The sequence below is a fragment of the Klebsiella pasteurii genome, from assembly GCF_018139045.1.
GTDB lineage: Bacteria > Pseudomonadota > Gammaproteobacteria > Enterobacterales > Enterobacteriaceae > Klebsiella > Klebsiella grimontii.
In genome coordinates this window covers 230,686-288,356 of record NZ_CP073236.1, presented here as the reverse complement: position 1 = coordinate 288,356, position 57,671 = coordinate 230,686, and the positions used below count along the sequence as shown (strand labels likewise).

Below are 57,671 nucleotides of genomic sequence, written 5' to 3'. Positions count from 1 at the left end.
GGAGCGCAGATATTCCGCCACGTTCTCTTCTTCCAGACGCAGCACGCATGCCGCTGCGGAGCGTTCGGCCGAGGCGTCAGCCAGTTCAAAGGCCTGCTCCGCTTTCAGCATGCCGAGTCCTTCGATTTCCAGGATACGCCCGGAGAAGATATTGATCTTATTTTTTTTCTCCACCGTCAGTAATCCCTGCTTTCTGGCATAGAGCGGAATGGCGTGCACCAGATCGCGCAGGGTTATCCCCGGCTGCATCTCTCCCGTAAAACGGACCAGTACGGACTCCGGCATATCCAGCGGCATAATGCCCGTTGCCGCAGCAAAGGCCACCAGCCCGGAGCCACCGGGGAAAGAGATGCCAAGCGGGAAACGGGTGTGAGAATCCGCCCCGGTCCCTACGGTATCAGGAATTAGCATACGGTTAAGCCAGGAGTGGATAATGCCATCCCCCGGCTTCAGCGCCACGCCGTTCCGGCGGCTGATAAATTCAGGCAGCGTTTCATGCAGCTTCACATCAACCGGCTTGGGATAGGCTGAAGTATGGCAGAAAGACTGCATAACCAAATCAGCGGAAAAACTCAGGCAGGCCAGATCGGTAAGCTCATCGCGCGTCATTCCTCCGGTAGTATCCTGCGAACCGACGGTAGTGACTCGCGGCTCGCAGTACTGTCCTGGTCGGATCCCGGCAACGCCGCAGGCTCTTCCCACTATTTTCTGCGCCAGCGTAAAGCCGGCGGCGGAGGATGCTGGCGCTTTCGGCCTGCGGAAAACGTCGGAGGGCGCAAGGTTCAGTGATTGCCGCGCTCTGGCCGTCAGGCTCCGGCCAATAATTAGCGGAATGCGCCCGCCGGCGCGCACTTCATCAAGCAGAACGTCCGTTTTCAGGGAAAATGAGGTGATAGGCTGCTGGCTGTGGGCTTCGCAAATTTCTCCGCGATACGGATAGAGATCAATCAGCATTCCCGTTGATAGCGCGGAAACATCCATTTCAAGCGGCAGCGCGCCGGAATCTTCCAGCGTATTAAAAAAGATGGGCGCAATATTTCCGCCAAAAACAAAGCCGCCGCTTCGTTTATTCGGCACCCATGAAATATCGTTGCCAAGATGCCATAAAATAGAATTAGTTGCCGATTTTCGGGAAGAGCCTGTGCCAACGACATCTCCGACGTAGACCAGCGGGTAGCCCTCTTTTTTTAACTGCTCTAGCTGCCGTATCGGCCCACGGCTTCCCGGTTCATCCGGGCTGACGCCGTCGCGCGGATGACACAACATGGACAACGCATGCAGAGGAATATCCGGACGTGACCACGCCTCGGGCGCAGGCGACAAATCATCAGTATTGGTTTCCCCCGGCACCTTAAATACTTTCAGCGTGATCTTCTCCGGCAGCGCCGGGCGACGTAAAAACCATTCGGCGTCGGCCCATGACTGAAGCACTTTTTGCGCCCAGGTATTTCCTTGTTTCGCCTTTTCTTCCACATCCTTAAATTTTTCAAAAATAAGCAGCGTAGCGCTTAATTGTTCCGCGGCGCTGCTGGCCCAGCGGGGATCGTCCAGTAAGTGGATGAGCGGTTGAACATTATAACCGCCCTGCATGGTGCCCAGCAGTTCAATAGCCTGCTGAGGCGCAATAATACTCGCAGGGTTTTCTTCTTTAATCTGCTGATAAAGAAAATCGGCTTTAATTTTCGCCGCCGGATCGACGCCCGGCGGCACGCGATGCGCTAACAGCTCAACAAGGGCATTTTTATCTTCGCAGGTCTTGCTGGTCAGTAATGTAATTAATTCTTGCGTTTGCTCCGCGGTTAACGGCTTCGGTGGAATATTTTTTCCAGCACGTTCATCGACATGCTTATTATAAGCTTCTAACATATGCTCTCCGTTTCAGAAGTTATTTATCTGAAGGTTGTTTATGTAATCGCGATATTCGGTTGGTAACATTAAGTTTTAATAAATTGCGGTAGCCCTTCACAAAATTCTGCTAACTGCTCCAGACCATAATTCCAGTCGCCGAATCCGGACTCAGCATTAATATGCCCGGCGTCACCCAGATCGATTAAACGTCCTCCCCAGCATTCCGCCCAGTACTGCGCTCGCTTAAAGGTCATTAACGGATCGTTTCGGCTGGCAAACATGAGGCTGGACGTCCGCAGACGCTCGGGAAGTACCGCCTCGTCCAGTTCGAAGAGCGATGGCTCCGCAGGCGCAACCATGACGATACCCGCTATATTCACCTTTTGTGTCTGAATCAGGCGACATGCGGCGAGCGCCCCAAAGCTATGCCCGACCAGCACAGCCGGGAGCTGACAGGTAGCCAGCTCCCGACGGATAGCGGACACCCAGGCATCAATATCCGGCTCCAGCCAGTTCCGCTGGCTTATCCGCTTCCAATACGGAAAACGACGACTCCAATAGCTTTGCCAGTGATGCTCATCGCTGTCTCGCAGGCCCGGCACCAGAATAATCGTCAACTTTTCGCGCAGCTGTTCCAGACGTTGGGTAGTCATTAAGCTTTCCTCTCCACGCTCAGTACCGCCCGTCAGGCCGGGTAATGGGAAAGTACCCAGCCAACGGCAAGGAGATCCGCGCTGCCGCCAGGGCTGAGATTTCTATCAATCAACGCCTTATCCATGTGTCTCAGCGCTTTTCTGAGCTTTTCACCCGCCAGGTGTTCCATCTTCAGAATGCGTTTTGCATAGCGCTGCACATACTGCAGGCCGCTTAGCCCGCCCCGGGACACCACATTGGTATCGGGGTTGAAGGCCATCAGGGCCAGCAGCATTCTGAGCAGCGCATCCTGCTCAGGTAGCCCCTCCCGCCGCGCTTTCTGCCACTGGGGCAGCCCAAACTGCCTGACGGTATAAAAACCGTTCTCCGCCTCACCCCGCGCGCCGCTAAACCCGAAGCGCTGAAAAATATGCTCGCCTTTGGTTTTGGCGAGGCCATTTTTTTTCAGTTCATGGCTAACCAGGCCCGCGCACATCGCACTGGTTTCCCGGCACAAATTGCGCTGGCTAAGCATCTGGTTGCGCTTAACAAGGCGCCCTGCGGCGGCGCACAGCAGGCCGAGGGAAAAAATGCCGCCTTTGTGGGTGTTGACTCCCCCCGTGGCGTTGAACATCGCCTGTTCGCAGGCCAGTCCTGTGGGCCTTATCGCTAATAGCGTCTGCGGGGCAGGCAAATCCGCGGTCGCCACTCCCTGCGCAAAAAAGCGGGGGAACCAGGGCGAGACGGCGCGAATACTGGCCATAAACAGCGCGATGTTCATATCACGATGCGAGCCATTGTTCTCGCCATCAACCAGCCCGGGCTTTGGCGTTAATCTCACTTCCCGATACATCGCCTCGGCAGCCAGCCAGGCAATGCTTTCCCGTTGCTCAGCCCGTTCAGCGTTCACCGCGAAAGTAGTCATAGGCTAAATCCTCAATCACTTGCGCAAGTTCATTCTGAGAATGGCGACGCATACGGGAACAGACGTGGGCAGCCTCATTGCAAATGAAGCATCTGCGCATCGGCTGTCGGATCGCGCTGCGCTTAATTAATCCGGATGTGGGACAAAAGACATCGATATCCCACAGACGCCCGAGAGGATGATGATCTTCAAGATGCGCCGTCACGTGCTTGATCATCCAGGCAGGCGCCGCTATGGACCAGAACGCTTCGGGCCCGGTGGGCTGAAAACTAACCTCGTGCCTGGAAACGTCCCAGCGATGTTTCCGCAGCAGCTGGCTGAACGCGTGCGTCGCCTGCGCCATAACCTGCCGGGCAAGCGGCGTATCTTTTACCTCGCCGGGCCAGACGAGCGTGGTGGATACCATCGGTTGTTCAAAGCGGCGCAGCCACGCCTGTTGTACACTCGCGCGCGCTTCTCTGGCTTTAAGGACTTCCTCAAGAGTGATAGAGGCGCAGGAAGCGTTTGTCGTTTCGTCGATCATTCTTTCACCTGCCTTACCACGTCAATGACGCTGCCATCGCGATAACGCACGACGCCGACAATGCGCGAGGTAAACTCGATCGGTTTCGGTTCGCCAGAAATCACCAGCGATGTCTGATAAAGCGCCTCGATATCAACAACCGGCAAACCGGCCGCCGTCAGCCCCTCTTTGACTTCCGGGCGGGCAGGATTCACGGCAATGCCGTGGTCGGTGACCAGCACGTCAATGCTCTCTCCCGGCGTTACGCGGGTTGTGACGTGCCTGACGACGGTGGGAATACGGCTGCGGATCAGGGGCGCGACCACGATAGTTAAATTTGCCGCCGCAGCGACATCGCAATGTCCGCCCGACGCGCCGCGCATCACGCCGTCGGAGCCGGTCAGTACGTTGACGTTAAAATCCGTATCAATTTCCAGCGCGCTTAAAATGACGATATCCACGCGGTCGCAGCAGGCGGCTTTCGCCGCCGGGTTGGCGTAAACGCTGGTCGAGATTTCAACGTGGTGCGGATTTTTCGCCAGCGACTCCCCCGCCGCGCCATCAAAACTTTGTGTATCCAGCAGCTTAGTAATCAGTCCCTTTTCATGCAGATCGACAATGCTGCCGGTAATGCCGCCTAAGGCAAAGCTGGCGACGATATTGTGCTTCCTCATGCGGGATTCCAGGAATCGCGTACAGGCGGTGGACGCCGCGCCCGATCCCGTTTGCAGAGAAAAGCCATCGCGAAAATAACCGGAATGCTCAATGACGTCCGCAGCAGACCGCGCGATCATCAGCTCTCGCGGATTGCTGGTCACGCGCGCGGCGCCAACGCTGATTTTCGCCGGGTCGCCTACGCTGTCGATTTTGACAATATAATCAACCTGATCCTGAATAATGCTGGCCGGCATATAGGGGAACGGTTCGATGCTTTCCGTCAGCAAAACCACTTTGCGGGCATATTTTGCATCGACCATCGCGTAGCCAAGCGAACCGCATCGGGATTTGCCGCCGCTGCCGCTGGCATTGCCATATTCGTCGCAGCAGGAGACCGCGAGGAACGCGACATCAATATTAATTTCACCCTTTTCAATCAGATTGACCCTACCGCCGTGCGAGTGGATCTGTACCGGCTCCTCCATCAGGCCGTGTGAAATCGCATCCGCTAATTCACCGCGCATCCCGGAGGTATAGATTTTGCTAATAACGCCTTGTTTAATATGCTCGATCAGCGGCGTGTTGCAGGTCATCAGGGAACTTGACGCCAGCGTTAACCCTCGCAAGCCTTTTTCCGCCAGCCGGGTCATAACGTAGTTAATCACTTTATCACCCTCGCGGAAGGCGTGATGAAATGAAACGGTCATCCCATCGCGTAAATCGCAGCGCGATAAAACCTCATCCAGCGTGTCGAAAAGTTTGCGCTGATATTTTTGCCGGGTATCTGCAAGATAGGGCGTATGGGTATTTGCGCCGGAAAATACCTCATATTGGTGCTGGGCGCCGGATATATTATGAAGGACTTCTGTTAATTGATTCATAGTTAAATCCTGTTGCTGGTGACTGAATGGAGATTATTGACGGATGCCGGAGGCATTTTTGCGTTCAATAACCACCCGGGCATGGTTGATGATCGGCGCGTCAATCATTTTGCCGTTCAGTGAAATCACCCCAAGTCCGCTACGCTCCCCTTCTTCGGCCGCGGCAATAACACGCTCCGCGTAATCAACCTCTTCCTGAGTGGGGGCATAGGCATTATGTAAGATCTCAATCTGCCGCGGATTAATAAGCGACTTACCGTTAAAGCCCATACGCTTAATCAAATCCACTTCTTTCAAAAAGCCGGCCTCGTCATTAATATCGGCATAGACCACGTCAAACGCATCAATGCCTGCCCCACGGGCCGCATGTAATACCGCGCAGCGCGCGTAAAACAGCTCGGTACCGTCGCCGCGTTCCGTTTGCATATCCATGACGTAATCAAACGCCGCCAGCGCAATTCCCATCAGGCGTTGAGATGCCCTGGCGATAGCGACGGCATTAATGACGCCCACCGCCGATTCAATCGCCGCCATGAGCTGCGTAGAGCCCACCGGACGGCCGCAGCTCTCTTCAATACGCACAATTTCACGCTCAAGCTGATAAATATCTTCTGGTGTATCGGTTTTGGGTAAACGGATAACATCGACGCCGGCGCGCACCGCCGCTTCGAGGTCTTTTAAGCCAAACGGCGTATTCAGCGGGTTAATCCTGACAACGGTTTCAATATCTTTATACATAGGATGCTGTAACGCATGGAACACCAGCAGCCGCGCGCTGTCTTTCTCTTTCAACGAGACCGCATCTTCCAGGTCAAACATGATTGAATCGGGTTTATAAATAAAGGCGGCTGAAAGCATAGCGGCGCTTGAACCCGGTAAAAAAAGCATGCTGCGACGTAATTTTTTCATCATAATTTTTCCCACGCAATTTCGTTGCTGGCCGTTCCCCGTAAAATCGCCGCCTGCATTCTGGCGCGGATAACACAGTCCAGCGCGCCCTTATCCTCCACAATAATCTGGCCCTGCGTAACGTTTAATATGGAAAGTGTTTCATTGACCACTGCCGTAATCTGTTCACCAAATTGTTTGTACACTTCACTGTTGATAGTTATATCGAGCCCATCATCGTAGGGGCTGACTTTGACAACCAGGTCGCTGGATTCGAGCGTCCCGGCGATTGCCGCATGTAATATTTTCATATAAATATCCTGAACAATTATTTATTAAGCATCGACCATATCCAAATCGGGCTGCTTTGATTGATTCGCTGATAACCATTTATATAAATAAGGCATGGTAGTCGCTGGCACCATACTTTTAACGGTGTGCATATCTTCGTGATTTAACAATTTCCTGACCGCAGAGGCGGAGATGGGAAGATTATTAATATCGGTCATCCTCTGAATCTCATTCACCTTGATACTGGCGGTAGGTATTGTCATCTCATCCTCCAGCCAGTGATGCATTGCATCATTATATTGCGCGGTCACCTTGCAAAAGGGTTCAGTGCCAACAAAGCGCTGATTAATATTTAAAGCCGGAGCAATGTAACGGCGGAACATAAGCAAATCTATTGCGGCATACACCTCATTAATGATTTGTTTTTCTTTGAGAAAGTAACCGGGAAATGTTCCTCGAGAAATAATGTATTTTGAGCCAGGGTGAACAGTAATATTAGGCAGGTGCCGTGAACCCTCCTGAACCATGGCAAACCGTTGCCGAAAAGAAAACGTGGACAGATCTTCCTCAACGACAAAGACATGTAGCCAGTCGCACGCTTTCGCCGCCTGCTCAATCAGATACTGGTGCCCTAACGTAAAGGGATTTGCATTCATTACAATCCCGCCGATATTTACGGCGGTCACCAAATGCTGGCCCCGCAGTTGACGGCAGTAGCGATGGATGCCAACCGGCGAATTTTCCATCAGCGTCGCTCTGTTATCGAGTGTGACCAAAGGATAAAATCCGCATCCCTGGAATGACCGCACATTATCCGGACACGTCAGAAGAAAAAGCTGATGTTCGCCGTTCTGAATAGCCTGCAACTCCGCTTCATGAATAATTTTCAGGCCTAACGCTGTGCCACGCCATTCTCTGGCAACCGCAATGCATTTTAACGTATTCCCCGCAAGCCCGGCGCAGGCAACCAGCTGCCGCTGACAGCGTGCGACAACAAATTGCTCAATGTCGCCGTCGATACCTAATCCATTGTTCTTCAGAAAGAGAATGATTTCTTCTCTGAAGGTACCGTTGCTAGTTTCCACTTTCTCGAATTCTAGCGTTTGGTCGGTGTACATCTTGTTTCTCCTGCCCATACCTTAATGGGCGTCAAAAAATAATCTTGCCCGAGCCTGCGGAGACTACGACATCTGCATTTCGTGCTGCGGTTTTGATTCGATAATCGTATTCATGAGATGACCAATATTTTCAATAACCACCTCGACCCGATCGCCTTGATGCATAAAGAGAGGGGGGGTTCTTTTTTTACCTACGCCGCCTGGGGAGCCGGTAATAATGACATCGCCGGGGCTGAGAGCAGTAAATGTACTGATATAGCTAATCAAATCGGCGACTTTATGGATCATATTGCTCGTCGAATCATTCTGAACCATGATGCCATTCAAATAGGTTTGAATAGACAAGCGGTGGGGATCGGGTATTTCATCAACGGTTGTCAGGCAGGGCCCAAATGCGCCGGTCTGCCGCCAGTTTTTCCCGGCGGTAAACCAGGCATGCTGCCAGTCGCGTACCGATCCATCCATATAGCAGCTATAGCCGGCAACATGGCTCAGGGCAGCGTCGGTCTCGATATTCATACCCGGTTTGCCAATAATAACGGCCAGTTCGCCTTCATAATCAAATTCATTAGATAGCGCGGGTTTTAATATCGGCGTTGCATGCCCGGTTTGCGAGTCAGGGAAACGAACGAAAAGGGTCGGTGCATCGTTGGTTTCAGAAAACTCTTTTCTTTTTTCCGCATAATTCATACCGACGCAGATAATTTTCCCAGGGCTTTCAATAACGGGTAAAAAAGTAATATCAGCCATCATAATATCGACCGGATAATTAACATACTGCCCGGCAATCTCAATGGCGCCCCACTGCAACAAGTCCTTCAGCGTACTATATTGATGACCAATTTTGCCACCCAGGTCAATAATGCCTGTCTCCGTCAAAATTCCATAACTCTTACGACCATGATGAACATAGCTTGCTAATTTCATGATGACACCTTACTAACATTGAATTTCTTTGCTCACGCCATTGGATATGACGTGAGTAATTTACTTCGCTACAAAGAATTTAAGACTCAACCGGAACCATGGCTTTTGTTTCGCTGGAAGACAAATACGTTGCAACCACCGCACCCACGGCCAGTAGCGCAATAATGAATCCCGTCATCCCCTGCCAGCCCATAGAGTGGAAAACAAAACCGTTCACGAAACCAATCACTGAGCCGCCCATGTAGTAGAAGAACAGATACAGCGCGACGGCCTGGCCTCGTGCATGCGTTGCATTTTTACTTACCCAACTTAAGCCAATGGAGTGACAACCAAAGAAACAGCCGGTAAAAACAACCGCGCCGATAATAAAGGTGACGACGTTAGAGGTTAAAGTCAGCAACATTCCCAGCGCCATCATTACAAACAGCGCGCGCAGGACTCTCATACTGCCGTATTTTGCGGAAAGGCGTCCCGCCTGAGGGGCGGTGAAAAAGCTCAAGGCAAAGCTAAAGGAGAGCAGGCCCGCATTCGCCGGAGAAATATGAAACGGTTCGCCTTTCAGGAAGAAAGCCAGGTAGTTATAGAGAGAGGTAAATACCCCAAAAATGATAAAGCTAATCACAAAAGCTAACGCCAGTTTTTTATTTTTAAAGTGAGATGCAGCGCCTTTCACTACACGAAGAACGTTAAGGTTTTGCGTTGGCTTAAAGTTCCGAGACGTCGGGAGCAAAAAGTTAACCAGCAAAGCAACCAAAATCAGGCTGATCGCAAAACCATAGAAAATGGTGTTTATTGAGATATGGTCGATCAGCTGGCTGGCCACAATACGCCCGGACATCCCTCCCATCGAGTTACCAAAGACGAAGTATCCAGTGACCACCCCAGCCACCACCGGCGCGACCTCCTCGCTGATATAGGCGGTTGCGGCAGCAGCGATACCGCTGAGCGCCAGACCAATGACCGCACGCAGAGCCACCAGCATCGCCCATGATTCGACAAGAGGACAGAGCATCGTCAGCAGTCCGCCAAGTAGCAGCGAAACGATAATTAATTTTTTTCTGCCGTAATGATCGGACAGCGTCCCGGTGAATAATAATCCTATCGCCAGAAGCGCCGTTTCTGCAGAAAGAATGATACTCACCTGACTAACCGGCACATCATATTCGACGGCCAGAACCGGTAACAGAGGTTGAATAAAAAAAAGTGAGGCTAATTCTGCAAGGCCGGATAGCGCCAGGGCCAGGATGATCCGAATATAATTACTGACCTTGACGGGAGCAGAATTAAGCTGGTTATCTTTCGTATGGGTTATAGCCATAAAATCCTCGACATTATTTTTTTAGGTACAGAGTTATGTAGCAACTACACGCTAGAGGACATCAGTACTTCATCGCATTAATGATATAAAATATTTATAACTCCTCCGCTAAAACATATTCCGGGACGCAAACCGTGCCTTCAAATAATTTACGGGAGGTTCTAATCACTGCGGCACGTGTTTTCTCAATGTCATTTCCCTCTTTAAGTAAAGATACGGAAATTTTCCCGCTTGGATGTTCAATATTAATTATATTGGTATACGGCGTCCTGGGCTGATCGGCCACAATGTGATGGGCTACCGACCCTTCAATTATCGTGGCCGTTGCTATGCCGATAGACCCCGTGATAGCCAGAGATTTATGGCAGGTATGAGGCATAAAATAACGAACTCTGATAGTCCCGCCTGCGCCGGGTTCACTCAGCAGAACCGGTTTTGGGATCACTTTATCGGCAACATCGCCCAGCCCCATTTTCGCACCCGCCTTACGCCGAATCGTTTCCAGCTTAGTCATAAAGGCGCTGTCAGCATCAAGGTCGGCCGGTGATTCGTCTCCTCTTTTTCCCATCCGCTCTGCCCTAATCAGCACCATCGGCATCGCCATATCGATGCAGGTGACTTCCACATCATCAATCACATCGACGACGTTACCGGTTGGCAGCAGCTTTCCCGTCTTGCATCCAGCGGAGTTAAGGAAAGTCAGGCCAATCGGCGCGGCGCAGCCCGGAACGCCATCAATGTGCGTATCGCCTTCATAGTTGACATAAAAATTCGGCGTTTGTACTTCCGCATCTACCAGCGTACCGGTATTCAGGTTGCGAATTCGCACTGTCGTCACCGGACTTTGCGCCTTAACAAGGCCTTTTTCAATCGCAAAGGGTCCTACGGCACAGAGCATGTTACCGCAGTTGGGCGTGGTATCGACGCGACGCTCGTTGACCATCACCTGGACAAATAAATAGTCAACATCAGCATCCGGACTGTCCGAGGGGCTAACAATCGCGACTTTACTGGTTTGGGGGCTGCCGCCGCCAATACCATCAATTTCAAGTTCGTGACCCGCGCCCATTAAGCCCAGCAGCACAGCATCGCGTTCTTCAATTTTTGTCGGTAAATCACTGGCCAGAAGCACCGGGCCTTTCGAAGTACCGCCACGCATCAGTACACAAGGAATCTTTAACATTATGTTTCTCGTTTCACGCATTGATAAGAGCAATGTCAGGATTCCACAGACGAATACATAATGCTAATGCCAATAAAACCAACCATTAATACGTTTTGCGTATAAATAGCGGTTAGGTTAGTGTGTTTGCATCGCGACAAAGTCTGGAGTGAAATCTTATGCTGCACGATCTTCAAGGTATACAAGCGTTTGTTAAAATTGCAGAAATTGGATGCTTCACAAGAGCATCACATTTTCTTCACACATCCCAACCGGCGTTAACGCGGCGGATCAAAAAACTTGAAGAGCAGCTTGGAGCTACGCTATTTGAACGGACAACCAGAAACATCAAACTCACGGCAGTAGGCAGAGAGTTTTTACCTAAGGCAAAGAATTTAATAGATTTTTATGAAAGCTCAATCCTGAGTATTAAAGAAATGGCCACTCATCAAAGCGGTGTCGTCACCCTGTCCTGTCTCCCCACCGCAGCGTTCTATTTCCTCCCCTCCGTCATCAGGGACTATAACAACCACTATCCCAATATCCGTATCCGAATCCTCGAGCACAGCGCCAGCGATTGTCTTGAAGCTGTCTTAAACGGTGACGCAGATTTCGGCATAAACATGATAAACATCACACATCCCAATATTGATTTCTCGCCGCTGGTCAATGAGCCTTTCGTATTAGCCTGCCGACGGGATCACGAACTGGCGCAGAAGTCGCTGATCTTGTGGGAAGACCTGGCCAACTTCAGGCTTATTGGCGTTAGACGCTCAAGCGGTAACCGCTCTCTGATCGATCAAGCGCTGGAGAATATGGACTGGAAGCCCAACTGGTTCTATGAGGTCAGGCATCTGTCGACATCGCTGGGTATGGTAGAAGCAGGGCTTGGCGTGGCAGTGGTTCCCAGTCTGGCCATGCCGACCGATGAGCATCACATTCTTGTCAGCCGTCCACTCGTTGAGCCGGTTATTCGCCGCACGCTCGGTCTCGTGCTGCGCAGAGAAACGGCGCTTAGCCCTGCAGCGGAAAAGTTCAGGGAGATGCTATTACAACTCTGGTCACAGGATACAAGCAGCCCGTGGATAGGGAAATTTACCCGCTAAAGCCGTTTTCATCTTCTGCACTCTATCGCCAGACGCTGCGTAAGGGGCATGGCGATATCATTTTCAGGCCGGGACGCTCGTCGGGCAAATATTGCCGCTCTTTGATGAGCCTGCCGGTCAGAAGTGATACTTTTAACGACCCCGCAAGCTATGACTCCCACCCGTTCGGTGTTTTTAAATTCGGCGACAGGAATAAACCACCTTAAAACGATAGCGTATTGAGTTATCAATAATCTGTGCAACACGCCATGATTAAGCTAAACAGCTTAGGTATCAGTAAATAACGTTCGGGCATGAGTTAAACCAGAAGAACAATAATGCACTGATAACAAACTCCGTCATCGTGTTCGCGTAATACATTGTTTTCACAAATGACTTTCTCATCAGGGTAAAAATATGCCAGGAATAATTCATAGATACGCATTGCTCACACGCAGATGGAAAAGTGGGGCTCGGCCATAGTCGTGATGAGCTAACCGATATGATGTACAACACGCTGAAGATCAACGGTATGACGGACGGCGCCCTCTGCGACTCATGGTCACCCGCGGCAAAAAGCTCACGCCAAATCAGGACCCGCGCTTTATCCTCGGTGGCGCTACTATCGTCTGCGTAGCGGAATATAAGGTTGTTGATGAACAGGCCAAACGGCGAGGCCATGCCTTGTTCACCTCGACCTATCGTACCAGCGCGCCGGATTTCTTCGATTTGCGTCTTAATACCCACAGCCGCTGCATTAGATTCAGACGCTATTGCCGGTGCAGATGAAGCGCTGATGATGGACCCTCATGGTTTCGTCGCCAGTTGCCATTCCACCAATTTTTTCTCGTATGCCGGGGCAAACTGTGGACCTCACACGGCCTGTACTGCTTTAACGGTATTACCCACCGCACGATCTTGTCGCTGGCGCGCCGGCAGGGCATCGGCGTGCAGGAAAGATCCTTTAGCCTTGTCTAAGCATTCACTGCTGACGAAGCTTTGTCACCGGAACGCTGGCAGGTATTACCCCGGTGAGCAGGCTCGACGGCAGGCGCTTCGACCTCAACGAAAATCCCGTGACCCAATGCATCAGCGGCTGGTATCAGGATTATTTACAGCAGGTGGAGTCGCCGCCCACCGACAATCGCCGGACGAAAAAAAACCCGCAGAGATAGCGCGGGTCGATTTAAATTCAAATCCATTGACTGCAAGTAACATCACAATAACCGAGCGTTATTTTATGACTTGTATCACAAAAACATCACCCCCTGTTCGGGGGGGATGCTAACTTCTACCCGGCCTCTCTTTATCCGTCCCGAGCGCAAGGTGAAGGGCATAAGGGCATGAAATGGCGACGCCTGCGTATTTCTGTTTCATGCGCAACTGAGATGGCCTGAGGATTTTTGCTTTTTTCGAGGCCGGATGTAAGAATCGACGTACGTTTTTGATGGGTTAACGCGTTCACTCATGCCGCCCACCGCTGGGGCATGGATATCGGTACCGGGATAACATTGCGTCTGCATCGTTGCGATGCCCGCCCGACATATCAACTGCTGACTGCTATCTACCAAAGCCCTCTGTATTACTACCTTCAACGGGAAACAGTATGAAACCAAAACAAGCGGAAATTATCCGCCATTCTATGTCCCTGTTTAACAAAGAGGGGTATCAGTCGCCGAGTATTGACCGAATTTCGGAGAACGCGGGCATCTCCAAAATGACGTTCTACCGCTACTATCCGGATAAAGAGGCGCTCATTCTTGATATTTTACAGCAGAAAGAGTGTGAGTTTATGCAGGCGCTGCAGGACATTACCGCGGATAAGCCCACGGGGCGTGAGAAGCTATTTGCCGTCTTTGAATACTACAATAACTGGTTCACCTGTGCGGATTTTCACGGCTGCATGTTCACCCGCGCCCTGTTTGAATACGGGACCTCGTCTCCCGCTATCCGAACGATATGTTCACAGTTTAAATCGCGCCTCTACCAGTTTTTCCGCGACATCCTCATCGGGCTATTAAAACCAGAGCCTGCGGAACGGGTGGCGATGATGATGCTTATGCTGATTGATGGCGCGATTGCCGCCCAACAGGCCGAGTCATCGGAGTGCCGGGAGATCCCTCCCGGAATAACGGCCTGGAGCGCGGCGAAAGCGCTTATCTATTCAGAGGGCGGCACCCTCTGATTCGCGGTCAGCGAGCGTGCGTAACGCCTCCAGCAGACAATCGTAATAATCGCAGCAAGTCTGAAGACGCAGCGCTGCGCCAGAGTAGACCTCTTCCAGCGCAGCCGGATTTTTATTGCCGATCGGTACGATAACGTTATTCAGCCATCCATCCGCATGGCCGATATCAACCTCGATATGCTCTGAGTAATAATGGACGTCGCGATCCGATAGCCCGATACGGCGGCATCCTGTCACCAGCTTCTGGTACTGCGGCGGATCCAACAGTTCCGTCATCGCCATGACGCCAAGCGATTTGTAGTAATGCTGACGGTTAACGCCGCCCAACATAAACGCGTTGTAGCCAGCGAGCCCCTGCCAGTCGTACAGATGGGCAAAATGGTTTTCAGGCAACGCAATATCCCTTCTCTTCAGTAAATCCTTATACAGATTAACGTGCGTGATCTCCTGGCTGCCCTGGCCTATTTCATCCCAGAGATTCTGGGCAATCTCTGCGCGCGTTTCAGGCAGAGAACCGACCAGCCCCATTGCCACCAGATCGAAAAACAGCAGATTCAGCGCGCTATCGCTTTTGAAGAAATAGTCTATTTGCGTAACGGAAGCAGAAGAAGCGAGAAAATCAAACAGAGGATGGTGCGAGGCCGGGTGTTTCTGACAGAGGTCACGAAGTTCCTCAACGATATTGCCGGCGTTAAGCGCGGGTATCGGGAATGCGAACCGTTTTTTTTCCACCCGTAGCCATTCTGACTCGATGTAGCTTCTAATCCCGCAGAGCAAGGGATGGAACTGGTTTTTTGCCGCTGCCGATAGCGGCTCCGCCAGCCATGCCTGGTACAGTTTAAACAGCGCGCCGTGGGCACGCTTTTTAGCCTGCGGATCGTTGGCGGTAAAAGCTTTGATGCAGGTGTTTTCGGTCAGGTACCAGACTCTGTCGGCCAGTAGCGGATTGGCCGTAAGTTTTAGTGAAAGCGCGTTGCTGTGGAGAAGCTGGTCAATCATGTCATCCAGAGAGAGCCTGGCCATTGCGGAATGCTGTTCATTCCCGGTGAAACCATTTTCTGTCTTACGCATCGATTTATCCCTGTATAATGCATGGTATAGATACGTTATCGTACAGATATATATGCTGCAATCAGATTTTTTGCACATGCGTAACAAATTTTTAATTATTTGTTTTTTAGACAAAAAATAGCAAAAACCAAAATAATAATAAAATTTAATTGATATATTAAAAAAAATAAAGTTACCATTTAGTACAGTTCGAAGCGATGCAAGGAATCAGCATGCCTTACCTGTTACTCACGCTGGCGGCCCTGTTTTGGGGAGGGAATTATGTCGTAGGGCATATTCTCGTTCAGGGCGCGGACCCGATCCTGATGACTGAAGCGAGATGGGCGTTGACCGCGATACTGCTGGTATTGCTCTATCAGCGGCAAATCCGCGATAGTCGCCTGCTGTTCCGCCAAAATGCGCCAACGCTGCTGATTTTAACGCTGTGCGGGCAGGTAAGTTTTCCCTTAACTCTCTATATTGGCCTGCAGTCGACTTCGGCGCTGAACGCAGCGATTTACATGTCTGCGACCCCCTGCATGGTGCTTATTATTAATCGGTTGATTTTCCGCGACCGGGTGTCGGCGCGTAACTGGTGGGGGGTACTTTTTAGCACCGCAGGCGTCCTCCTGCTGCTTCTGCACGGCAACCTGACCAACGCTGAGGGGCTAAAAGGCTTTAGCCAGGGCGATCTGTGGGCAATGGGGTCCGCGCTGAGCTGGGCGGTATATTGCTCTCTGTTACGTAACAAAGATCGTCGTATCCCCGCCAACGCTTTCGTCGCCGTCAGTTCGCTTCTCGGTGCTCTTATTCTGCTTCCGGTGGTGATTTTCTGGCTGTGGCGGCATCCCGCGACCTCATTCGCTTCGTACCACGATATCGCTTTCCTGACCGGACTGGCGTACCTGGTTATTTTCCCCTCATGGCTGGCCTACTTATTCTGGAATAAAGGCATCGCGGCCATTGGCGCCACTCGCGGGGAAATTTATACCCATATTATTCCGCTATCTGGCGGCATATTAAGCATTCTGTTTTTACACACCCAGCCGCACCTCTATCACTTACTGAGCACGCTGCTAATTTTGACCGGGATCGCTATTTGTTCACTCGCTAAAAAAACAGCACCGCATTAAAAATAATAACGCCACGTTTCAATCAATATTAACCGAAGAGTTTAACATGCTCAGGATATACTTATACCTTATTCTCGCCGCATCGGTTTCCGCGCTGGCGACAGATATGATCGTGCCGGCGCTACCTCTGTTACAAAAAGCGTTCCACAGCGATTATTCATCTATTCAGTTAACCATTAGTGGTTTTCTGGTGATATACGCCTGTAGCCAATTATTATCAGGGTTTATCGGCGAAAAGCTGGGTAAATTACGCGTGCTGACGGCCAGCTTTTTGCTTTTCCTGGCGGGGAGCCTCCTCTGTTTTATGGCCGATAGTTTATCAATGCTGTTGGCCGGCAGAGCATTACAGGCCGTGGGCGCCGGGGCAGGACCGGTTCTGTCTAAAGCCATCGCCAAAGAGACGTTTTCTCCCCTGACGCTCAAGCGCGCCCTTTCCGATATTTCTTCCGCCAGCGCGGTGGTTCCGCTTATTGCGCCGCTGGCCGGCGCCGCAATCCTCGGCCATCTGAGCTGGAACCATATATTCCTCGTTATGGCCCTGTTTAGCGTCGTTACCCTCCTGCTGTCTCCGCGCCGCCTTGGGCATCGCGATAGCGCTGCGGCGCCCTCTTCTTCCGGGTTTATCACGCCGGCATTTATCCAGGGAACGCTGCTGGTTTCGCTGATCCTGAGTTCGCTGTTTTGCTATATCTCGCTGTCGCCGGCCATTTTTATGCAGCAGCTTGGGCTGAGCACAATGCACTACTCGCTGCTGTTTTCCGCTTCCGTGTTGTTTTTTATTATTGGCAATCAGTTCTCAAAATTTGAGCGCATAAATAACCCCTGGATTTTGTTTATCATCAATGCGCTGGCGGTCACCCCATTTATTATCGGTAGCCACTCACTCATATTATGCATCGCTGGATCGATGATTTTTAATTTCAGCCTTGGTGCCTATTACCCGACCGCCAACTTTATCGCACTGCAAATCAAAGGTACTAAAACCGGTATTGCGGCATCGGTCACCGGTTTTATTCAAACAGTCTGCGCCGGCGCCATCAGCTATTTCGCTGTAAAACTCACAGACACCGGCCTGGGGTTTGACAGAACCCTCGGCACGAGCACGTTAACGCTGGCAATTTTATCTCTTCTGGTAGTCACGACAATGAAGGTAACGCAATGGAAAACTGGCAAAAAAGGAAAATAGATAGATCGCTAAAATATCAAACCAGGGTGTTCTCTGAACATATTAATGAACTGGTGGTAGCCAAAAGGGATGGCAAGGTCATTACCCTCGACGATGGCAGAAAAATGGTGGAGTTTGTCTCATGCTCCTATCTTGGGCTGGAGACTCATCCGGCGCTGAAAATAGCGGTTATCGACGCGATTGAGCGTTTTGGCGTGCAGGTTTCCGTCGCCAGAACGCGGGTAAAAGTCGATCTGTTCCCGCAGCTGGAAGCGCGACTGAATCAAATCATGCATGGGGCTCATACCCTGACGTTCAACGCGGTGACGCCCTGCCATATCGCGGTATTACCGCTGCTGGCGTCCGGGACGCTGCCGCATTTTACGTTCAGTAAAAAACCCTATTTTATTATGGAGAAGACCGCCCACGCGACGCTGCAAATCAACCGTGGTCTTTTACAGCAGTTCGGGGACGTCGTCAGAATTGATTTCCAGGATACGCCGCGGATCGAAGAGGCCTTTCGCTATGCCGCCAGCCAGGGACTGACGCCGATATCGGTATCAGACAGCGTAGGCTCCATGGGCGGAGTCGCCCCGGTCGCGCAGATTGTCCGCCTGGCGCATCAGTATGACGGCTACGCATATATAGACGATGCGCATGGCACCTCTATCTACGGGGACTACGGTTCGGGATATGTGATGGCATGCCTAGGCCATCGGCTTGACGAGCGTATTATTATCGCCGGATCGCTGTCTAAAGCTTTTGGCTCGCACGGCGGATTTATCGCCTGTCACGCCGCAGAGACCATCAATTTTATTAAGACCTATGGCACAACCTACGCCTTTGGCGGACCGCCGTCATTGCCAGGGATTGCCGCCTGCGTAGCCGCCGCCGACCTCCACCTGGACGGCACCGTCGCTGCCCGCCAGGAGAAGTTACAGAATGTCATTCGCTATTTTGACGAAGTTTTCGGCAAGACCGAAATCGTAAACCGGGGTACCACGATGCCGATTCGGGGGATCCTGATTGGTAACGAAGATCTCGCCATCACGATGTGCAAAAAGCTGCACGATCGCGGCTTCGCGACGACCGTGGCGATGTATCCGACCGTTGAAGAAGGGCACGCCATTTTGCGCTGCGCTTTATCAGCTCTCCACGAGAGCGGGCAAATCGACGACTTCTATCGAAACTTCAGAGAATCACTGGCTGAAGCCACGAAATAAATAGCTGCTGCCGGCCTGCTTCGTCAGGCCGCTTACGGACACTCATTCATATGAAAGGAACAGGGTTCCCTCTGCGCGGAACGTCTCTCATGGTGGCGACCATTATCGGCGGCGGCATGTTCGCGTTGCCGATCGCGTTCGTCCACGTATGGTTTTTAAAAGGCCTGCTGATCCTCTCGGCAACGGGCATATTGATGCTGATGACGGGGCTAATCCTCGTTGACATCACGATGCGATTTCCTCCCGGCGCCAGCTTTCATACTTTCACCAGCGCGCTGCTCGGCCCCGCCGCCAGCGTTATCATCGGGGTAGCCTTCTGCTTTGTGCTCTACCTACTGACCTACGCGTACATCTCAGGCGCCGCGTCAATATTGCGCGATCTCTTACCGCCCGATGCCAGGGGCCGCAGCTGGCTGCCGATAATACTGCTGTCGCTGACGACCTCGGCGATCCTGTGGGCAGGCGGCAGATTACCCGGCTATATCCTCTCCGGCCTTATCGCCGCCAAGTTCACCCTGTTTTTTCTGCTGTTCGCCGGTGCCGCGGGTGGCGTAAAGCCGCTCAGATTGTTCGACATCTCCGCCAGCACGCCGCTCGGGTATTACCTGCCGATCGTGCCGGTCTGTATTATCGCTTTTGGCTTTCATGGCAGCGTGCCCTCCCTGAGCAGAATGTACAGACGGGATAATCATCGCGCGGTTACCCGCTCTCTCTATTACGGCTTTGCGGTTTCACTGATCGTCTACGCTTTCTGGCTGACGCTGACCATGGGCGCGCTCACGCCTCAGGCGATCCAGCATGTCAGCGACCAGGGCGGGAACATCGGGGCCTTCATTACCGCCCTTAATATCCACCAGACCACCTCGGCGACCCGCCTGACGCTGGTCTCCTTTGGGAGTATTGCCGTTTTAGCCTCACTGATGTCGGCCTCAATCGGCTTGAGTGATTATCTTGAGGATATACTGAATAAAATCAGCCGCCGGGGATCGCGCCCGCTGGCAATATTTCTGACCTATTTCCCTCCTGCTCTGGCCTGTATTTTCGCCCCACAAGGATTTTTATCTGCTCTCGCCTTTGCCGGCATTTCACTGGTGCTATGGAGTATATTATTGCCGCCTTATTTACTCATTAAGGCCAGGCGCTCCGCCCTGCCGCCGGTATATATTTTCCCGGCCAGCAATGTCCTTCTGAAAATGATGATTATCGTCGGCGCCCTACTCTGGCTACTGATGATTTACGCTTTTCTTTAGTAGATATGCATCGCAAGGTCAGTAAAAAATGCTTCAGCTGGGCCATCAAATCCCGGCACAGACGACAAGCGGCAAAAAGCCTGAGCATGGGAAACGCTTAATCAGCTCCCGCATACTCAGACCAGTGACCAAAAAAAAGAGCGGTTATCATTCAGGGGGCCAGGCTTCTTAGAATCAACGAGGAGAGAATGACCGCTGCCGTCGGCGCCGCTTCAAGGTTAAACTGCAGCTGAACAGGGTTAATGAAGGGGCACATCACCATGTATATCGCATAGGTTGCCTCGTCAAGAGGGGTTTTCCTCTCGAACTCGCCGGCCTGCCTGCCTTCGACAACAATGCTTTCAATCAGCTTTAACAGGCGTTCCGCATACCTTTCCGTTGATGGCCACTTCTCCCGGGAGGCGACGGCGGCAATGTCATAGAGCTTACGATCGTGGAAAAACAGTTCGCTTCCCGCTTCGGTGAGCGCGCGAAACAGGCGGCGTAATTTTTCGCTGGCTGATGGCGCATCCGCCACCGCTGCAAGTACCGCCGTCATGATCGTCTCCAGGCGGTTAGCGCAGATCACTTCGCCGATAGCCTGTTTGGAATCGAAAAACTTATAGATGTAGGCCTTTGAAAAACCGATAGATTTAGCCAATTCCGCTACGGTGGTTTTTTCGTAGCCGTAATGCCCGAAATGCTCAAATGCGGCGTTGACGATTTGCTCCCGGACGCTGTGATCGAGCGGGCCACGTGCTGATGGTACGTTCATTTTTTTAGTCATTCTGTTAGCTTAACGCGGTGGTCTTTGATTGACAAATAGTGACCATTTTATCATTCAGCCACAATTTCGCTTGATGCAAGGTCATATAAAATTGTATCAGACAAAATCGTCCGCCAACAAAAGCATCGGCTCCCCCCGATAAAACTTTATTTCAACCACACCACAGAGGTAAATAAGCGGTAAACGTCACGTCGCCGGCTGCTGTTCAGAAAGGTATTTTTGCCGCCATTTAGCCGGAGATACGCCGTGCATTTTCTTAAAAGCCTTAGAAAAATGCAGCTGATTTTCATAGCCTACGGAAATACCCACAACTTTAATCGCCGTATTGCTGTTTTTGAGAAGGCTGACGGCGATGCTCATACGAAAATTGAGCAAATACTCCTTGGGACCTATACCGTAGGCGCTTTTGAACAACCGGCAAAGGTAGCTACGGTTGATATTGCAGTATGCGGCCAGGCTCTCAACGGTCAGAGGTTCGTGGTAGCGATTTTCAATTTTTTTGATCGCCTTTTGCAGGTGTCTGGTCTTGTCATCACGGAGAGGAGCCCGGTGATCATGCGTATTGCTGATTAAGGTCGAAAAGAAGAGATAGCACAGCCCCTGCACCTTCAGCCGGTGTTCATCGCCATGTTCGATAATGTGCCGCAGGTAGCCGAGGGCGCTGAGGTTGTCATTATTCAGATTGGGTCGGTAAATTGGCGATTGCCGGCTCAGATGGCACTCCGCGAAAATTCTGGCGGCGATCAGCCCATCGACCTCAAGCCACATATAATGCCAGGGATCTTTTTTATCCGCGCAGTAGGTGGTCACATCATGGGGGTGGATCAGAAACCCCTCCCCCGCGACGACAGGAAAAGCGCCGGATTCACTGTAAAAGGTGCCGGTTCCACTTATCACATAATGAAATAGATAATGCTGACGGACAGCGGGGCCATAACGGTGCCCCTTATGACAACTCTCCTCGCCGTACTGGTACAAGTTCAATTCGATATTGTCGGTATGATTGAGGGTAAAAGTCCTGTGCATCAGTAACTCGCGATTTTTTCCCCTCACATTATCAGAGATAACGCCAGTAAAGTCCCCCGATTCAGTCAGATTCAGAGCTGGCTCACACTTTCTTTGCGACATCATTTTTCGCCATAGCAATATCACATTTAGCCATATTTCCGGGTCACGCCGCAGCGTACAGTCTGCCTGACGAAAACAGCAGGAACGGAGAAATACCATGATTAAAGTGACATTTATGGGCGCGGGCAGCACCATTTTCGCCAGAAACGTACTCGGGGACATTATGGCGACCCCGACGCTGAAGGAGGTGGAGATTGCACTGTACGACATCGACGGCGCGCGTCTCAATGAATCACTCGCCATGTTGAACAATATCAACAGCAATACCAATGCGGGCAGAGCGAAGATCGCCGCTTACCTTGGCGTTGAGAATCGCCGCGCGGCATTGAAAAACGCCCATTACGTGGTGAATGCCATCCAGGTCGGCGGCTACGACCCTTGCACCATTACCGACTTCACTATCGCGAGAAAATATGGTCTCCGGCAGACGATTGCCGATACCCTGGGAATTGGCGGTATCTTCCGCGCACTGCGCACCATACCCGTAATGTTTGATTTCGCGCGGGATATCGAAGCCGTCTGCCCGAACGCCTGGTTTCTGAACTACACCAATCCTATGGCCACGATAACCGGCGCTATGCTGCGTCATACGGAGGTGAAAACGGTCGGACTTTGCCACAGCGTTCAGGTCTGCGCTGAAACGCTGTTGAAAAGCGTGGATATGCCAACCGACGACGTGCAATTTCATATCGCGGGTATCAACCACATGGCCTGGCTGCTGGACATTCGCCGCCACGGCGAGGATCTGTACCCGGAAATTAAGCGCCGGGCCAGCGCCCTGCAGGGCAAGCATGATGATATGGTGCGCCATGAAATCATGAAAACTTTCGGCTATTACGTCACCGAATCGTCAGAGCACAACGCCGAATACATGCCTTACTGGATCAAACGCAACTACCCGGAACTGATTGAACGATTCAATATTCCGCTGGATGAATATCCGCGCCGGTGTATTGAGCAGATTGAACAATGGCAGCAGCAGAAAGTGGCGCTGACCCATGACACCAGCCTGACCCATAGCCGTACCCATGAATACGCGTCTTATATCATCGAAGCGATGGAAACCGATCGGCCCTATAAAATTGGCGGTAACGTGCTCAACACCGGTTTGATCACTAACTTACCTTCCGAGGCCTGTGTCGAAGTCCCTTGTCTGGTGGATGGCCAGGGCGTCACGCCATGCTACGTCGGCAACTTGCCTGAGCAACTGGCGGCGCTGAACCGTACCAACATCAATACCCAACTGTTGACCGTCGAGGCGGCGGTTACGCGCAAGCGCGAAGCTATCTATCATGCCGCTCTGCTCGACCCGCACACTTCCGCCGAACTGTCGATCGATGACACCCGCAAGCTGTGCGACGAATTGATTGACGCGCATGGCGACTGGCTTCCCACCTACCATTAATCGCCCTGCTGACCAAATACCTCCTGATAACTCACAAGGCGCGGCTTTTTCCGCGCCGTTCCCCATGGTTACCCAAAGAACAGGAGGTTTTGTATTTTCGGCGCTGTCTGCTTTTCTATTTATTGATAAATCTCTTCGCATCGAGTTATCTGCGGCGGCTTGGCCAGGGCTATCGGAAAGGAGATTAAAATTCAGCTTTGCCCGGTACGTAATAGGTTGTTTTGTTTTTCTTGCGATATTCACCGGGCGGCAAATGGAAATGCCGGGTAAATAATCGGGTGAAAGTTTGCTGCGAGTCATAGCCGTAGCGCAAACCAATACTGTAAATATTCTCATCGGTCTCGCGTAAATCTCGGGCAGCTGAATCCAGCTTTTTATTACGAATGTAGCGCCCCAGGCTCTCTCCTTTATATTGCAGGAACAAACGCTGCAGATACCATTTTGAATAGCCTGAGTAGTGAGCTATCTGTTCTATACGCAGTGGTTTATGTAAGTTATCGTCGATCCAATCAATGATAACGGCGATCACGGATTCAGAAATAAACATGGGGTCTCCTCCTTATGCATTCTCCCGGTATTATCAAGGTGGTTCTGTGGTAATTTTTGCTAAAGCCTCTGATGCTAATCGTGTTGTAATAAGCACAATATTAAGCTGATGGCATTGATAATCCTTTAATTATCAAAGACAGACCATACTCAAAAGCGGTATCCGAATGTGGCTTGACCAACGATTCGATATGGGAAATTTCTGCCGGTATTTTTGATAACTTTTTATTATCATTACCGTACGTTCGCGACTGTTCCTCTAATACGCACCCCAAAGTATATTCGCTAATCGCAAGTAATATCATTGCGGCTTCAGCCTCACTGAAACCGGCTCGGACAAGATAAACCAGCTTTGGATAAAAGGTTTCTCCTCCCACCCGGGTCGGCGATGTGCCTGCATGTAACAGAGCGCCGTCCCGATGGGCGAGCAGAGCGCGGCGGAAACTACGTGCGTTATCCGCCAGCCAACTTGTCCATTCCGAAGTTTCTTCGGGCACAGCTAGCGCATGGTGTTTGGCTAAAACAGCTGAAGCCATTTCTTCCAGCAAATTGGCCTTGTTTTTGAAATGCCAGTACAACGTCGCGGATTCCACGCCCAGTTTTTGTGCCAGTTTACGGGTCGTCAACGCTTCCAGACCGACTTCATCCAAGAGAGCTAATGCTGCCTCAATCACCTGATCTCGTTGAATTTTCGCCATGATATTGATCCTGTTGTTAATCCATTTACCCGTGCCAGCGGCCTGTGAAGAGACATTTTGTCTGACCCCGGCGCCTGACGGAAACTTTAATGCAAATTACTCTATCAATGATAGATAAATTGATCAATGATAGATTTCTTCGCTTATCGTCTGTTAGGGGGCTTTTTATGAATATCCATCAAGACAAGCTGGTCAAGGAAACAACCCATCCGCGACCGACAAATGCCATACCGCCAGTGTTGTGGATGCAGGCAGCCATTATCACGCTGGGAGCTTTTTCCACCATGCTTTCATCAACGATGCTCAGCGCGGCGCTGCCCGCCATGGCCATCGGCCTGGGGGTGCCGGACTCGGCAATACAATGGATAGCAACAGCGTATCTTATGGCCCTTGCGGCAGGCGTTCCGCTGAGCGCCTGGGCCGTCAGACGCTTTGGCGCTACGCAGCTTTGGCTCTATGGGCTGATGTTATTTGCGATCTTCTCGGCAGTTTGCGCCCTTTCCCCACGTTTCGAGGTGCTGCTTGCCGCAAGGATAATGCAAGGTCTGGCAGGCGGATTACTCGTACCAGCGGGGCAAACTATTCTTGGTCTGGTCGTCGGACGCGAACGCCTGGGGCGGGTCATTGGCACGATTGGCGTCGCCATCGTCATTGCCCCCTTATTGGGGACATCGCTTGGCGCACTCCTGCTTGAAAGCTGCGGATGGCGAGGGTTATTTTGGATCACCGTGCCCTTCTGCCTGTGTGCCTATCTTGCCGGATGGAAGTTGCTTCCCCGTCCGACCATAAAAAATGACAGGCCTCTCTCGTTGGACTGGCTGGGGCTGGCGCTGGTCTTTTGCAGCCTGCCGATACTGATGGAAGGCATGAAAGAGCTCAGCCTGAATAGCGGCAAATATGGCTGGAACGCCATCATGCTCAGCGTGGGCGCCCTGTTCACCTGCTTGTTTATTTATCGCTCTTTGCGCATTGAATCCCCCTTACTTCATCTCGGGCTTTTCAAACATCGGGGCTTCGCTCTATCTGCCATATTGATGACTATCGGCGGCGCGGTGAATTTTGGCGGGCAGTTCCTGCTTCCTTTATATTTCCGCGACGTTTGCCATAAAACACTGGCTGAAGTGGGCTTGCTTCTTACTCCTCAGTTAATCGGTTCGGCGATAGGATTTCCGGTGGCAGGCTACTTTTCTGATAAGTTGGGGCCACGCGCGGTGCTGATCGTGGGCGGCTTACTCGCGGCATTTGCCACCCTGCCGCTGGGGATGATTGATGCGGAGAGTCACTATACGCTTGTGGGTGGCGCAATCGCCGTCAGAGGGTTCGGTTTAGCCCTGGCGACGGTACCCGCTATGGCAGCGGGCATGGCGATGGCTGGCAGCCGTCATGTCGCTGATGCCGCGCCTATTCTTAACATCCTCCAGCGTATTGGCGCGATGGCGGGAACGGCATTGATTACCGCGAGCTACCTCCAATTCGCTCCGACTAATGGGAGCTTAACCGCTTTTCACCACGCCGGATGGATACTTACCGCTGGGGCCGTACTGCTCGCGCTTTGCGCATTTTTTATGGTGAATCATTCCGCTTTAACAACGCAGGAAGAATAAAAGTTTAATCAGAAAATTTATCGTATTCAGACCCGATCCCAACACCTGCGGGTTAAATTTGTAGAGATGGACTTCGTTGCCTGCAAAATAAACAATTCGGAGCGGCTGATAAGCCGTCATGCCGGTCCGCTGCGAAACCGACCGGCATGACGCATTCTCCGTGACTAAATCGCGCCGATCAATCCGCCATCAACCCGAATCACCGCCCCGGTAATGTAGCTGGCAGGCTGGCTTGCCAGAAACGCAGCGGCGGCGCCGTACTCCTGCGGTTCACCGTAGCGCCCGGCCGGAATGCTCATACGACTCTTTTCGGCGACCGCTTCCGCACTGCTGTTTTCCCGTTGCGCCCTGAGTGCGTCCAGCTGCCCCACGCGGTCGGTGGCGATGCGCCCAGGCACCATCACATTCACCGTCACGCCGTCGCCAGCCACTTCACTGGCGAGAGTTTTCGACCAGCCGAGCAGGCTCATGCGCAGCGCGTTCGACAGGGCGAGGCCAGGAATGGGGGTAATCACGCCGGATGACGTGGTGGTAATAATGCGTCCCCAGCCGCGGCTGCGCATGGCGGGCAGGAGTTTATCGGTGAGCTGAATCAACGAGGCGACCATCACTGAAAACTGCTGTTGCCAGACTGCGCCACCTGTCCCCTGCGCCGATGCGGGCGGCGGGCCACCGGAATTATTGACCAGAATATCGATATCGCCCCACTGCTGGCGAATATCGGCAATCACCGTATCGAACCGCTCCGGGGCGGCCAGATCCAAAGGCCAGGCGCGGGCAGTGCCGCCCGTCTGGGTAATACGCTCCACCGTTTGCGCCAGTTTATCAGCATTGCGGCCGGTGACCGCCACTCTCACGCCTTCCTGCGCCAGCGAAAGGGCAATAGCCTGCCCAAGTCCGCTTCCGGCCCCGCACACCAGCGCCACTCGTTGTTGTATCTGCAAATCCATAAATGCTCCTGATTGTATTTTCAGAAGCAATATGTGCAAGAGCGATGCCAGCTATGCGCGACCGTTTTTGACATTGACCTGGTCAAACGCGTATTGCAGGTGTTTTCTCATCAATTCCGCCGCCTGTTCCTGCTTGTTCTCTCGCAGGGCATCGATGATAGCAACGTGCTCTTCGCACCACTCTTTTACGCGGCGCTTATTGTGATAGCTGCCAAATTCCAGCAAACGGCGCAGCCGGTTTTGTTGCTGGATAGCCTGTAGCACAAACAGATTGCCGCTGGCTTCCGCCAGCAACTCGTGGAATGCAGCGTCGGTTTCGAAAATCTCTTTTGCCGGAACCTGCGTAATGTCCGGGTGGGTGATAAGGCGCAGATGCTGGGCGCGCAGACGTTTAAGCATCTGCCTGTCAACATGCAGGTTAGGTGTCAGCAGCGCCGTCGGTTCAATCATCAGGCGAAAACCGTAGCTGTTGCGCAGGGCGACATCAGAGTTGAGGGTTTGCAGGAAGCGCCAGCCGTGCCCCGCATTACGCGCAATCAGACCATCCTCCGATAGCTTCACCAGTGTACGGGTCAGCACACCGCGATCGACTTCATAGCGCTGGCTGATTTCAGTCTGGGTAAACGATTCCGGCAGCACGCCCGCAATACGGTCATGGACCAGCTGTTCGTAGAGCTTCTGGTCATTGCTCTTGGACTGCTCAATCTCCAGCAGCTCCAGCTCATTGCTGCGTTTAAGCAGGAAAAATCCCTGGTTTGGACGCGCTTCAACCGCCCCCATTCGGGTCAGTTCTTTTAACCCGGCGCGCACCGGCGTACGCGAAACCCCCAGTGCATCGGCAAGATGTTGCTCGCGTAAATGATGACCTGGATCGAATTTTGCTTCAGATATCAGGTCGAGTATTTGCCGGGCTATCCGGCGACTGCTCGCAGTGGAGTCAGGCTGCATGGAGAACGCTTCCCTGAAATGCATTGTTGTGGTCGATATATACAATATCATGCACAACAAATTGCAGCAAAACAAAGCAAGGACTGCACGATTAACGTGCAATATGCACCAGGATGAGACGCTTTCTTCACATGTACAATTGTATTTATTGACACATTAAATTCAATTTAGACCTTAACCAGGAGACGACTATGTCCAGCAATTCTTTACTGTTTCGCCACGTGCGTACCTTGATGTTCGCGCTGACCGCCCTCCCGCTGGTGGGCCATGCTGCGGTGGAAACCATCGCCCCGGGCAAGTTGACCTACGGCACGGCGGCGACGTTTATGCCTTTTGAATTTGTGAAAGAGGGCAAGCTCACCGGCTTCGATATCGACCTGATTAACGCGCTAAGCAAAGAGATCCGGCTGACGCCTGCGCCGATGCCGATGGAGTTCAAAGGGCTTATCCCAGCACTGCAAGGGAAACGCCTCGATATCATCAACTCCGCCATGTACGTCAACCCGACCCGTGCCGCGCAGGTCGACTTCGTGCCCTACCTGAAGATCGGCAGCCGCGTGGTGGTGAGCAAAGGTAATCCGGCAAAAATCACCGGACGCGACCTGAGCCTCTGCGGTAAAAATATCGCCGTAACGCTCGGGGGGATCGAAGAGAGCCAGGCCCGGGCAGACAACCAGCGCTGTCTGGACGCCAAAAAACCGGCCATTAACGTCATGACCTTCCCCGCCGCTACCGACTCCGCCGTTGCCGTCTCCCAGGGCCGCGCCGATGCTGAATTCCTCTCCACGCCGGGGACCGTCGCCCTGCTAACCGAAAAAGCGGGCATGTTCGAAGCGGTTGGCGATGAGTTCGAGGCAGATACCCACATCGCGTTTGCCGTGCGTAAAGGCGATAGCGAAACCCAGGCTCTGCTGGAAAAAGGTCTCCAGGGCCTCGTCAAAAATGGCACCTACAAGCAACTGATACAGAAATGGAACTTCCCTGATTCCGTTGCTCTTTTCTAACCCGTCTCGCCATTAACCGGAGAACGCTATGTCGATCGAACTTATGTGGCAGTACCTCCTCTCACCCGAGTTTATTCAGGGTGCCTGGATGACGCTACTGATTACCCTCTGCTCACTGTTGTGTGGCGTGGTGCTGGGCCTGGTGTTGGCGCTATTGCAGGAAGCGCCGTTTCGCGCCGGGAAAGGGCTGGCCTTTTTCTACCTGTGGCTGTTTCGCGGGACGCCGGTGCTGTTCCAGATAATCTTTGTCTACAACGTGCTGCCAGGCTTCGGCTTACGCTTCTCCGCATTTACCTGCGCAGTGCTGGCGCTTTCGCTTAATGAAGGCGCCTACATGGCGGAAATTCTGCGCTCTGGCCTGCAGGCCGTAAAAAGCGGCCAGCGCACCGCCGGCATGGCGCTCGGTATGACCAACGGGCAGATCATGCGAAAAATCGTGCTGCCTCAGGCCGCACGCATCGTTCTGCCACCGATGGGTAACCAGATGATCAGCATGCTGAAATCGAGCGCGCTGGTCTCGGTTATCGCTGTTCAGGAACTGCTGCTGGTCGCCAACCAGACCGCCAGCGCCAGCTTCCGCTACTTCGAAGCGCTATGCGCCGCAGGCATCTATTACCTGCTGCTCACCAGCCTGTTTATGGTCTTCCAGTCGTGGCTGGAAAGCGTGCTGGATCCCAAACAGCGCCGCAGCAAAAGCCAGAAGCGGCTGAACCGCCTGTTTAAATTACCAAAACCCGCCCGGGAGGAACCATGAGCGAGAAACCGCTGCTGGAGATGATCGGCATTGATAAGACTTTTGGCCGCCAGACCGTGCTCAAGAACTGCTCACTTGAGGTGCAGCGCGGGGAAACCGTGGTACTGATTGGGCCATCGGGCTCGGGGAAATCCACCCTGCTACGCTGCGTCAACATGCTCTCCCCTGCCGACGGCGGCGACGTGTTCTTCGCCAGCCAGCACATCAGCCGCGGCGAAGTGCCGGTGCACAAACTGCGGCAGCGTATTGGCATGGTGTTCCAGAACTACGAGCTGTTCTCGCACCTGACGGCGGCGGAAAACATCATGCTGGCCCCGATGACGGTGCTGGGGATGAACCGCATTGATGCCCGCACGCTGGCGGACAACCTGTTGGCGAAGGTGCGCATCAACGAACGCGCGGACCACTTTCCGGACGAGCTCTCCGGCGGCCAGCAGCAACGCGTGGCAATTGCCCGAGCCCTGGCGATGAAGCCCGAGCTGATGCTCTACGACGAACCCACGTCAGCCCTCGACCCGGAGATGATCCGCGAGGTGCTGGAAGTGATGGCAGAGCTCAGCGCAGAAGGAATGACCAGCATGGTGGTGACCCATGAAATGGGCTTCGCCCGCCGGGCCGCTAACAACATTCTTTTTATGGAAAACGGCGAAATTATCGATCGCGCCAGCACCAGCGATTTCTTCGCCGGCCACGTCAGCGACCGCGCGCAGCGCTTCCTGACGCAAATATTACATTAACCACGGAGTTCCTATGTCCAGTTACCAGGTTGACAGCGCGCGTATGAAAAAAGACTTAGCGACGCTGGTTGCCATCAATACGGAGAATCCGCCGGGCCATGAGCGTGAAGCCGCCGAATGTCTGGAAGGCTGGCTGCTGACCGCCGGATTCGACCTCTCCTTTAGCGAATACGCGCCGGGGCGGACCAACGTTATCGCCGTCCTGCACAATGGACCGGGGCCGTGCTTCGCCTTTAACACCCATATCGACACCGTTCCGGCGGGCAGCGGCTGGACCAGCGATTCCTTCACGCTCGCCGAGCGCGATGGGCGCCTGTACGGGCGCGGCGCCTGCGATGCCAAAGGCCCGCTGGTGGCGATGGTTGAAGCCCTGCGTTTGCTGGCCGCCAACCGTCAGCGCTGGTCCGGCACGCTGATGGGCGTGTTCACCGCCGATGAAGAGGTCGCCAGCGAAGGGGCGAAATTCTACGTACGTGATAACCCTCCGGCGATTGATTTCGCGGTGATTGGCGAGCCGACATCGAATGCGACCTTCTCCGCTCACAAAGGCAGCTTGCGTCCTCGCGTGCGGGTAAAAGGCGTCACCGCGCACTCCGGCACGCCGGAGCTGGGGGTTAACGCCATTTACCAGTCCGCGCGCCTTTTAGGGCTGATTGAAGAGGCCCACCACCAGCAGGTGCGTTGCCGCTGCCACGATCTGGTCGGTAACGCCAGCCTGACGGTGACCCGCATCCACGGCGGGCATGCGGACAACGTGGTGCCCGACAGCTGTGAGCTACTGCTTGACCGCCGCATGGTCCCGGGTGAAGACGAAGAGGTCGTCAAGGCCGAACTGCAACAGCTACTCGACCACGCGTACGCTCATGCGGGCGTGGAAGCCGAAATTATCGCCTGGCAGCCCACCACCGGTGGCGCGACGCAAACCGACAGCAGCGAAGCCATTGTCGAGCAAAGCCTTGCCGCCTGCCGCCGTCACGGACAGAGCGAGCCTGGCCCGTTTGGTTTTCAGGGCGGCTGCGATCTGGTGCATTTCCGTTCGCTGGGCGCAAAGGGCGTGGTCATTGGCCCCGGCTCGCTGGCCGTGGCGCACAAGCCCGATGAATTCGTCCCCGTCGATGAGTTTATCGCCGCGGCAGATATCTATCTCGATATTGCGCTCGCCATGCTGCCGCCGGAGCCCGGTTTATGAAAGCGCAGCTCTTTCGGGGAGAGCTGCATTATACCGGTGTGACGCTGCATACCGCCGCCTCTGGCCCGGTGACGGCGCTCGACACGGTCTGGCTGCGTCTGGAAGACCAGGGCGTGACGGGGGTTGGCGAAGTACGGCTCAATATTCGCTACCTGCATGGCTATAGCGAAGAGCAGGTGCTGAACAACCTGCTTCAAATCCTCAGCCGTTGGGACTGGCACCGGCAGCCCGCGGCGCTACTTGCCGCGCTGGATGATGAGGACCACACGCTGCTGCCGCCGTCACGCATGGTGCTGGATATGGCATTGCACGATCTGCTGGCGCGTCAGGAGGGGGTAAGCGTTGCCGCCTGGCTTGGGGCGCAAGCGGGCCTGCCCGCCTGGCGCACCAATCAAACCCTGTTCTGGAGCAGCGAGTCGCGGATGCTGGAGCAGGCGCAGCGCTATGTCGATCGCGGTTTCACCGAGCTGAAGTTACGCACGGGCGTAGCGGATTTCGCCACCGACCTGGCCCGCCTGCAAAGGTTGCGTCTGCGGTTTGGCCAGCAGATTTCGCTGGCAATTGACGTCAACGGCCAGTGGTCGCTGGCGCAGGCTCACGCGGCGTTCCCTTATCTGCGCGAGCTGAATCTCAGCTATATCGAACAGCCGTTAAGCCCGGTATACGACAGCCAGCTTGCGGAACTGTACGGTTACGGCATCCCGATCATGCTCGACGAAAGCCTCAATAGCGACGCAGCCATCACCCGGCTGATTGCCGCCAAAGGCGCGCTATGGGGGCATCTCAAGCTGGTGAAATTGGGTGGCCTCGCTCCGACGCTTGTCGCCGCCAACCGTCTGCGGCTCGCCGACGTGCCGTTCATGATTGGTCAGATGAATGAAGGCCATGCCGCCACCGCCGCCGCGCTCCAGCTGTGCCGTGTGGTGCAACCGGCATTTGCCGAACTGTATGGCGCCGATGGATTAACCGACGATCCCGTCTGCGGGCTGGAATACCGCAATGGCATGGTCGCCGTTAACGACTCTCCCGGTCTGGGCGTGCAGTTCGATGCCGCGCGGGCCAACTTACTCCAGGAGTTTAACGATGCAAGATGTTAACAATGTGATTCAGGGCAGCGAGTCCGCCTTTCGCGCCGACGAATATGCGCAGCGCATTCGACGTACCCGCGAACGCTTAAGCCGCGCGGGCGTGGACGTGATGATCGTGACCGGACCGGAAAACATTTTCTGGCTTACCGGTCAGCAAACACCGGGCTATTACACCTTTCAGGCGCTGCTGCTGCCGGTAGAAGGGGATCCGGTCTTTGTGATTCGCCAGCTCGAATACTTTAACTTTATCGCCAACACCTTTATTTCAGACGCCGCCATCTACCAGGATGGCGATAACCCGGTGGATTTTCTGGTGGGCATGCTGCAACAGCGCGGCTGGCTCAATAAGCGCATTGGGCTGGATAAACGCGGCTGGTTCCTGCCGATTGCCGTCTATGAAGCCCTGCAGTCTAAGCTCGGCGCTATTGCCGATACGGCTGGCGTCATCGAACCGTTGCGCGCGGTGAAATCGGCTGCGGAGGTGGAAAAAATCGCCGCCGCGGCGCGCTATGTCGATGCGGGTATGCGCGCCGGAATGGCGGCGATTCGCAGCGGCGCAGACGAAAACGCGCTGGTCTCGGCGATGATGGGGGCCGCCATTGCCGCCGGTTCCGAGTATGTCGGCATGGAACCGCTGGTCTCGACCGGCCCGCGCAGCGGCGTGCCGCACGGCACATGGCGACGTCGGGTGATGCAGGATAACGACCCGGTCTTCCTGGAGATGTCCGCCGCCCACGATCGCTACCACGCCGCGATGATGCGCTCCGCCTGGCTGGGCCGGCCGCCCGCTATCGCCATCGAAATGGAAAAAGTTTGTCAGGAAGCCCTGCAGGCCGCCCTCGACGCCATTCGTCCGGGCGCCACCTGCGAAGCGCCGCACCTGGCCTGCCAGAAGGTGATCGACCGCGCCGGATTCACCGAAAACTTCAAAAAACGCACCGGTTACGCCATCGGTATCGCCTTCGCGCCGGACTGGGGCGAAGGCGGCATTCTCAGCCTGTACAGCGGCGTCACCACCGAGCTGCAGCCTGGCATGACCTTCCACATCCCGCCGGCCCTGCGTATCTACGGTCAATTCACCGTCGGCGTCAGCGAAACCGTGGTGGTGACTGAAACCGGATATCGCCAGCTGGGTTCCCTGGCTCGCCCATTAACACTGCTGTAAGGAAAGAAAGATGAAAGATATCAATGAGTGCCGTGAACGCCTGCGCGGTATTTTCAACATTACCGTCACCCCGTTCGACGCCAGCGGCGCGATCGACTACCCGGCGTTGCGTGAAAACATCGAACGCGTGATTGGTCTGGGCTATGACGGCCTGCTGATTGGCGGCACCTACGGCGAGTTCCCGGTAATGACCGTCGAAGAACGCCGCGAACTGTTTCATGAAGTGATGGCCTGCGTGGATGACCGCGTGGCGGTGATGCTATGCAGCGCCAGTTCCGATCCGCGCGACGCCCGCGAGCTGACCGTTCTGGCAAGCGAGCTGGGTGGCCTGCCGATGGTCACCGCGCCCTTTGTTAGCGAAATCACTGACGAACAGATCGTCAGCTACTTCAATGAGATGGCACCGTTATCTAAAACCGGCATTCTGGTGTACAACGCGCCGGGTATCGGCATTACCCTCTCCCCGGCGCTGCTGGAACGGCTGGCAGAGATCCCGAACGTGGTTGGCATCAAACAGGGCGATCTCAACCCTACCGCCATCGACCAGATTGCCAACCGCCTGCGCGGGCGTTTACGTTTATTCTGCGCCTCCGATCTGGCTTTCCTCGGGCCGATGATGGCCGGATTTGACGGCATCAGCACGACCAACAGCGGCGCGCTGCCGGAGCTGATCGTCAATACCTTCCGCGCCGTGGAACGGGGCGACGCCGCCACCGCCCGCGATTTGCATCAGCTGTGGTACGCGTATAGAGCGCTGGCGCGCAAACACGGTCAGCCGCAGCTGGTGAAAGCGGCGATGGCGCTGCGCGGCTTTAACGGCGGCACCGTACGCGCACCGTTAAAACCGATCGGCGACGCGGCGCTGGCAGAGCTGACCCGCGTCATGCAGGCGCTTGCCAGCGACCGTCGCAGCGGAGTTACGCTGGCGCGTTAAGCGCCGCCTGTAGGAAGGCGACGAACAGCGGATGGGCCGCATCCGGGCGGGACATCAGTTCCGGATGCCCCTGAACTCCGTGCCAGAACGGCAGCTCAGGCTGGGAAACGGCCTCTACTATACCGTCGCTTTGCGCGCTCACGCGGACCCCACCGGGAGACAGCGCTGGCAATAAGTCGGGGTTAAAGCAGTAGCGATGGTTGTAGTGCATTTCGCGGATATCGCCGGGGATAAGCCCCGAGGAAAAAGGAAAGACGCCGCAGCGGTGACGACCATCGGCAAAGGGAACAAAGCTGTGCAGAGACTCATGCGGAGCGACTTCTGCGGGAATGGCCGATTCGAAACCCGGGCTACGGCGCACGGCTGCGGTCATCATGCTCTGCATTCCCAGGCACAGCCCCAGCGTTGGCTGACCGCGGGTAAGCGTATCTTCCGCCACGCGAATTTGTCCGTTGACCGCCGCCATGGACGAACCGCCTGGCAGCACTACGCCCTGGAAGAGGTGAAGTTCGTGTAACCCAGCGGACAGACTGACCGGCGCGAAGAAATGGACATCAAGGTTCAGCCCCAGGGACGCCGCCGCATCGCCCAGTGAGCCGAGCGTGGCGGGATAGACCAGACGGTGGTCCGCCTCGCGGCCAATCAACGCGATGCGCAAGGACGCGCCGGCAAACGACGACACGCCGCTATCCCAGCGGCCATAGCGGTCGGCGGTGAGATCTAACAGCGTGTGTTGCCCGTCGCTTAGCGTCAGGCGATGGCGGCTGTCATCGCTGTAAAGCCGCTGGCCCGGCAGGTCGGCGATAAGCGACGCCTGCGAGGACGCCAGCACAATGACGACGTCTGATGACGGCAGGCGGGCGATATCGTGCACCTCTTCACGCAGCGTATCGCTGCGCCAGAGGCCGCTGGTCACGCAGTACCCTGCACGAATAACGTGCTGGTGGCTATCGGGCACATCCCCGGCGAAGTTGGGGCGAAGGCTCCATAGGGGCAACCCAAGACGATTAGCCCACAGGCTGGCGGTGATACCGTAGCGGGCGGGGGCGGAGCTGTTATCGAGAATATAGATCGGTGACACGGCGAGTTTCCTGCTGATGTTGGGTACCTAATTGTATTAATTGAATCATTAGATACAAAAGAGGATTTATGAATAACAGTCAAATCGCCCGTCGTATGCGATCCGTACGGCCTTCTCCGACCGCGGCCATTTCTGACCAGGTACGGGTACTGGAAGCCGCAGGCAAGCAGGTTATCAACCTGGGCGAAGGGGAACTGGATTTTGCTACCCCGCCCCATATTAGCTATGCGGGCATTGAAGCTATCGTACATCACCAGACTAAGTATACCGCCGTTTCCGGCACCGCAGCGTTAAAGTCGGCGATTGCCGCCAAGTTCGCGCGCGACAACCAGCTGCACTACCGCCCGGAGGAGATCATCGCCGGGAGCGGCGCCAAGCAGCTCATTTTCAATGCCTTTCTGGCAACCCTGGACGTCGGGCAGCAGGTGATTATTCCCGCCCCCTACTGGGTCTCCTACCCGGATATGGTCTCTCTGGCCGACGGTGAACCGGTGATTGTGCCCTGTGATGAACAACACGGCTGGAAGCTGACGCCGGAACAACTGGCCGCAGCCCTCACCCCGTCAACGCGCTGGTTGATCCTCAATTCGCCGGGCAACCCGACCGGGGCGATTTACAGCGAACCGGAGCTGCGCGCGCTGGCAGACGTGCTGGCGGACTACCCGCAGGTGCTGGTGATGGCCGACGACATTTATGAGCCGCTGCGTTACGACAATACCCCGTTCACCACGTTTGCTCAGGCCGCGCCGCAGCTGGTTTCCCGCACGCTGACGGTGAACGGCGTGTCCAAAAGCCACGCCATGACCGGCTGGCGTCTGGGCTATGCGGGTGGGCCGCAGTGGCTGATTGCCGCCATGCAGATCCTGCAATCACAAAGCACGTCCAATCCCAGCAGTATTTCACAGGCGGCGGCGGTCTCGGCCCTTAACCATTCGGCGGATTTCTTCGACGGCTGGCTGCACAGGTTGGATAAACGTCGCCAGCAGGTGCTGGGGATGATTGCCGCCACCGAGGGCCTGAGCGCTTGCATCCCCCAGGGCGCATTCTATGTCTTTGCCAACTGCCAGCAGCTTATTGGGCGGGTGACCCCTGGCGGCGAAACCCTCTACGACGACAGCGGGCTGGCGAACTGGCTGTTAGAACACACTCAGGTGGCCGTGTTACACGGGTCCGCGTTCGGCATGCCGGGGTATTTACGTATTGCCTACGCGGTAGAAGATGGGCTGCTGACGCTGGCCTGTCAGCGGATTACCGAAGCCTGCGCGCAGCTGCGTTAGGGACAGGTTGAGGCAGCGTTTACCTACGCGGGCGCTGCCTCAACGCTTAATCTGGATAATGGCGCAACAGAAAGTGTATAAAACGAAAAACCCCGAGCTATTTAATAGCTCGGGGTTTATATTTGGCGGAAGCGTAGTCCGCCATGTTAGTGTCCGTCTAACTCTAAATAAATACTAATTTTTAAATATAAAACAATATGTTGTCATTATTTAGTGTTCGGTAATGTATTGCTAAACGGTCTAAAATCTGTCATTTTATGCACCACCTAATGCACCACGATGAAATATTACTTATGCCAAAGAAAGCTAAAGAACTGTCTGCACTGGCTGTTTCTAAACTTAAGGCCGATGCAGAATATTACGTTGGTGGCGCTGATGGCCTATACCTTCGGATTATTGGACGCTCGCGAGTTTGGGGCTTGCGTATTGTAATGGGAACCCGCATCAATAAAGCAGGTAAAACAGTTCCCCGCCGCCTTAACATGGGGTTAGGCCCCTATCCCGAAATTTCGCTGTCAGAAGCGCGCGATAAGGCGCGTGAACTGCGTAAGCAGATCCGTAATGGCGTTGATCCTCTTGCAGAAAAACACGCTCGAAAAGCGGCTCAAGAAGCTCAGGCACGTAAGCAAAAAACATTTCGTGAATGCGCTGAAGCCGTGATAGAAATCAAAAGTAGTGAGCTTAAGAATAAAAAGCATGTGGCGCAGTGGCGATCGACACTGGAAACCTATGCCTACCCGTTCATTGGGCAAAAAGTGATTGGTGAAATCACAAAAGTTGATCTTCTGACAATACTGGAGCCTATTTGGTTAACCAAGAATGAGACGGCTAGTCGTCTTCGTGGTCGTATTGAAGCCATCATCGATTACGCAAAGGCTAAAGAGTATTTTGAAGGTGATAACCCAGCAGCATGGAAAGGTATGTTGAAACCCCTGCTCCCTTTACCAAGCAAAGTGCAAGATCAAAAACATCACGCGTCATTACCTTATGAACAAATCGGTTCTTTTATGTCTGAATTGCGTAAACGTAAAGGAATCTCAGCTCGCGCTCTTGAGTTTTCTATCCTGACGGCTTCTCGCTCTGGTGAAGTTCGTGGCGCAGAGTGGTCAGAGATCGATCTGAAAGGTAAAACATGGACGATTCCCGCCAGTCGTATGAAAGCAGCAAAAGAACACCGGGTTCCTCTATCTGATGCTGTTGTTGCTCTGCTAAAAGATTTACCACGATTGAAAGATAACAATCATGTATTCCCCGCCCCTCGCGCTGAAACGCTTTCTGATATGTCGTTATTGGCTGTATTGAAACGAATGGGGCATGGTGGCTTAACGCAGCATGGCTTCCGTTCTACTTTCCGTGAGTGGGCTGGTGAAGCAACGGACTATCAACGTGAGGTTATTGAACATGCGTTGGCGCACCAGTTGGCAGATAAGGCTGAAGCAGCGTATCAGCGTGGGACGTTGTGGCCTAAGCGGGTGGAGCTGATGGATGATTGGACGGGGTATTGTTCAGCATGATCCTTACCTGTTATTAAATGCTGGCGTTAATAATTAATAAAATGTGAAAGGTCTGCCCTTCGGGTCGTAATTATTTTCGCTTACTTACAAAATAATTATTTTTTAGATTTTGGCAATGGCAGTTCATCATACATTGTATCAAGTAATCCTGCTAAAAACTCTTTATCATCAACATCATCCACCAATAACATTTCTTTCGCCCCTTCATAGGGTAACTCATAAGAAGTGACAGGCATATAAGCTATTGCTGAGCGAACCGGTTTGACAAGAAAACGATCATCATAGATACCGCCAACAATTTTTCCGCGATAGTAAATAATGAATTCCCCCATCATTGCGCGTGAAGTAATGTCATCTAATGATGACAATTGCTCTAAGATAAATTCTAAATATTTTTTTGTCGAGGGCATATCCGTATCACCGTTATAAATTAGTTGGATCGTAAACAACGTACACCATTTCAAAGTTTGTCGCAAGATAACTTGAGTATTAGACTGTAATAAATATAAAACACATTATTGATTTCAATACCCAACAGCTAACCAGCAAATGGGATATGATGTATAACCGTTACTGTCTGCTGATTGTCTTGTTCTTGTGTAAAACTCGGAAATACTATTAATAATGCCATAGGCAGCATCAACATATCGGCCCATGTCAGCGCAGTTTGTTACAGATAAATTAATGGAACTTATATCCGAAAATGGCACTGGAAATTTCTTTGTACCATCGGCGTTTCCTCTTCCCCATTGAGTGATAAGTCCGGTTGAAGTATTTTTCTGCCAGTATCCATTACTGTTTCTACCATTGATAATGGATGCTTGCCAGATGCCCGAGACACATGATAAAAGTAGACCTGATGCATTGCGCCCCTGTAAACCATTAGTCGCACAACTTGCACCTTCTTTCGCCACACCATTAATTTGTAAAAACTCATTCGTTGTTAATCGTCTATTAGCTATTATTTGACCTGACGATGTGATATCACCATCTACCTGAGCAGTTCCTGCAGCATAAAGATTGCCAGAGGCATTGATATAAGCTTTAATATTACCAGAACTATCTCCAGTTCCAACTGTACCTGATGCATATACATCAACAGTCCTGATGCCTCCAGTCCATCCAGAAGGAAGATTATTAGGATCAAGACCATTAGTGGCAAGACGTTGTTGTATTTTGGTATTTTTCCATACATTTAAAACAGTAGTGTAATTTGCAGCATGAGGAGAGTAAATGCTTAACGGACGAGCACCGTTACTCAGTCTGATTTCATAATCTTCCCCTGCAGAATCTCCCCCTAAAGTGATGGTATCTCCATAACCATTATGGGCAATAACTTCATGAGCTGCATAGATATTTCCTCCAGAGGTGATATTGCCACCAAATCTTCCTTTACCCGTAGCAGTAATATTTTTAGCATTATCGATATCATTCCCCCCCATATTAAGATTACCAGTCATCGGGAGCGTTCCATCACGACGTAAGTAAACAGAATACATCGAGGAATCATATCCAACGCGATAAACCAAAAGGCCCTCAGAAGTAATGTTTTTGAAATCGGATGATTTTTCACTCCATTGACCGCCATAGCCCGAAGCCACTGTTGCAGATTTTGTCATTCCACTATCAATACCCGCTGCCATCATTGCTTTACCCAATAAATCATAGCGAATCTTGGAGCCATCTTTCCATGCAGCAGTTGTAGCAACTAAACCGTTGATAACATAGTTGGGGGTTGTTCCATCACGCTTTAAGAGGATTTTATAAGACGATTTCTGTAAGTTATCTCCCGCATAGTTGACAGGTAAAAAACCCTCATTAACAAGTGTCTCAAAGGAAATTTCACAACCATCACCACTACAGGTTCTTGGTCCCGGATCGATACCTGTTCCAGCAGCATTAGAGAGTGTAGATAATTTATCATAGCGCACACTAATATAGCGGTTGACCGCTTCACCAAGCTGTTTAATTTGAGAACCAACAGCATTAGCTATTATTGTTTCCTGTTCATTTCTCATATCCTGAAATTTCAAAAAAGCTATCATGCTCCCTATCCCTAACACAAGAGTTAACTCTAATAGCGAAAAGCCTTTTTTTATTTTCATCGTTTATTTTCCTTTTTAGTTTTACATTCATATTAATTAACAGAAACAGAATAACTTTCAAGTTCTTGTATCCGACATTTATAAAATTCAGATACAAAAAAGCCGTCTGAAGAAAACAGAACGGCTTTAGGGACGTGAAATATCAATTATATTGATGTAAATATTAATGTGTTGCTTGTAGCGTTCGAACACGCTGAAGCCGTTGCCGCAACATCCAGCATTCCACCGGCAGCTTTAACCACCTTAGTTCCAACAGTAGCAATGTAAAAATTACCTGCGGCTGCGGTTGCAATCTTCACACACTCCGCTGCTGGCACGTTGTCATACGTGATCGTGAAAGAAGAGCCAGCTGCTGCTGATGGTCCTGTAGCTGCTGCCACCAACGTCACATTCCCTTTGAATGCATTAACTGGCTTTGCGGTGTTGCCTGTTCCGCTCAACATATTGTCAGGGAAAATCTTCGCCTGAACAGCAACGGTATTCGTGAGTCCGGCGAAGCTGGATGCTGACGTATAGAGTGCTTTGACACCTGCCTGTATGGTGGCAATGTTATTAGACTCAGCCTGTGCTCTCTGTGAAGCCTGAACCTTGGGATACACAATAAAAGCTGCAACCACTAACGCTGCGATAATCCCCAGAACAAGTAATAATTCGAGTAATGAGAAACCTTTTTTGCTTTTTCTTTTATTATTTAATAAAACCATTATTATCTCCTTTTTTATTTTAATGATACCTCCTGTTATAGCGCTTCTCTCATATCTGGCAATAGATAACGCAAGATATATATTATTCCACCTGATAGACGGATGAATTGAAAAAGGCAAAGATGGCTCTTTGCCTTTTGGGAGATTTAAAAACAACTTTGGTTATCACTACTTTCATCGTTATTACTTTCTAATGGGATATTAATCATATCTGATGAAAAGGCAATGATGACGTTTACAACATAAAAATTAATAGATTACTGGTCAAACAGAACGCATGAGTTAAAAGGAAAAAATATGTATTAATAAAAAGATTACTTAGCGTTCTGTTCTTTTATATAGATAACAGATATTAATTAGATATCAACCCCTGTCATTAAATTTATTTAATATTTTTTATTTCTGTCTTCCATCCATTTGAGCAAGAAACCACCTCCCTGCTTTTATATATTTTATTCTTTCAATATCATTCAACTCAGATGCTGAAAGTAAAATGCCCAGAACAAGTTCTTTATCCACCTGTTCGACACCACAATTCACAGCCTTAGCCACTTCCGCGCCAAGAATAATTTTTAGCCTTGTTTCAACTTTCTTTTGCTCTGATTTCTCCATTGACTTAAGACGGTTAAGTTCAAGTTGAGCAAATGCCACCTTTTGCTTTAATGTTTTTTCTTTTCTTGATCTTTTACTTTTATTATCCATGATTATTACCTCTGCTGTTCCTACGAATTTAATTATCACAAAGGCAAATAACGTCAAGTTAATAAAAATAAAATAAATATAACTTTGATTTCACGGATTGAAATTAGACTATCGATATTTTAGAATTTCGGATTCAAGAATAATATATAGTTATACAGTACTACTATGAACAATACACTACAACATAAAATGCATTGTTCATAGTGGTCCGTATAATATTCAACGCAACTAATCGTCTTCGCACATTGGCAATGAGTCAATGGCGGCAATTTTCTTTAATTGAGCTAAATAATCAGGATTATTATCTACTAACCAATTTAACACAGAATAATTAGAAAGCAATTTTTTAATGTGTCCGATAATCACTGCCAACTTTAGATTATTTGTACCATATATATTTTCGAGTTGCTTAGTCTCCATTTCCATAGCAGCCATTTCGCGTTCCATTCTGGCAAAATTTTTGGCTATGTCTTGTTGCTTGAGCTTCGAATCTTTCGGATTTATCAACATGTCATCAGGAGTATAATGTAATAATGATAGAGCAAATTTACGACTAAAATTATTTATACTCATCATCGTTGATACAGCTTCCAGCTGTCTTTCTGGTTTCATTTTACGTAAAATAGCAAATATTGCTTGAGGAACATGTTGATTTGCTAATAAAGCCGTAGTTTCCGGGCTAATCCCATCAAGTAATCTGAACTTTGCCCTGAGTGTATCTACTGATATATTCAGAGATTGACTAATCTTTTCCTCTGAAACACCAGCATCTACAGCCTGTAATATCATACGATACTCCTGAATAACAGGTAATCGATTAACATATTTGTTATAACTATAAGATTCTTCATCCTCTGAAATTAAACAAGGCACAGTGGATAGCCCAATATCCTTTGAAGCTTCAACTCTTAAGTGACCATCGAGTATGATTTTTTCTGACACCTTATTAATATAAATAACTATTGGTTCTATGATACCAACAGTTTTCACCGTTGAAAGTATTTGAAGATATTTAACACTTGATTTCACATTAATAGGTAAATCTTTCCCATATAACAGATCAGATACATTAATAATGAAACATTTATTGCCGAAGTTAGGTTTATTCATTTTCAAGTCCTCGTTCGGGGTCAACATTATCCAGAATAAATGCAGGGACAGAATTCAGGCTCTCAACAGATAGAAGTTCGGAAAACTCTCTATTTCTCAGTAAATTAATCATTATCTCCTTAACAACCATTAGGCTAGATATTGTAAACTCAGATCTTGTATGAATAATTTTATGTCTTTTGACGTTTTCTTGATAAAGTTCTTTTAACTCTTCAGAGGTAATCCGCTTCTTTTTTACACTCTGAACAAAAGAGTTATTATCACTTCCCTTACCTGATGTTTCTCTCTGAGCTAAGATCCTTTTAATTGCACCTATCTGCTTAGAGTTAAGCTCACCAGAATTAAAGCCTTCTAAAAGAAGGTGTTGTAAATCAACTCCTTTAGCTCTTGATATTTCTACCGCTATATATATCGGGATTCTGCCAGACTCAACAGCAGAAAGTAATTTATCTTCACCATTCTCTTTTAATGATACAATAGAAGATACCCAATTTTTAGAACGACCAATTTTATTAGCAATCTCTAACTCAGAAAAACCTTTATTCTTTAATTCTATAATGCTGTTGAGAAGCTCAGTCGAACGTGGTTTTCTTCGAGCAATATTTTCTGCAAGACTCATGATATGACCATCTTCATGATCTACTGACTTTAGTATTGCTGGGATTTGTTTTTCACCTAATATTTCATAAGCCTCAATCCGCCCTTGACCACAAATTAAATCGTATACATACGACTTACAGGTTGAGTCAGATAACCTAACCGTAATAGGTTTCTTTAGTCCTATGTTTTTTATACTTTCAACAAGTTCATCGTGAATAGATTTACTTCTTGAACGTGGATTAACGATCCTGATCTCTGAGATATCTATAAGCTTTATTTCTTCATATTCATTCATCAGTGAATTCCTTTTAAAAAACCTCACGTTTAAGGATTTGCAAAAAAGGTATCAAGTCATCATATCGATAAAACTCTAGCTGGTAAGGATTTAACTCTTCAAAAACAAACTGAGTATCTAATAACTCTATTGAAGGGAATATATAGTAATCTTTGGTGTTCACGTTTTGACTATCAAGTCTAACAACGATACAAATATCATAGCTATACTTTCTCTCAAACCGGATTCTCCAGCGCTTTCTCGCGTTATTCATGAAACAACGGGAGATAACTACAGACATTTTAACTTCATCGCTAATAGTAAATAATTTAGACTCCTCATCATAATCAACATAACAACCTTGTTCTGTAATATCAAAAATGAGTTTTCCAACTAAGCTATGATATTTTTCTCTTAGCAAGGAATTAATCCGCAAATAGTCATAATCATGCTTTGGTTTATAATCAATTAATTTATAAGCCTGTAATAGACCACCAAAACGTTTCCTATAAACAGATGAGGATGGTGTATCATCATCTTCATCTATAATTATGCCGGATAGTTTCCCTTTGGTTTTAAAAAGCTCGGAGAGTTTACCAAGTAAATCATCATTACTAAGATGAATACTTCTATTACTAATAATAGCCTGCACTTGTAAAAATAACTCAGGAGAAATAATAGCTTCAAAAGCATTTTCACATCTTATCCATTCATGCTGTGGGTTGTGAATAAGACGCTGCTTTAAACGAGAAGATGTTCGGTTATAGACATTATGACCAATATACTTTTCGTTAGTTAAAATCTCATGGATCTTTCCTCTAGTCCATTTAGTGCCATGCTCTGCAGTAATCCCCCTTCTATTCAACTCAGAGGCAATAACCCTCTCTGGCTTCGAATTATTCATGAATTGATCGTATATCCATTTAACCGTTATGACTTCATCTTCCGGCCCTAATACTAAAATTATTCGATCAGTCTGGATGCTTTTCCACTCTCTATATTTAAGTATCCCTTTATATTTATGGTTTTCATCTATCAACATTCTTCGTAAACCATATCCAGCAGGTCCGCCTTGGTGATATCCTCGGCCAGCCAGATTAGCTTGTCCAAGAAAGACTTTTTGTGATAAATCCCGACTAAAAGAAGAAGCTTTTTTTCGATCTATGAATAATTGAAAATCAGCATAATCACTATTACCTTCGATGATAGGGTTTGCACAATATATGATGCCAACACCATGCATTTGAAGTTGATGGGTATAATATCCAAATTGATCTATACTCTGAAATCGCCCAAAACGGCTTATGTCATAAACTAAAACTGCCTTAATATTTATTTTCCCTTCTACCACATCATCTATTAATTGTTGAAATGCCTGTCTTCGGTTTGCTGAAACCCCACTTTTTCCAGAGTCGTCATATGTATGAATGATATTCATCTTATGTTCTGACGCAAATTTACTTATGAATTGAGACTGATTGAATATTGAATACTGCTGATGGTCTGTAGACATTCTCAAATATTGAGCAACATTGACTTCATCCATAACACCCACCTCACCTCAATGAAAAAGATTATGGTTTCATGGAAAAGCCAAATTTCAAAAAACCTTCCTCCACAATACCTTAACGAAAATTCACTTAAGCTAAACTACACTATAAAGCACATAGATTTTCTTGAGCACGATCTCAAAAACGAACACTATTTGAACAATCACCTCTGTAGTTCTAAATACCCGACTGTCGCTGAATAAGAAAAAACCTTCATTATCATGATGTTATATTTTTCGTCGTTATTCCTGTCTACCAACCATATCCTCAAGAAACCTTTTACCGCGTAATTTCAGCCTTGCCTTATCCTCAGCACCAACATTTTGAAAATGTATTAATATACCCAACACAAACTCCTTATCGACATCTTCTACTTTACAGCCAAAATTTAGCTACTTCTGCCCCAAGGATTATCTTCAGGCGTGTCTCAGCGCTCTTAGTCAGGGATTTTTCCTTACTCTTTAGACGATTCAGACGCATCTGTGCTGATGCTATTTTTTGCTTAATTGTTTTTTCTGTTCGTGATTTTCTACTGTTATCAGTATCACTCATAATTACTTCTCTTTTTAGTTGTCAAAAACATGAAATACAATTAAAAAAAGAAAAGGTCAAACCATAGGCAGAGGATTGAATGTTTTGCATTCCAGATTAAATTACGCAACGCAAGATGATTGTTCAAACAAATCACATTGCTGGAACAGGGTTCATTCCTGCTAATCATAGGGTTCACCCCGAAAAAATGGTGTTTTGGTTTTAAAAATATCCTGCCAGCAAGCACAAAACAAAAACATGCAACACATACGAGTGCAATCACTAACATTAATTATACGATACTCTCCGCGTTACTTATTTTATTAAATTAATGAAAACAATTTCACCTCTTTTTTTTGACTCTGATTTCTGGTCTTAACCTGTGAATTATGCAACACATAAAATATTTTGTAATTTTCACTATTTATCTTAAATTCTGCTTTCCCGCCTCACTGCGGGAGGAAAAACACTCTTTTTGCCCTTTCGGGCACGCTCTGAAATCATAATATTCAATATAACCACGCCACCTCAGCCGTTCATCCGATTCTAGCCCTGTTAATTTCACAGCGTGTAAAACTAGCGTTATTATCAATAATATAGAAAAACTTAAAACATTGTCGTTATTTTTAGCTCCTTTAGGAGATATAAAAATAAAGCAATGCCCACCTATACACTGCTACGCAGTGTGTGGGGTCTACCGACGGTTGCCTGCCGCAGGCTAAAAGCAAAACCGAGGTCAACACCAAAGTTTTTCTTGCGAAAAACTAAAACCCGCATGGTTATATTTGCGATTCATTTATTGATTAGATATTTAAATTTATATTGAGGTTATATTTTTAATGGCGATTTTTCATCTGGATTTTAAAATTGTGAAACGTTCAGAGGGCATGACTTCCGTTGCGAAAGCTGCCTACCATGCCCGTACACGTATTACAGATGATCGCATTGGCGAGGTTTTCGATTTCAGCCACAGAACAGATCTACATGGTCATATTATATTAGCACCTGTTTCCGCCCCTGCTCATATTGTTGAAAGCTCGTCAGCACTCTGGAATGAAGTTGAAAGAGTTGAGCGCCAGAACAACGGACAAACAGCCCGTTATTTCGATATCGCTATCCCTGTAGAACTCAACAACGATGACAAGAAAAAATTAGTTGCCGAATACTGTCAGAAAAACTTTGTCGATAAGGGGATGATAGCTGATATCTCATTCCATGATTTAGACAGTAAAAACCCGCATGCACATGTTATGTTAACCCTGAAAACTATCACCGCTGCTGGCTTTGGCAAAAAAGACAGAAGCTGGAATGATAAGAATATGGTTGTTCAGTGGCGTGAGTCGTGGGCCACCATGTCAAACAACTACCTTGAAGCCGCAGGCAGTGAAGAACGTATCGATCATCGTTCTCTCAGGACACAATGTGCTGATGCCCTTACCCAAGCAGAAGAAGCATTCAGCGCTGAAGAGAAAGCATTCTGGCTTGCCAAGGCAACAGAAACTAACCGTCCGGCAATGCAACGTGTTCATCGTGCCAAGTGGAATGATAAGGAAGCACAGGAACAGCGAGCTGCTGAACAGGCCCTACGTAATAGTCAAATTGAAGAGGCTAAGAAGGTCTATACAACATTCAGTGAGCTACCACTGGAGATCGTGGTTGATGTCAGAAGCTTTATGATTACACATCTTGCTGAACCCGAAGAGATAGTCCTTCCAGACGACCCGGCAACAACAAAGCAGCAGCCTGTTATGATGACAGCAGCCATAAGCAGAAGGCCAGCAGTAAAATCTTACCGTGATCCCAATAAAGTCAGTAAGGTTAGTGCTGCAGGGAAGAAATCCCCTGTTCTGGTTGCTCCTGAACAAAATAAATCCACTAAATTGAAAAACCCATATCTTCAAAGAACCAGAGCGATGAACCGTGCTCCCATGAGTAGTAGGAAGCAGATTAAGCCGCATCAGAGTAGTTTGTTTAAGCGTTTCACACTACTGGTAGTAGGATATATAAGAGAGAGATTCGTATGGGCCAAAAGGAAACCCGATACCACTGATGCTGACCATGATAAACGTATTGCAGAGAACTATGTCTATGATGAAGTGCTGGGTGTCAATGTTCTTCGCTCGGAGTTTGAAAAACGAGCAAAATTTAACAGCACTCAAAAATCATCGCAAACAGAATTCGATATCGGCGCATCAGATAGTGATGAGTTCACTCGCTTCCCAAGTAGGTTGAGAAAAAAAAACACATCCCAGTATGCACATAACGATACACCTCTACAGACAGCAAGTAAGTTAACCACCACATCAAAGCTAAGGCCACCAAAATTTCCCTGAGGATAGAACCTCTATGCTGTACCATTCCAACTGAACTTTATACTTTGAAAAGTATATGTTTTTTAAGTGAACGGATGTATAGTGAGTGCAATGTGATTAACTATCTGTTGTTACAATATTTAGATAGGTGATAAAATATGACATCTACCATTGATTTTTATGAATCTGATTTCTCAGCCACATTATACCCATTAAAAACCAATCAAATATTACTCAAGCATCACTCACAAGAGATGTCAGAATATATTTATCAGAAGGTCATTAATCCTGCATATCCAACAGATAGTTTTCTGTCTCAGCAAAAAGTCTTTTCGACTAAACCTAAAGGTCATTTGAGACGAACTGTAAAATTAGATCCAGTAGCTGAGTATTTTATTTATGATGTTATCTATCGAAACAGGAAGATATTTAGGCCAGAAGTAAGCGGGTCGAGAAAAAGCTTTGGATATATTTTTAGGAACGGTAGCAGGATACCTATCCACGTTTCCTATAATGAATATAAACAAAGCTTAAAAAAATATTCTGAGCTATATTCTCACAGTATACATTTTGACATAGCATCTTATTTTAATAGTTTATATCACCATGATATAATCCACTGGTTTAGCTCAAAAGAAGGCGTTAGCCCTGCGGATGTTGAAGCTCTCGGACAGTTTTTTCGCGAAATTAACTCAGGACGAAGTATCGATTTTATGCCCCAAGGAATTTATCCGGCAAAAATGATCGGTAATGAGTTTCTAAAATTCGTTGATTTACATGGTCGCCTAAAATCTGCTCAAATAGTAAGATTTATGGATGACTTTACTATTTTTGACAATGACATTGAAACACTAAATAATGATTTCATCAGAATACAGCAGTTATTAGGGCAAGTATCCTTAAATATAAATCCGTCAAAAACCACATTTGACAATGTGATGGGAGATGTGAATGAAACCTTAACTCAGATCAAGTCATCACTTAAAGAAATCATTACGGAATATGAACATATACCTACAGCCTCAGGGGTAGAGGTAGTCGAGACTAATATTGAAATCATAAAGCACCTTGATGATGAACAAGTTAACAAATTAATAGACTTGCTAAAAGATGAAAAAATAGAAGAGTCTGATGCCGATTTAATTCTTGGTTTTTTGAGAACTCATAATGATAGTTTACTTTCTCAGATGCCAATGCTATTAGGCAGATTCCCAAATTTAATAAAACATATTTATACGATCTGTTCAGGTATTACCGATAAATCAGGATTAGTAAAAATATTGCTCAGCTATTTAAATACTAATAATAACTTTTTAGAATATCAATTGTTTTGGATTGGAGCAATAGTTGAAGACTATCTATTAGGTGTAGGTGAGTATGGCTCCGTTTTACACAAGTTATATGAGTTATCTGGTGATTTTAAAATTGCCAGAGCAAAAGTATTAGAGATACCGGAACAGGGTTTTGGTTTCAAAGAAATAAGGAATGAATACCTTAGAACCGGACAATCAGATTGGTTATCATGGTCTTCGGCTATCGGTACGAGAAATCTTAAATCAGCAGAGAGAAACTATATTCTTGATTATTTCTCAAAAGGCTCACCAATAAATTATCTTGTTGCATCTTGCGTCAAGAAACTTTAATTTAAAAGCCACCTTCTTGAAAGGTGGCTTTTAAAAATACCTTTAGTTCCTACCCTGACCTTCAACAGAACAACAGGGTACTTAACGATTCAGCATTACTTAGTTTGCTTTCCAACCATTACTGGTCTTTACAAGAGAAATAAGACCTTCAGCAGGTTCAGTCATTCCCCTGACGCCAGCGAATGCACTTTTATCTACCCACGAAGGAACACCAGCCAGCCTCCACGTATACGATACGCGAACAATCTTCATGCCACTTGCATCGGCTTCTGTCCATTCTTTAATTTCAGCTACGGCACGATGACCAATACAGACACCATCCTTGCGATCCCAGAACTCAACCTCTTGTCCCTTATCCGTTACTTCCAGAACATCAACGTTGCTAAAGCTGTTAGACTCCTGCGAAACATCAAACAGCCCCTGCTCAGACAGACCTTTTAGGATTTCATCATTTTCATTGTATCCGGCAGAACGATAACCACGATTGACCCGAACAGGAAAACCTTTATTAAACACGCGATCATTATCCTGTAGTGCATAGCACACCTTAGATTTTGATATCTTCGCGTTAATCGCCTTTTCAAAATCACCTTTCTCACCACATCCCGCCAGCGCCATTGCTGCGCCAGCAACGAGTAAAATCTTCTTCATCTGCGTATCCATCCTGATAATCAAAAATACTGTTATGTGTTGATGCTTTTCTAGTTAGCTGTAGTGTTTCTGCGTGTTCAGACAGATATGACACAACAAAACCACCGCCTAACCAATTGATAGGATTCAATTCTTTTTGAGGCTCGTCATATCGTTTAAAACGATCAAAAACAACATTATGATAGTTTTTATCTATCATAATTTAATATTCGATCGTTTTTAACAATTGATCACCGATCGATACCGCACCTTTAATCGTTAAAAACTATCAATAATTGATTATCGATCTTTTATATCGATCATATTTTTACGTTCTGATAGGCTTGAGAGGCAGGGACAAGAGCCACAACCGCAGCACTGTAAGAGAGTGAACCCCTTTAAAGTTCTGCGGTCAGGCCAAGCCCCTTTAACTCATTTACATGGAGGAAGTAAGAGTGGAAGCAGTAGGTATTGTATTTTTAGTAGTGCTCTTCGTCGTTATCATGACCGCAGTAGATATACAGAAGAAAAAGCACTACAACAGCTTCACTGAAGTTCTGGATGGAGACATTTTATCTTATGAATGTCAGCGAACCGGGATTGTCATAGACACCAAACAGCGCACCATTCGTTTTTTCGATAAAGAAAGAGACAAGACCTATTCCTATGACAATATCAGAGAGATCAATTATACGCTTTCTGACGCTGGGAAATTTTACGGTAATGGAACATTGAGAGGTATGAATAATGCCGCTATTACTAACTGGAGAGAACAACTTTCAGCTAATCAACGTTCTGGCCTAAATATTTTAACTGATGACATTAAAAATCCCATGTGGAAAATTAATGTTCCCTTGAAGAATAAAACCACTTCAAATCAAGAACTCTGCGAACGCTGGCTTCTTGTCTTTAAACAATATGTTTTTTAATCCGTTATCTTTAATTATTATCTACCTATGGGCCTAAAATGAAAAAAATGCTTATTGCTGTATTGGCTATTGTTCCCCTAGCCAGTTGCACCGTACATGGTAATAAATCTCTTACAGATGAAAATCATCAGACGGTAAAGCTAAAAATCGTCAAAGGAAAAACTACCCAACAAGAGATCCTTACCGCATTCGGAGAACCACAGACACGCGCCACAAATGATGGACAAGAGATGTGGAGCTACTCCAGCATGACGGGAGAAAGCCAGTTATCTAACTACATTCCCGGTCTCGCTCTACTGACAAGTAGCAGTACAGCACACATTAAATCACTGGATATCTGGTTTAAGGGTAATGTTGTGGATAAATATAACTTTAGCCAGACAGCCAGTAAGACTTCACGCGGCCTACTTGATTAATTAATATGTATATAGGCCACAAACATCTGTGGCCCTTTTCATTATTATCTATTTTTGTTTAGATAAATTGTAGGAACTTATTTTTTTAGATTTTTCATAAGCATTTTCAATATATGAAGATAGATCTGCTAAAAACCGGTCTTCTTCTATCAATGAAATATACGAACCTGTCAATTGATCATATGATTTGCACTCAGGGCAACAATACTTATCTTCTGAAGTCAGATTAAATCTATTATTATTAATAATGTCATATAATTTAGTTACATCAATAGTTCTTGATGAACATCCATCAGGCTTGATTGAAGAAGATACTAACCAGTCATAACTATTATTAACCTTCATTATCACACCAACAATGCCATTAGTCCGGGAGGTGGTTCCACCTCTCTTGTATTCTTTCAATGCATATTCAATTTCCCAGTCAATCCATTTACTTTTAATCATATTTGGGGAAATAATTACAATTAAAACAGATGTCCCGAAAATCATATTTTTAAGATTGTTCTTTATATTATCTACTGTTGTATTACTTATATCAGGAGACTCCGATGTCTCCCCTTTATAGTAAACAGCGTCATCACCTAATGCCTTGACAATTTTGTCTCTTAAATCCTGTGCTTCACTATATTTATATGATATGAATGTTTCATGAGCCATAACTTCACCTAATATATTATTTATTCAGTTTGTTTATGATTTTTATTACAACTTCTATTGTTTTTTTTACCGAAAACTCTTTTTCAGTAAGCTCAAACAAATCATTATATATCCATTCATTACTTCCATAATATTTATTAGGATCTTGTGATATTTGTTCAAATATATATTCAGACATATACCCGGTATTAGGTAAAGGAATTGGTACAAGGCCATGTTGAACAGCAATCTCAAACTCTCTAAATACGCCCCTAGCATTTATTATATCATTATTTTTCTCTTGTTTATTTCCAAAAATAAACAATGCAATACCACCAAGAGGAATCATTCTCTGTCTATACTCCTCCCAAAGTTCTTGAATATCTTTCCCCTTGCTGACAGTTTGAGGAAATGGTCTAACTATAAGCTGTTCTTCTGATAATTTATCTGGCCTACTATAAATGGCATCCAACGCACCATTTATCACAGAACTTCCGACGCCCCATCCAAATCCATTCACTATCCTATAATTATTCTTTATAATCTCATATGCTAATGTATGAATAAAGTCTAATGCTTTGGGCCTTTCAAGCCCCCCATATTTTTCTGCACTACCCGAAATAAATATCGTTTTCTTTTTAAATGACTGTTCTATCTTAGCTAGAATTATAGGGATGTCAGAATATTCATCTATTAATAATACTTGTATGCCAAATCTCTTGAGATCATCAATTCGCAGCTTTTGTTTTCTGATCTTGTAGGTTACTGTTTCTTCATCATCTAGCGAATTATTAGCCTCATTCTTCATAAAACAATAATGTACTCTCTTATCCCCAGAATGAGTATACAAACGACTCAAAATATAATCCAGATTTGGATCGGTAAAACTAAATCCTATAAATAGAAAAGTTTTTGATATTAAATCCCCGCTAAGTGCGGTAATAAATGAGGCGTGTGTTCTGTAGTATTTTTCATACTGCTCTTTATATAAAATAGCCTTGGAGGGAGACGAAATATCACCATGCATTTTATATACTATCGCATCTCGCTTAGGTCGGGTTGTATTTAAATCATCTATGTTTCTTTTTATATCTGCAATCTTGTAAACTTTCCGTAGACTATCTTCAATTAAAGTGTCATAGTTTGTTGTCCAAAATGTCTTAATTGGTAAACGTGCAATTATATTATGAACTTCTGATGGTTCTGCTTGCTCAGAAAACTCTTCGATTATCTTCCTCGTGAGTTTTGTAGCCCCTTTCTTTTCATTAACATGAAATTGAGCAAGCGATATTAGATCGTCTTCTTTATTAATGTCTAAACTAAGCTCTTCTGCTATATCGCTAAGTAATTCTTTCCAATCGACATAACCTTGACTTTTAGACATCCCTGCGCCAGAAAAAATAGCAGCACAATCATTTTCCAGATCTTTAACAAAATCTTTTATGAAAACTTCAATTTCATTACTAAACGTCATTACACTTATCTCCATTTTAACTATTATTCCCAAAAGCAGAGAATAAACCTTTCAACCGGAGTTCATGAAACAGCATCTAAAAACATTTTGCTGGATACGTATAAAATCATACTGGATATAAAAACAGCCGTCGACAACTAAAATCATTCCAAATGGCATTGATCAAATTACATATAAAAATCATTCATCCCATCGCATTCACGGAGATGATATTTCACCCAGCACTTTTACATTATAAAAAATATAGATGCATATTTACAACATTTATTTTCTTAAAAAACTACAAAGCTGGAGGCACAGCAGTTTTAATGTTACCAATACGCATGGGTAGCTCACCTTCTCGCTGGCACAGCTTCTTAATGGATTGCCACTCTTCAGCTTCTGACTCCATATGAGCAGCAACCGAATCAAAAGCACCTTCAGCTACGACTATAGTAGGTTCTTTATCTGTTTCGTTGGCTACCAGCTCCGTTTTTGATACCTCGGCCAGTTCTTCTTCCAACTCAGCCACATTCGCTTTCAGTTCATCAAGACTACTGGCGGCGTCTCTTGGCGTATAGAAGAACAGCCCACTGATGAAGATAGCTTCCATTACCTCACTGAAAGAAAACGAGGTATCGCCATAAACAAAGCAGCTATGCTTGGAACTCTTCACCCCTGATACGTACTTCTTCAACAATCCGTCCTTCGCTGAAGTCATCAATGTCTGTTTGCTATAGAGGATTACTGGCAGATTCTTTATCTCATGAACATCACCGCTGATACTCCAGCGATCTTTATCCCCTTTGATGAAGCCTGAAGCATCACAGCTACTTTCTATGTCAAACTCATCAGTCGGGAATCGTTCGCGATTAAAATAGGTCGAAAAATCTTCCCCTTCTTCCATATCCTGACGCTTGTAAGCGCGATAAACCAAGCTGCGACGATCAATCCCAATCCATTCAATATCCCATGTCGTTGGCCCGGACGGTTTTCTTACCTCATCTATATAAGCACCAACATCTCTATCCAGATAAGCGGCTAACAGTGCCTTCCAAGGTTCTATCGCCAAGAAGATACTTGCCAGTGTTGTTCCTTCTTCAATCAGAGTCGTATGATGGAAGAAGCGAAGAAGAAAAAAGGGATCGGTATTGGCTATCGTGTTCTGGATGGATAGCAATGGAACCGCCGAGGTTTCATCGTAATCGGACTGAAACCGCAGTATTGCATCAGAACAAAAAATTAATTTACCTTCCATCGCTCACCGCCTCCTGACGTTATCAGACAAAGCATTTTACCAGAACACTGCCACTTACCGCATTCGACTTTAACCTGATGCATGTTCATTGATAGTTCTGGATATAGATTCAACCCAAAAGCATTGACCTTATGGATAACATCACAACATCTGAAACTGATAACTCATGTTATAACATCTGTGATTTTATAGTTTCTTCACTCATCAGAGTGAGTTCTGAAACCAAGCGAATATAAATATTCTTTAACCTGTCTTTGTCGCAACGACTTACAGACTCTGATAACAGATAATAACTAAAATTATTTACGCAAATGTCATTGCCGTTTTCAAGAGTAAGTTTTATTCCATGTTCGGTATCTTCCACTTTGTTTACGACACATATCAGAACTGGTGTTTTCTCATGGGGATGAAAGAGTGTTATCATTTTAATATTGTTCATTTGTTTTTTCCTTTTTTATTTATTATTACTTAATACTACATCACGATCGTGAAAATCAAATATATTTATGTTTTAACCATGATTTTTCTTCTTATTTTTAAACTACTTTTTGAAAAAATCTTTATCTCTGTGCTGACGCACTGCTACGCCCTGACGCTGACATTTTTATTTTATTCATCTCCTGTCTGTTAAATAAAAAGAAAAGTATTCGATCATTATTTGATCTATTTTTCTCATAATGCTGAATTCAGATCCTATGTTTAAACATAGTCTTTTCCTTTAGACATATAGCATTTGCTCTTAAACGTAGAGGAAAACTATATCCTTTGTAGCAGCACTTCGTGATTGTTGCGAACAATCACTCTGCTGAACAGGGCTTGCCCCTGTTAATATTGGATTTATCCAAAAAAGATCGCGTCGAAGACGCACACAAAGTAAAAGGCAAATTAATTAATCTCTCACAATAAAAGCAGCGATTCGTGATTGTAGAAAACAATCACTCCGCTGTAATAACATAATAAGAAAAATAAAACAGATTACACCATTGGTGCCATTTTCATAAGGCACAAATAAACTCCATCGCAAAACGTTTCTGAACATAACAATTAAGAAAAGTTTTAATGCCACTCATTTTCATTACTGAAAACTTCCAACGTCATTCATAAAACAGCAGGTGCCATTCAACAGGCACACATTCCCTTTTACTATATTAAACTTATTACTATATTACAGCTGTTATTTCTTATATAAAACAATAGATTACAGAAAAAAGGTTATAGATTCCTATAACTATGGTTATCGATATCTATAACTCGGGTTATAGTTTTCTATAACCATGGTTAGCAAAATCTATAACTATAGTTCCGTACTGAAACTATTATTTAATAACTGGCGGACATCCCACTCTCAGTAAACTTATTCCAGCCAGAAAGTAATAAGCTTTTTATCCATCATACTCAATGGATAGCTCTCCACTATTTCAAAACTTTTTCCACTTATTTTTGACTTTGTTATTGACGGCAGTGTTTAATCTGTTATGTATTAATAAAAACAACAATAAAAGGAAAAACACAATGATACAGATAGATTTCAAATCCCTTAACGACTTATCACCTTTTGAGCTAAAGCAATATATTGACGAACACCATTTCACCTCTGAACAGAAAGTACAGATATTCGAACATTACTACAGCACACATAAAGATATTACCAACATCTATTCAAGAAAAGAAAACATCAAATCCATCAAGAAAGATGTTGATTATGTTCATATGTTCACTAAAAACTTCCAGCAGCTCGCAGAGCTTAATATCTCAAAGAATGAGTTAAAAGTCATCGCAAGGATCT

At 48.2% G+C, this 57,671-nt stretch carries 54 protein-coding genes and 2 pseudogenes (2 of these 56 only partly in view); 23 read left to right on the top strand and 33 right to left on the bottom strand.

Annotation, left to right across the window (positions count from 1 at the left end; genetic code table 11):
• From acnB to KCG39_RS01180, 11 genes are all read right to left on the bottom strand, one after another.
• Positions 1-1,866, bottom strand: the 5' portion of a protein-coding gene (gene acnB / locus KCG39_RS01230; RefSeq protein ID WP_142467748.1) for a bifunctional aconitate hydratase 2/2-methylisocitrate dehydratase. 735 nt of this gene lie to the left of the window's left edge; the window shows 1,866 of its 2,601 coding nt (coding positions 1-1,866); the start codon lies at positions 1,864-1,866; its stop codon lies beyond the left edge, outside the window.
• Positions 1,867-1,934: 68 nt separating this feature from the next.
• Positions 1,935-2,501, bottom strand: coding sequence for an RBBP9/YdeN family alpha/beta hydrolase (locus KCG39_RS01225; protein ID WP_112165297.1), 567 nt, complete (start codon positions 2,499-2,501; stop codon positions 1,935-1,937).
• A 32-nt stretch (positions 2,502-2,533) separates the two neighbouring features.
• Complete coding sequence (gene citG / locus KCG39_RS01220) at positions 2,534-3,406, bottom strand: triphosphoribosyl-dephospho-CoA synthase CitG (protein WP_004131135.1); 873 nt, start codon at positions 3,404-3,406, stop codon at positions 2,534-2,536.
• The gene (gene citX, locus KCG39_RS01215) at positions 3,381-3,929 is read right to left on the bottom strand and encodes a citrate lyase holo-[acyl-carrier protein] synthase (protein ID WP_087828853.1); all 549 of its coding nucleotides are present in this window, start codon (positions 3,927-3,929) and stop codon (positions 3,381-3,383) included. The genes citG and citX overlap by 26 nt, the downstream gene beginning before the upstream one ends.
• Positions 3,926-5,446, bottom strand: coding sequence for a citrate lyase subunit alpha (gene citF / locus KCG39_RS01210; protein WP_142467749.1), 1,521 nt, complete (start codon positions 5,444-5,446; stop codon positions 3,926-3,928). The genes citX and citF overlap by 4 nt, the downstream gene beginning before the upstream one ends.
• 33 nt (positions 5,447-5,479) lie before the next feature.
• Entirely contained in the window at positions 5,480-6,355 is an 876-nt protein-coding gene (gene citE / locus KCG39_RS01205; protein ID WP_211811626.1) for a citrate (pro-3S)-lyase subunit beta, read from the bottom strand.
• Positions 6,355-6,645, bottom strand: coding sequence for a citrate lyase acyl carrier protein (citD, locus tag KCG39_RS01200; protein ID WP_004131130.1), 291 nt, complete (start codon positions 6,643-6,645; stop codon positions 6,355-6,357). Before citD ends, citE begins: the two co-directional genes overlap by 1 nt.
• A gap of 24 nt (positions 6,646-6,669) precedes the next feature.
• Positions 6,670-7,743 carry a [citrate (pro-3S)-lyase] ligase gene (citC, locus tag KCG39_RS01195; protein ID WP_142467750.1) on the bottom strand — a complete coding sequence of 358 codons (1,074 nt, stop codon included), beginning with the start codon at positions 7,741-7,743 and terminating at the stop codon, positions 6,670-6,672.
• 63 nt (positions 7,744-7,806) lie between these two features.
• Complete coding sequence (locus tag KCG39_RS01190) at positions 7,807-8,670, bottom strand: fumarylacetoacetate hydrolase family protein (RefSeq protein WP_004131124.1); 864 nt, start codon at positions 8,668-8,670, stop codon at positions 7,807-7,809.
• A gap of 79 nt (positions 8,671-8,749) precedes the next feature.
• Positions 8,750-9,988: an MFS transporter gene (locus tag KCG39_RS01185; RefSeq protein WP_004131122.1), complete on the bottom strand. Its 1,239-nt coding sequence runs from the start codon at positions 9,986-9,988 to the stop codon at positions 8,750-8,752.
• A gap of 94 nt (positions 9,989-10,082) precedes the next feature.
• Positions 10,083-11,171, bottom strand: coding sequence for a 4-oxalomesaconate tautomerase (locus KCG39_RS01180; protein WP_004131120.1), 1,089 nt, complete (start codon positions 11,169-11,171; stop codon positions 10,083-10,085).
• 158 nt (positions 11,172-11,329) lie between these two features.
• On the opposite strand from KCG39_RS01180, the gene KCG39_RS01175 reads away from it, so the two are divergent.
• The 3 genes and pseudogenes from KCG39_RS01175 (at position 11,330) to KCG39_RS01165 (ending at position 14,420) form a co-directional block, all read left to right on the top strand.
• Positions 11,330-12,256, top strand: a complete 927-nt coding sequence (locus KCG39_RS01175) for a LysR family transcriptional regulator (protein WP_004131117.1) — start codon at positions 11,330-11,332, stop codon at positions 12,254-12,256.
• A 442-nt stretch (positions 12,257-12,698) separates the two neighbouring features.
• Positions 12,699-13,410: pseudogene (locus KCG39_RS01170) on the top strand (aminotransferase class IV); the annotation flags it as partial.
• Between the two features lie 431 nt (positions 13,411-13,841).
• Complete coding sequence (locus tag KCG39_RS01165; protein ID WP_004131113.1) at positions 13,842-14,420, top strand: TetR/AcrR family transcriptional regulator; 579 nt, start codon at positions 13,842-13,844, stop codon at positions 14,418-14,420.
• Here the strand turns inward: KCG39_RS01165 and KCG39_RS01160 are convergent.
• On the bottom strand, positions 14,400-15,491 hold the full coding sequence (locus KCG39_RS01160; RefSeq protein ID WP_004131111.1) for an iron-containing redox enzyme family protein: 1,092 nt from the start codon (positions 15,489-15,491) through the stop codon (positions 14,400-14,402). The genes KCG39_RS01165 and KCG39_RS01160 overlap by 21 nt on opposite strands.
• Before the next feature lie 212 nt (positions 15,492-15,703).
• On the opposite strand from KCG39_RS01160, the gene KCG39_RS01155 reads away from it, so the two are divergent.
• From KCG39_RS01155 to KCG39_RS01140, 4 genes are all read left to right on the top strand, one after another.
• Positions 15,704-16,603, top strand: a complete 900-nt coding sequence (locus KCG39_RS01155; RefSeq protein WP_004131109.1) for a DMT family transporter — start codon at positions 15,704-15,706, stop codon at positions 16,601-16,603.
• 46 nt (positions 16,604-16,649) lie between these two features.
• Positions 16,650-17,789 carry an MFS transporter gene (locus KCG39_RS01150; protein WP_004131107.1) on the top strand — a complete coding sequence of 380 codons (1,140 nt, stop codon included), beginning with the start codon at positions 16,650-16,652 and terminating at the stop codon, positions 17,787-17,789.
• A complete protein-coding gene (locus tag KCG39_RS01145) occupies positions 17,762-18,991 on the top strand; it encodes an 8-amino-7-oxononanoate synthase family protein (RefSeq protein WP_170100720.1) in 1,230 nt (409 codons plus the stop codon). The genes KCG39_RS01150 and KCG39_RS01145 overlap by 28 nt, the downstream gene beginning before the upstream one ends.
• Positions 18,992-19,080: 89 nt before the next feature.
• The gene (locus KCG39_RS01140; RefSeq protein WP_338033235.1) at positions 19,081-20,241 is read left to right on the top strand and encodes an aromatic amino acid transport family protein; all 1,161 of its coding nucleotides are present in this window, start codon (positions 19,081-19,083) and stop codon (positions 20,239-20,241) included.
• Positions 20,242-20,392: 151 nt separating this feature from the next.
• On the opposite strand, the gene KCG39_RS01135 is transcribed toward KCG39_RS01140, so the two are convergent.
• Positions 20,393-21,007, bottom strand: coding sequence for a TetR/AcrR family transcriptional regulator (locus tag KCG39_RS01135; RefSeq protein WP_004131104.1), 615 nt, complete (start codon positions 21,005-21,007; stop codon positions 20,393-20,395).
• A gap of 186 nt (positions 21,008-21,193) precedes the next feature.
• Positions 21,194-22,033, bottom strand: a complete 840-nt coding sequence (locus KCG39_RS01130; protein WP_142467867.1) for an AraC family transcriptional regulator — start codon at positions 22,031-22,033, stop codon at positions 21,194-21,196.
• A gap of 199 nt (positions 22,034-22,232) precedes the next feature.
• Between KCG39_RS01130 and melA the strand changes: the two genes are divergently transcribed.
• The gene (gene melA, locus KCG39_RS01125; RefSeq protein ID WP_142467754.1) at positions 22,233-23,540 is read left to right on the top strand and encodes an alpha-glucosidase/alpha-galactosidase; all 1,308 of its coding nucleotides are present in this window, start codon (positions 22,233-22,235) and stop codon (positions 23,538-23,540) included.
• Positions 23,541-23,724: 184 nt separating this feature from the next.
• Here melA and KCG39_RS01120 read toward each other — a convergent pair whose 3' ends face one another.
• Both KCG39_RS01120 and KCG39_RS01115 read right to left on the bottom strand, forming a co-directional pair.
• Positions 23,725-24,087: a RamA family antibiotic efflux transcriptional regulator gene (locus tag KCG39_RS01120; protein WP_004131101.1), complete on the bottom strand. Its 363-nt coding sequence runs from the start codon at positions 24,085-24,087 to the stop codon at positions 23,725-23,727.
• A gap of 100 nt (positions 24,088-24,187) precedes the next feature.
• The gene (locus KCG39_RS01115) at positions 24,188-24,784 is read right to left on the bottom strand and encodes a TetR/AcrR family transcriptional regulator C-terminal domain-containing protein (protein ID WP_142467755.1); all 597 of its coding nucleotides are present in this window, start codon (positions 24,782-24,784) and stop codon (positions 24,188-24,190) included.
• Positions 24,785-24,951: 167 nt separating this feature from the next.
• Here KCG39_RS01115 and KCG39_RS01110 point away from each other — a divergent pair, with 167 nt between their 5' ends.
• A complete protein-coding gene (locus tag KCG39_RS01110; RefSeq protein WP_087828870.1) occupies positions 24,952-26,388 on the top strand; it encodes a DHA2 family efflux MFS transporter permease subunit in 1,437 nt (478 codons plus the stop codon).
• Between the two features lie 164 nt (positions 26,389-26,552).
• Here KCG39_RS01110 and KCG39_RS01105 read toward each other — a convergent pair whose 3' ends face one another.
• Both KCG39_RS01105 and KCG39_RS01100 read right to left on the bottom strand, forming a co-directional pair.
• Complete coding sequence (locus KCG39_RS01105; RefSeq protein WP_004131095.1) at positions 26,553-27,338, bottom strand: SDR family oxidoreductase; 786 nt, start codon at positions 27,336-27,338, stop codon at positions 26,553-26,555.
• Between the two features lie 51 nt (positions 27,339-27,389).
• Positions 27,390-28,286, bottom strand: a complete 897-nt coding sequence (locus KCG39_RS01100) for a GntR family transcriptional regulator (RefSeq protein WP_004131078.1) — start codon at positions 28,284-28,286, stop codon at positions 27,390-27,392.
• A 191-nt stretch (positions 28,287-28,477) separates the two neighbouring features.
• Between KCG39_RS01100 and KCG39_RS01095 the strand changes: the two genes are divergently transcribed.
• Genes KCG39_RS01095 through KCG39_RS01065 form a run of 7 tightly spaced genes read left to right on the top strand, consistent with a single transcriptional unit; the run spans position 28,478 to position 35,157 of the window.
• Positions 28,478-29,290 carry an ABC transporter substrate-binding protein gene (locus tag KCG39_RS01095; protein ID WP_004131076.1) on the top strand — a complete coding sequence of 271 codons (813 nt, stop codon included), beginning with the start codon at positions 28,478-28,480 and terminating at the stop codon, positions 29,288-29,290.
• A gap of 28 nt (positions 29,291-29,318) precedes the next feature.
• Positions 29,319-30,044, top strand: coding sequence for an amino acid ABC transporter permease (locus tag KCG39_RS01090; RefSeq protein ID WP_142467756.1), 726 nt, complete (start codon positions 29,319-29,321; stop codon positions 30,042-30,044).
• Complete coding sequence (locus tag KCG39_RS01085) at positions 30,041-30,781, top strand: amino acid ABC transporter ATP-binding protein (protein WP_112165308.1); 741 nt, start codon at positions 30,041-30,043, stop codon at positions 30,779-30,781. The genes KCG39_RS01090 and KCG39_RS01085 overlap by 4 nt, the downstream gene beginning before the upstream one ends.
• Positions 30,782-30,794: 13 nt before the next feature.
• Entirely contained in the window at positions 30,795-31,970 is a 1,176-nt protein-coding gene (locus KCG39_RS01080; protein ID WP_142467757.1) for a M20 family metallopeptidase, read from the top strand.
• Positions 31,967-33,067 (top strand): mandelate racemase/muconate lactonizing enzyme family protein, encoded by a 1,101-nt coding sequence (locus KCG39_RS01075; RefSeq protein WP_142467758.1) that lies wholly within the window; start codon positions 31,967-31,969, stop codon positions 33,065-33,067. The genes KCG39_RS01080 and KCG39_RS01075 overlap by 4 nt, the downstream gene beginning before the upstream one ends.
• Positions 33,054-34,223, top strand: coding sequence for a M24 family metallopeptidase (locus KCG39_RS01070; RefSeq protein WP_142445491.1), 1,170 nt, complete (start codon positions 33,054-33,056; stop codon positions 34,221-34,223). The genes KCG39_RS01075 and KCG39_RS01070 overlap by 14 nt, the downstream gene beginning before the upstream one ends.
• Before the next feature lie 10 nt (positions 34,224-34,233).
• Positions 34,234-35,157 carry a dihydrodipicolinate synthase family protein gene (locus KCG39_RS01065; RefSeq protein WP_049123361.1) on the top strand — a complete coding sequence of 308 codons (924 nt, stop codon included), beginning with the start codon at positions 34,234-34,236 and terminating at the stop codon, positions 35,155-35,157.
• Here KCG39_RS01065 and KCG39_RS01060 read toward each other — a convergent pair.
• The gene (locus tag KCG39_RS01060) at positions 35,141-36,238 is read right to left on the bottom strand and encodes a glutamine amidotransferase-related protein (RefSeq protein ID WP_142467759.1); all 1,098 of its coding nucleotides are present in this window, start codon (positions 36,236-36,238) and stop codon (positions 35,141-35,143) included. The two genes, KCG39_RS01065 and KCG39_RS01060, sit on opposite strands and share 17 nt — an antisense overlap.
• 68 nt (positions 36,239-36,306) lie before the next feature.
• On the opposite strand from KCG39_RS01060, the gene KCG39_RS01055 reads away from it, so the two are divergent.
• Together KCG39_RS01055 and KCG39_RS01050 are read left to right on the top strand one after the other, a co-directional pair.
• Entirely contained in the window at positions 36,307-37,515 is a 1,209-nt protein-coding gene (locus KCG39_RS01055; protein WP_139529374.1) for a pyridoxal phosphate-dependent aminotransferase, read from the top strand.
• 293 nt (positions 37,516-37,808) lie between these two features.
• The gene (locus tag KCG39_RS01050; RefSeq protein ID WP_211811625.1) at positions 37,809-39,029 is read left to right on the top strand and encodes a tyrosine-type recombinase/integrase; all 1,221 of its coding nucleotides are present in this window, start codon (positions 37,809-37,811) and stop codon (positions 39,027-39,029) included.
• A gap of 95 nt (positions 39,030-39,124) precedes the next feature.
• Here the strand turns inward: KCG39_RS01050 and KCG39_RS01045 are convergent, their stop codons facing one another.
• The 8 genes and pseudogenes from KCG39_RS01045 to KCG39_RS01010 all read right to left on the bottom strand — a co-directional run bounded on the left by KCG39_RS01045 (position 39,125) and on the right by KCG39_RS01010 (position 46,626).
• Entirely contained in the window at positions 39,125-39,439 is a 315-nt protein-coding gene (locus KCG39_RS01045) for a TfoX/Sxy family protein (RefSeq protein WP_228299426.1), read from the bottom strand.
• Between the two features lie 114 nt (positions 39,440-39,553).
• A complete protein-coding gene (pilV, locus tag KCG39_RS01040) occupies positions 39,554-41,134 on the bottom strand; it encodes a shufflon system plasmid conjugative transfer pilus tip adhesin PilV (protein ID WP_211811530.1) in 1,581 nt (526 codons plus the stop codon).
• A 146-nt stretch (positions 41,135-41,280) separates the two neighbouring features.
• Complete coding sequence (locus KCG39_RS01035) at positions 41,281-41,838, bottom strand: type 4 pilus major pilin (RefSeq protein ID WP_211811529.1); 558 nt, start codon at positions 41,836-41,838, stop codon at positions 41,281-41,283.
• A 396-nt stretch (positions 41,839-42,234) separates the two neighbouring features.
• Complete coding sequence (locus KCG39_RS01030) at positions 42,235-42,540, bottom strand: conjugal transfer protein TraD (RefSeq protein ID WP_211811528.1); 306 nt, start codon at positions 42,538-42,540, stop codon at positions 42,235-42,237.
• Positions 42,541-42,768: 228 nt separating this feature from the next.
• Positions 42,769-43,650, bottom strand: coding sequence for a plasmid partitioning protein RepB C-terminal domain-containing protein (locus KCG39_RS01025; protein ID WP_211811527.1), 882 nt, complete (start codon positions 43,648-43,650; stop codon positions 42,769-42,771).
• On the bottom strand, positions 43,643-44,545 hold the full coding sequence (locus KCG39_RS01020; RefSeq protein WP_211811526.1) for a ParB/RepB/Spo0J family partition protein: 903 nt from the start codon (positions 44,543-44,545) through the stop codon (positions 43,643-43,645). Before KCG39_RS01020 ends, KCG39_RS01025 begins: the two co-directional genes overlap by 8 nt.
• Before the next feature lie 13 nt (positions 44,546-44,558).
• Positions 44,559-46,070, bottom strand: a complete 1,512-nt coding sequence (locus KCG39_RS01015) for a recombinase family protein (RefSeq protein WP_211811525.1) — start codon at positions 46,068-46,070, stop codon at positions 44,559-44,561.
• A gap of 246 nt (positions 46,071-46,316) precedes the next feature.
• Positions 46,317-46,626 (bottom strand): annotated as a pseudogene (locus KCG39_RS01010) (conjugal transfer protein TraD).
• 818 nt (positions 46,627-47,444) lie between these two features.
• Here KCG39_RS01010 and mobQ point away from each other — a divergent pair.
• Both mobQ and drt5 read left to right on the top strand, forming a co-directional pair.
• Positions 47,445-48,938, top strand: coding sequence for a MobQ family relaxase (gene mobQ / locus KCG39_RS01005; protein ID WP_211811524.1), 1,494 nt, complete (start codon positions 47,445-47,447; stop codon positions 48,936-48,938).
• Positions 48,939-49,075: 137 nt separating this feature from the next.
• Positions 49,076-50,560: an antiviral reverse transcriptase Drt5 gene (gene drt5 / locus KCG39_RS01000; RefSeq protein ID WP_211811523.1), complete on the top strand. Its 1,485-nt coding sequence runs from the start codon at positions 49,076-49,078 to the stop codon at positions 50,558-50,560.
• A gap of 99 nt (positions 50,561-50,659) precedes the next feature.
• On the opposite strand, the gene KCG39_RS00995 is transcribed toward drt5, so the two are convergent.
• Positions 50,660-51,211: a membrane lipoprotein lipid attachment site-containing protein gene (locus tag KCG39_RS00995; protein ID WP_211811522.1), complete on the bottom strand. Its 552-nt coding sequence runs from the start codon at positions 51,209-51,211 to the stop codon at positions 50,660-50,662.
• Positions 51,156-51,410, bottom strand: coding sequence for a hypothetical protein (locus KCG39_RS00990; RefSeq protein ID WP_211811521.1), 255 nt, complete (start codon positions 51,408-51,410; stop codon positions 51,156-51,158). The genes KCG39_RS00995 and KCG39_RS00990 overlap by 56 nt, the downstream gene beginning before the upstream one ends.
• 235 nt (positions 51,411-51,645) lie before the next feature.
• Here KCG39_RS00990 and KCG39_RS00985 point away from each other — a divergent pair, with 235 nt between their 5' ends.
• Complete coding sequence (locus KCG39_RS00985) at positions 51,646-52,119, top strand: DUF4755 domain-containing protein (RefSeq protein WP_211811520.1); 474 nt, start codon at positions 51,646-51,648, stop codon at positions 52,117-52,119.
• A gap of 38 nt (positions 52,120-52,157) precedes the next feature.
• Positions 52,158-52,535 (top strand): hypothetical protein, encoded by a 378-nt coding sequence (locus KCG39_RS00980; RefSeq protein WP_211811519.1) that lies wholly within the window; start codon positions 52,158-52,160, stop codon positions 52,533-52,535.
• 48 nt (positions 52,536-52,583) lie between these two features.
• Here KCG39_RS00980 and KCG39_RS00975 read toward each other — a convergent pair whose 3' ends face one another.
• The 4 genes from KCG39_RS00975 to KCG39_RS00960 form a co-directional block, all read right to left on the bottom strand.
• On the bottom strand, positions 52,584-53,195 hold the full coding sequence (locus KCG39_RS00975) for a TIR domain-containing protein (protein ID WP_211811518.1): 612 nt from the start codon (positions 53,193-53,195) through the stop codon (positions 52,584-52,586).
• Between the two features lie 16 nt (positions 53,196-53,211).
• Positions 53,212-54,648 carry an SIR2 family protein gene (locus tag KCG39_RS00970; RefSeq protein WP_211811517.1) on the bottom strand — a complete coding sequence of 479 codons (1,437 nt, stop codon included), beginning with the start codon at positions 54,646-54,648 and terminating at the stop codon, positions 53,212-53,214.
• A 280-nt stretch (positions 54,649-54,928) separates the two neighbouring features.
• Positions 54,929-55,885: a hypothetical protein gene (locus KCG39_RS00965; RefSeq protein ID WP_211811516.1), complete on the bottom strand. Its 957-nt coding sequence runs from the start codon at positions 55,883-55,885 to the stop codon at positions 54,929-54,931.
• 169 nt (positions 55,886-56,054) lie between these two features.
• Positions 56,055-56,324, bottom strand: a complete 270-nt coding sequence (locus KCG39_RS00960) for a hypothetical protein (RefSeq protein WP_211811515.1) — start codon at positions 56,322-56,324, stop codon at positions 56,055-56,057.
• Between the two features lie 1,073 nt (positions 56,325-57,397).
• Between KCG39_RS00960 and KCG39_RS00955 the strand changes: the two genes are divergently transcribed.
• A protein-coding gene (locus KCG39_RS00955) for a DNA-binding protein (RefSeq protein WP_211811514.1) crosses the window boundary here: on the top strand, positions 57,398-57,671 show its 5' end (the start). The gene runs 395 nt beyond the window's last position; 274 of the gene's 669 nt are visible here — the first part of the coding sequence; its start codon is at positions 57,398-57,400; its stop codon lies off the right edge, out of view.

Coding starts and splice junctions, on each gene's coding strand:
- KCG39_RS01225 (WP_112165297.1), bottom strand. CDS start 2,501: ATGACTACCCAACGTCTGGAACAGCTGCGCGAAAAGTTGACGATTATT.
- citG (WP_004131135.1), bottom strand. CDS start 3,406: ATGACTACTTTCGCGGTGAACGCTGAACGGGCTGAGCAACGGGAAAGC.
- citX (WP_087828853.1), bottom strand. CDS start 3,929: ATGATCGACGAAACGACAAACGCTTCCTGCGCCTCTATCACTCTTGAG.
- citF (WP_142467749.1), bottom strand. CDS start 5,446: ATGAATCAATTAACAGAAGTCCTTCATAATATATCCGGCGCCCAGCAC.
- citE (WP_211811626.1), bottom strand. CDS start 6,355: ATGAAAAAATTACGTCGCAGCATGCTTTTTTTACCGGGTTCAAGCGCC.
- citD (WP_004131130.1), bottom strand. CDS start 6,645: ATGAAAATATTACATGCGGCAATCGCCGGGACGCTCGAATCCAGCGAC.
- citC (WP_142467750.1), bottom strand. CDS start 7,743: ATGTACACCGACCAAACGCTAGAATTCGAGAAAGTGGAAACTAGCAAC.
- KCG39_RS01190 (WP_004131124.1), bottom strand. CDS start 8,670: ATGAAATTAGCAAGCTATGTTCATCATGGTCGTAAGAGTTATGGAATT.
- KCG39_RS01185 (WP_004131122.1), bottom strand. CDS start 9,988: ATGGCTATAACCCATACGAAAGATAACCAGCTTAATTCTGCTCCCGTC.
- KCG39_RS01180 (WP_004131120.1), bottom strand. CDS start 11,171: ATGTTAAAGATTCCTTGTGTACTGATGCGTGGCGGTACTTCGAAAGGC.
- KCG39_RS01175 (WP_004131117.1), top strand. CDS start 11,330: ATGCTGCACGATCTTCAAGGTATACAAGCGTTTGTTAAAATTGCAGAA.
- KCG39_RS01165 (WP_004131113.1), top strand. CDS start 13,842: ATGAAACCAAAACAAGCGGAAATTATCCGCCATTCTATGTCCCTGTTT.
- KCG39_RS01160 (WP_004131111.1), bottom strand. CDS start 15,491: ATGCGTAAGACAGAAAATGGTTTCACCGGGAATGAACAGCATTCCGCA.
- KCG39_RS01155 (WP_004131109.1), top strand. CDS start 15,704: ATGCCTTACCTGTTACTCACGCTGGCGGCCCTGTTTTGGGGAGGGAAT.
- KCG39_RS01150 (WP_004131107.1), top strand. CDS start 16,650: ATGCTCAGGATATACTTATACCTTATTCTCGCCGCATCGGTTTCCGCG.
- KCG39_RS01145 (WP_170100720.1), top strand. CDS start 17,762: ATGGAAAACTGGCAAAAAAGGAAAATAGATAGATCGCTAAAATATCAA.
- KCG39_RS01140 (WP_338033235.1), top strand. CDS start 19,081: ATGGTGGCGACCATTATCGGCGGCGGCATGTTCGCGTTGCCGATCGCG.
- KCG39_RS01135 (WP_004131104.1), bottom strand. CDS start 21,007: ATGACTAAAAAAATGAACGTACCATCAGCACGTGGCCCGCTCGATCAC.
- KCG39_RS01130 (WP_142467867.1), bottom strand. CDS start 22,033: ATGCACAGGACTTTTACCCTCAATCATACCGACAATATCGAATTGAAC.
- melA (WP_142467754.1), top strand. CDS start 22,233: ATGATTAAAGTGACATTTATGGGCGCGGGCAGCACCATTTTCGCCAGA.
- KCG39_RS01120 (WP_004131101.1), bottom strand. CDS start 24,087: ATGTTTATTTCTGAATCCGTGATCGCCGTTATCATTGATTGGATCGAC.
- KCG39_RS01115 (WP_142467755.1), bottom strand. CDS start 24,784: ATGGCGAAAATTCAACGAGATCAGGTGATTGAGGCAGCATTAGCTCTC.
- KCG39_RS01110 (WP_087828870.1), top strand. CDS start 24,952: ATGAATATCCATCAAGACAAGCTGGTCAAGGAAACAACCCATCCGCGA.
- KCG39_RS01105 (WP_004131095.1), bottom strand. CDS start 27,338: ATGGATTTGCAGATACAACAACGAGTGGCGCTGGTGTGCGGGGCCGGA.
- KCG39_RS01100 (WP_004131078.1), bottom strand. CDS start 28,286: ATGCAGCCTGACTCCACTGCGAGCAGTCGCCGGATAGCCCGGCAAATA.
- KCG39_RS01095 (WP_004131076.1), top strand. CDS start 28,478: ATGTCCAGCAATTCTTTACTGTTTCGCCACGTGCGTACCTTGATGTTC.
- KCG39_RS01090 (WP_142467756.1), top strand. CDS start 29,319: ATGTCGATCGAACTTATGTGGCAGTACCTCCTCTCACCCGAGTTTATT.
- KCG39_RS01085 (WP_112165308.1), top strand. CDS start 30,041: ATGAGCGAGAAACCGCTGCTGGAGATGATCGGCATTGATAAGACTTTT.
- KCG39_RS01080 (WP_142467757.1), top strand. CDS start 30,795: ATGTCCAGTTACCAGGTTGACAGCGCGCGTATGAAAAAAGACTTAGCG.
- KCG39_RS01075 (WP_142467758.1), top strand. CDS start 31,967: ATGAAAGCGCAGCTCTTTCGGGGAGAGCTGCATTATACCGGTGTGACG.
- KCG39_RS01070 (WP_142445491.1), top strand. CDS start 33,054: ATGCAAGATGTTAACAATGTGATTCAGGGCAGCGAGTCCGCCTTTCGC.
- KCG39_RS01065 (WP_049123361.1), top strand. CDS start 34,234: ATGAAAGATATCAATGAGTGCCGTGAACGCCTGCGCGGTATTTTCAAC.
- KCG39_RS01055 (WP_139529374.1), top strand. CDS start 36,307: ATGAATAACAGTCAAATCGCCCGTCGTATGCGATCCGTACGGCCTTCT.
- KCG39_RS01050 (WP_211811625.1), top strand. CDS start 37,809: ATGCCAAAGAAAGCTAAAGAACTGTCTGCACTGGCTGTTTCTAAACTT.
- KCG39_RS01045 (WP_228299426.1), bottom strand. CDS start 39,439: ATGCCCTCGACAAAAAAATATTTAGAATTTATCTTAGAGCAATTGTCA.
- pilV (WP_211811530.1), bottom strand. CDS start 41,134: ATGAAAATAAAAAAAGGCTTTTCGCTATTAGAGTTAACTCTTGTGTTA.
- KCG39_RS01035 (WP_211811529.1), bottom strand. CDS start 41,838: ATGGTTTTATTAAATAATAAAAGAAAAAGCAAAAAAGGTTTCTCATTA.
- KCG39_RS01030 (WP_211811528.1), bottom strand. CDS start 42,540: ATGGATAATAAAAGTAAAAGATCAAGAAAAGAAAAAACATTAAAGCAA.
- KCG39_RS01025 (WP_211811527.1), bottom strand. CDS start 43,650: ATGAATAAACCTAACTTCGGCAATAAATGTTTCATTATTAATGTATCT.
- KCG39_RS01020 (WP_211811526.1), bottom strand. CDS start 44,545: ATGAATGAATATGAAGAAATAAAGCTTATAGATATCTCAGAGATCAGG.
- KCG39_RS01015 (WP_211811525.1), bottom strand. CDS start 46,070: ATGGATGAAGTCAATGTTGCTCAATATTTGAGAATGTCTACAGACCAT.
- mobQ (WP_211811524.1), top strand. CDS start 47,445: ATGGCGATTTTTCATCTGGATTTTAAAATTGTGAAACGTTCAGAGGGC.
- drt5 (WP_211811523.1), top strand. CDS start 49,076: ATGACATCTACCATTGATTTTTATGAATCTGATTTCTCAGCCACATTA.
- KCG39_RS00995 (WP_211811522.1), bottom strand. CDS start 51,211: ATGAAGAAGATTTTACTCGTTGCTGGCGCAGCAATGGCGCTGGCGGGA.
- KCG39_RS00990 (WP_211811521.1), bottom strand. CDS start 51,410: ATGATAGATAAAAACTATCATAATGTTGTTTTTGATCGTTTTAAACGA.
- KCG39_RS00980 (WP_211811519.1), top strand. CDS start 52,158: ATGAAAAAAATGCTTATTGCTGTATTGGCTATTGTTCCCCTAGCCAGT.
- KCG39_RS00975 (WP_211811518.1), bottom strand. CDS start 53,195: ATGGCTCATGAAACATTCATATCATATAAATATAGTGAAGCACAGGAT.
- KCG39_RS00970 (WP_211811517.1), bottom strand. CDS start 54,648: ATGACGTTTAGTAATGAAATTGAAGTTTTCATAAAAGATTTTGTTAAA.
- KCG39_RS00965 (WP_211811516.1), bottom strand. CDS start 55,885: ATGGAAGGTAAATTAATTTTTTGTTCTGATGCAATACTGCGGTTTCAG.
- KCG39_RS00960 (WP_211811515.1), bottom strand. CDS start 56,324: ATGAACAATATTAAAATGATAACACTCTTTCATCCCCATGAGAAAACA.